This is a genomic window from Shewanella sp. SP2S2-4, assembly GCF_031932025.1.
Classification (GTDB): domain Bacteria; phylum Pseudomonadota; class Gammaproteobacteria; order Enterobacterales; family Shewanellaceae; genus Shewanella; species Shewanella baltica.
Genome location: NZ_JAUOER010000001.1, coordinates 1 through 55741, shown reverse-complemented (window position 1 = coordinate 55741; position 55741 = coordinate 1). Strand labels below are relative to the sequence as shown.

Genomic DNA, 55741 nt, shown 5'->3' with positions numbered 1-55741 from the left:
CAACAGCCGATGACAACCAAAACGCAGTGACCATTCACGTACTGCAAGGTGAGCGTAAGCAAGCGAGCGCGAACAAGTCATTAGGTCAGTTCAACTTAGACGGTATTGAGCCAGCTCCACGTGGCCAGCCACAAATTGAAGTGATGTTCGACATCGATGCCGACGGTATTCTGCATGTGTCTGCTACAGACAAGAAAACCGGCAAGAAACAAAACATCACCATCAAAGCATCTTCTGGCTTAAGCGAAGAAGAAGTGGCGCAAATGGTACGTGATGCAGAAGCTCACGCAGATGAAGACAAGAAGTTTGAAGAGTTAGTGCAATCACGCAACCAAGCTGACGGCTTAGTTCACGCAACTAAGAAACAAGTAGAAGAAGCGGGCGATGCACTGCCAAGCGAAGATAAAGAGAAAATCCAAGCTGCGATGGATGCTGTTGACACTGCTATCAAAGGCAATGACAAAGAAGCCATTGAAAAGGCAACTCAAAACTTAATCGAAGCATCTGCTAAGCTGATGGAAATCGCTCAAGCTAAGTCTCAAGCTCAAGGCGGCGACAATGCCGACGCGGGCAAACAGGCTAACGCGACTGCCGATGACGTTGTCGATGCTGAATTCGAAGAAGTGAAAGACGACAAGAAATAATGACTTGTTTTCAATCAAATAGATTGATTTCAAAGCGTTAATTTCTAGGCGGGCGTTACGGGGCAACCCTAACGCCCGTTTGTTCAACACCAGCTGAGAAGCATGAGATTATGTCAAAGCGAGATTATTACGAAGTATTAGGTGTCAGTCGTGACACCAGCGAACGTGAAATTAAAAAGGCCTACAAACGTCTGGCCATGAAATTTCACCCAGATCGCAACCCAGGCGACAAAACCGCAGAAGCTAACTTTAAAGAAATTAAAGAAGCCTACGAGATCCTAACCGACGCCGATAAAAAAGCGGCCTACGACCAATTTGGTCATGCGGGTGTGGATCCTAATCGCGGTGGCGGTGGTTACGGTGGTGGTCAAGGCGATTTCGGCGATATTTTCGGTGATGTCTTTGGCGATATTTTCGGCGGTGGACGTCGTGGCGGTCAACGCCAAGCGGCCCGCGGCTCAGATTTACGTTACAACCTAGAGTTATCACTGGAAGAAGCCGTTAAAGGCTTAACCAAAGAACTGCGGATTCCAACACTGGCGACTTGCGATCTGTGTGAAGGCAGCGGCGCTAAAAAAGGCACCTCTGCAACCACCTGTGGCACTTGTCATGGTCAAGGCCAAGTGCAAATGCGCCAAGGTTTCTTTGCGGTGCAACAGCCTTGTCCAACCTGTCATGGCCGCGGCAAGATCATCAAAGATCCTTGCTCTAAGTGTCATGGCGATGGCCGTGTTGAAAAGAGCAAAACCTTATCGGTTAAGATCCCAGCCGGCGTCGATACGGGCGACCGTATTCGTTTAGCGGGTGAAGGCGAAGCGGGTGAGTTTGGCGCGCCTCCAGGGGATTTATACGTGCAGGTCAGCGTGCGTGAGCATGCGATTTTCGTCCGTGATGGTAACAACCTTTACTGCGAAGTGCCGATATCCTTCAGTAAAGCGGCCCTAGGCGGTGAGATTGAAGTGCCAACACTGGATGGCAAAGTCAGCCTGAAGATCCCTGCCGAAACGCAAACGGGCCGTATGTTCCGTTTACGTGGCAAAGGCGTCAAGTCGGTTCGCAGCCATGCGGTAGGTGACTTGCTCTGCAAAGTGGTTATGGAAACCCCAGTTAACTTAAACGATCGTCAAAAAGAACTGTTACGCGAATTTGAAGCCACCTTAACTGGTGAGTCGAAAAAACACAGCCCAAAGGCTGAGGGCTTTTTCGATGGCGTGAAAAAGTTCTTTCAAGATCTGAATAGCTAACTTGGTTTCGCTGCTAATAATATTAGTAGCGATAAAATGAAAGCCCTGCAAGGTTAACCTTGCGGGGCTTTTTTATATTCGGATTTTGAGTTTTTAAAATCTAAATCAAAGTCAAAGTCGTGGGGCTTCACCCCACACCCGACCAAGGAGGACTGCTCGTCCTATCCTCCTTGGATGCTCCATAACGCCCCTAACGGAGTTGAAAGCCCCTTGTGCTCATTGTCAAATTTGCTATCGCTTCCGAAGGATGCGTCCCTGCACCTGCGAAAGCTAGCTTGCCATCCATGGCAAGACTCACGCAATTTGTCTATTCGCCCTGCGGCAACTCCGAGGGGATGGTGTATTCCTTAGATTCTGGTGTTATTGGTAAATCATTAAGGCATAAAAGTTATAGATTTTTAATTTTTTCGGTATTGCTCCCTATTCGTTGTTGATACTCTGTATCAGCATCCACTTTATCTTGTTCTGCTTGCTGTAAACGTTTAACTGCACTCTTACTGCCATAATACGAGCGGTCTTTATATTGTTTTTTTGCGATAGTCCTAGCATCTTTGTCTTGTTGCAAATCGCAAGAAAAGTGACTCTCATCAAGCCAATATAAAGCTTGCCTCTTACCGTTATATTCACTTTGCTCTGAGTGTATAAACCAGTACTGGTAACACTCTCCTGTTAGTTTTTGTAGATAGCCTCTAAAGCCACCACCAAGCAAATTACAAAGATGATCTCTAGCATGCTTGTTGCCATCAGATAGAATTAAAAGTAATTCATAAACCGGACTTCCGGTATTTGGTAGTGCGGCTTCAGGAGCGGTAAATAGTAAATTATTCATACTATTACCGAGAGGGAGTGAGCAGAGTAACATGCTGTTTGATTCGTTTTGTTGTTTTAGGAACTCAGATTCAAATTCACGATCTTCACAGGTATCCGTGTGCTGCTTAATTGAATTTTGAGAGTAAAGCTGCCTACTTTTTCTTCCTATCTTGAGAGTGGACTCAGATCTGGTTATTGATGTCGGATGCATTGTTTTGCGTGTTATTGGGTGTTTTTTATTAGCCATGTCAGTTCCTCTTTGGTTCACTGACCTCTTATTATTCACATATAGCTTTTTTGTTCAAAAACAAATAAACGGCTTATTTGTTATTCTAATAAAGAAATAATGGCTTTTTTTATGATTTCTTCTGCAGTGAGCCTTTGGTTAGATTGCTTTAAAACGACCTCCTTAGCTTTTGAGCTGGGGTATCCAAGTGAGATTAGGGCATGAATGGCATCATTTTGAGTTTCTTTAAAATCGATTATCGATTTTAACTCATTTAAGTATTGCTTCTTCCACCTATAATAAGAGGTAATAAAGCTTTCTATATTAGCTTCAGTAAAATCAACTATCGGGCAGTCAGTTTCATTTTGTTCACATTTTCGTAGATAATCCAGAGCAAAATCCTGAAGATTAAATGAGGTACTAGATTTTATTGCGAACTGTTTATTGTGCTCTACTTGATAGTGAAACTCTTTAAAGTTTGAGCTACGGGCTTTTCTCATCGAATAATTACCCGCTCTTTTAACCTGTCGCCCAAAAAACACCTCCTCTAACGATAATTTTCCCTCAGCTATCAAGTATAAGCTAAAGCATTTTGCTAGCATCATCATTACTTCTGGAGGAGGGTAGCTGCCATAGCTAATATCTTGAAGAAATATTTCTAAAGGATTGCCTTGTCTAAAGTGTTTTTTATATGGAATTCTCCATTCTTCACGTTCTGCTATTTTATTGTATTGTTTTTCAAGAGTTTCAATTTCATTTAGCCCGATGGTTCTATCACTAGTATCAAAATCTTTCCCTCTATATTCTGGAGTAACTGATGATAAATTAGTTAGTTTTTCGGAAAGTAACTCTGTAGTTGGCTCTTGAATTCTTTCATACATATTATTTAACCAATCAAATGTATTGAATAAATTAGGCTCAACTTCTGAATCATTTATCAATTGGAGTATTGTCGATTCTTCAATTAAACTTTCACTTTCAGCCCAATCTAAGTCTTCATGACGTGAATTATCTATATCATTCATTTTTTAACCTATATGCTTTTGATTTTATAAAGCCAACCTGCTTAATGGTATAGCTAAGATAGAACGCCTGTTGTGAATATTAAGGAAAAATTTTAAAAATAAATTTCGGACACAGAAATGCTTTAAATATTTATAGTCATAGACTCTGTTTATAAAGATAGATAATTGAGCGTGAGCCATCAATTATGAGCAATGGCTCTTTTGATAGGTGTACTGGCCTAATCCATCATTTTTGCGTCACATTCCGGTACGCTTGTCACAGGTGTCAACGTTTTGAGGAGTACAAAACGTAACAGGTGTGTAGATTGTTTCTTCATACTTTTGTTTTGTGACAATTTTATAAAGCGTCAAAATTGCCTGTCTTCCCATTTCATATGGATTTTGACCTACATTGACATGAGCAAGACCATCTTTCAGCATCGTTAACTGCTCTGGTGACGTATCAGTAATAATGATGACGATTTCTTTGTTGTTAATTTTTTCTTTGTATGGAGTAATCATTTCACGATAGATCGCATCATTATTTTGTGCCCAACCACCAACGGCGATAAAAGAGTCTGCCTTCACAGGCTTACCTTTCATTACTGATTCCATTTGTTTTACGGCTTGACTAAGTTGATCAAAGTTAAAAAAAGGTTCTCTAACTTCTGTCCAGCCAAAGTCGCCATTAAGTAATTCCCCTGGCGGAGTATCGTATTTTTGCCCTGATAAGGCGGAACGTACACCCATAAGTCTTAAATTCAGATTGGGGGAATCTGGCCGCCCAGAATGCATTATCAACGTTCCGCCATTTGGCCGTAGCTTTTTTAACTGTTCACCCAATGACTTACCCAGTTCAAAATTGTCAGTGCCTATATAAGCTAGGCGTAAATTCTTAGGTTCTTCTTTGATAGAAGCATCAAAATCAGAGTCATAGGTAACAATTGGTATTCCGGCTTCTTTTGCTCTTTTTAGGCTATTTTCAACGAGGTATTTAGATTGTGTAACCGCGACCGCGATACCATCGATACCTTCATCAATCAGTTGATTTATTACCTGATCTTGCAATCTAACACTGCTTATTTCGGGTCCTCGATATATACATTCCACGCCTTCAATTTGTGCTGCAGCATCTATACAGCCCGTTTTGCTTTGATCAAAAAAAACACTATAAAATTTTGGCACTACGGCAAATTTCAGTTCTTTTCCATAGACTGATGATATTAGTAATTGGCTTAATGCAATGAACAACAAAAATAATCTCACCACACTTCCTCCTAAAAAATAATCAGACAGCAACTTAAAGCTTTACAACAGAATGTAGCAAAAGAATGGATTTAAAGACATGAGATGCAACGGTGTTATTGAACATTATTTATCTGAATCAGTAATTCACCATATTACGCTTAGAACGTAATAAAAAAATCGGACAGGCATGAGTTTTATGCCTTAATAATTTGCCGATGAGCACAAGGAGCTTTCGACTCTGCAGTGGGGCGGCAAGGGAGATCCAAGAGCGGGATTGCTGTTGATCCCCTCTTGGTCGATTCTCTAATAAAAATCAGGGGCTAAGCACCACGACATTGATTTTGATTTAAAAATTCAAACGAAGTTTGGAAATTGGGTATGCGTGAGCCATCAATTATAATCAATGGCTCTTTTGAGAGGTTACTCTTCTGGAACAGTAAATGCGGCTTCTACTTTCTCTAACTCTTGCTCGGTTTTAAGCTGAAACGCTTGCTGCTTTTTAAGCTTGGCTTCTTCTTCAAGTGCGGCTTCTCTTTGTTTAAATTCGTGTCTCTCTGGTTTAGTCAGAAACTTAAACGCGAGTTTGTTGCCCAGTACGTAGGCGACCACGTCTTCGCCTTTTGTGCGGCGTTCATCGACGCGTTGTGAAAAACGGGCGTTATCGCGGGCTTTACGTTCTTCGGCATTTAACTTACTCATAATCTGTTCTCCTCATTTAGTTAATCACGGTAGTGTTCCACTACGCTCAGTTAAACAAATGAGTTGTGTTGCACATTCATAAAGCTGATTGGGCGGGATTCTACCATAAGCGCTCACGAAAGCTGTGGGATTAAAATCTACCATCCCATCACCTGCGTTAACTTTGCGCACATAAGAAAGATGCGGCTAGAGTCTCTTTTAAGATACACCACGAACACCGAAGCGACCGGAATTAGCCTATTCCTGCGAACTGGCCGTTAGACATGGACCTTGTCGGCAAGGGAGATCCAAGAGGGGATTACAGTTGAGCCCTCTTGGTCGACTCTTGATTTAACATCAGGGGGTGAAGCCCCACGACCTTGATGTCGATTCTGATTTGATATTCGGTTTAGAAATTCAAACGAAGTTTAAAACTAGACTTTCTTAACGGCGTAACGTAAATGCCGTAGCAGTATTGTTGCAAACAGTACCGTGGTAAAGAGTACCGTCGCAAACTGTACCAAGGCTTGCGTAAAAGCCGAAACAACATTGGTATTCACTGCCAACTCTCAGTAAACTTTCGCTCCCATGTTTTGATCCGGTGCTGTGATGACCTTTCCCGAGCTTTCTTCTTCCCCTGAGTCGTTAACTTTTGCTGAGCTTGGCTTAAATTCGGCGTTACTTAAGGCTTTGCCTGCAAGTCTTAAACATCCGACAAAGGTGCAGCAATTGGCGATTCCGGCCATTCTTGCGGGACGGGATTTGTTAGCCTTAGCACAAACCGGTAGCGGGAAAACCTTAGCTTTTGGTTTGCCACTTCTACAACAACTTTTGTTGCAACAGCAAACACAGTTGCAGGGCACTAAGTCTGTACAGCCTCCAAATGCACTGGCGTTAGTGCTGGTGCCTACACGGGAATTAGCGCTGCAAGTGACTGAGGCGCTGCAAACCGTGGCTGGTCAATTATCGACTCCGTTGAACATTCAGCTTCTGTGTGGCGGGGTCGCATTGGAAGACCAATTGGCCGAACTCACTGCCAAGCCGCAGGTGTTAGTGGCAACCCCTGGGCGTTTACTGGATTTATGTAAACAATCTCACATCAGCCTCGATTCGATAAAACATCTAGTACTGGATGAAGCTGACCGCCTGCTAGAAATGGGGTTTTGGCCCGATGTGCAAAAGCTGATGGCGTTTATGCCTAAGTTTAAGCAAACCTCGTTGTTTTCTGCCACCTTGCCCGAGGCTTTGGATACATTGGCGGGCAAGCTACTGGTGAATAAGCCGCTGCGGGTCGAAGCCCACAAAGTGAATTCTGTAGCTGGTGAAATCGAAGAACAGCTCTATTTAGTCAATAAGGGTAGTAAAGCACAGGCATTGATTGCACTGTTAAAACAATATCAATGGCCGCAGGTGCTGGTGTTTATCAGCGCCCGTGATGATGCCGATGCCGTCGCTAAACGGCTCGCCAAAGCGGGGATGAAAGTCGCCGCGCTGCACGGTGAAAAAGATCAAACCGTGCGCAGCCAAACCTTGGCCGACTTTAAAGCCAATCGCATTCAAGTATTAGTGGCGACAGACTTAATGGCGCGTGGCATTCATGTTGATGCCTTGCCTGTCGTTATCAATTTGGATTTGCCCATGAGTGCGCCTGTGTACGTGCACCGCATTGGCCGCACCGCCCGCGCTGGCGAAAAAGGGTTAGCGATTTCCCTCGTGTGCCACGGTGAAATGGCAACGTTAACGGCAATTCGCAGCTTAACCGCGCGGGAGTTACCGCTGGCATTATTGGCTGACTTTCCAGTAACCGATAAGCCGAGTGAAAATACCACAGATGGCGCCGCAGATAGCAAGGTTGAGCGTAAGCGACCACCGCGGGATAAACAGGCGAATCGCCGTAGCATTAATAAGCACAGCGCCAAAGCGTTTAAAGGTAAGCGCTGAGTTTGAAGCTATCCATAGCGTTCAAGCTTGGCGTGCCTCAATCACTAAACTGATAACAGAATAAAGCGCATTGGCCGCTGTTATCACTTTCGCTCTGGGTGTAACTTAGTGACTTATTTACATTAAGGGTTTCAGTTATGGCATCGACATTGGCGTTAAGCAAAGCACTTCATAAAGTGGTGAATAACGGTTTAACGACTGAGCACTTTGTACTTAGGCCATTCCAGCGAGCGGATCTTGAGGCCTTTACCGCCTATCGAGCCGACCCTAAGGTCGCCAAATATCAAAGCTGGACGGATTACTCTTATAGCGATGCTGTCGCGTTGTTCGAGAAGATGGATTATGCACAATTTGGTGCGGTTGATACTTGGTTTCAGCTTGCGATTGTTACTGGCGCGTTGGGAACAACACCGACCCAATTAGTTGGCGATCTGGCGCTGCACTTTATTGATGAGCAGCAGGTGGAAATTGGCTTTACGATTGCGCCTGAACATCAAGGTAAACATATTGCTTTTGAGGCCGTCAGCGCATTGCTGGATTACCTCTTTATTGAATTGCATCAGCATAGAGTCATTGCTATCACCGATGCACAAAATCTTGCCTGCTGTCGCTTACTCGAAAAACTCCGCTTTAGGCGCGAAGCCCATTATGTGAAAAACATCTTCTTTAAAGGCGCGTGGGGCGATGAGTTCCTTTATGCCTTGTTAAAGGAGGAGTACTAATTTTATGCTAAGCAGTATGGATACTACGGGGTGTGCTAAGTGTTGCTCAGTTTGAAGGTTTATCAATGCAGTAAAATATGAGTATCCTACTGTCTATCATAATAGTAGTTTGTAATGGCTTCAGTGTTCCGTTTGAGTGTAGTGGTCAACTAAATTTGGCCACAGCTTTAGAATCTTCCCAAAATCTTCGCTCTGATTCATTTGGGCTCAATCCTGCATTGTAATGATGTGGCCTGACTTCACTGTAATAACCAATGATATAATCGGTCACATCTTGTTTAGCTTCAGTAAAACTTTTGTAGCCTTGTATTGGGATCCATTCCGTTTTTAAACTCCTGAAAAACCGCTCCATTGGTGCATTATCCCAGCAGTTACCGCGACGACTCATGCTCTGGATTATTTGATATTTCCACAGCCGCTGACGGTATTTAAGGCTGGTATAATGGCTACCTTGATCTGAATGAAATATCAGGTTTTTTGGCTCTCCTCGTGATTCAAATGCCATTTCTAACGCCTTCACCGTTAACTCAGTATCCGGTGAAAGTGACATCGACCAACCGATCGCTTTTCTCGAAAATAAGTCCAGCACAACCGCTAAATAACACCAACGATTACCCGCCCAAATATACGTCACATCACCACACCAAATGGTGTTAGGTTCGACAACTGCAAATTGTCGTTTGAGTGCATTAGGGATAGTCACATGCTCATTTTCAGCCTTTTTATAGCGGTGTTTGAGGTGTTGGCAACTCACTAGTCCAAGCTTTTTCATTAACCGAGTAGCCTGATAACGACTTAACGCAAAGCCACGTTCAGAGGCGATAGTCGCAATACTCCTAGCCCCCGCAGACTCCCGACTTTCAGCATGTATTGCTTTGATTTCACATTCTAAAAGCCGCTGCTCAGGTGTCGCCACAACTTCACGGCTCACCCAATAGCGATAGCTACTCCGGTTCACATTAAATACATGGCATAACACTGAAATAGGATATTTTTTGCTCTGATTGAGTTTCTCGATTATCGAGAAGTGTTCAGCGAGTCCGACATCAATAGAGCCGTAGCCTTTTTTAAGATTTCTTTCTCGAGATTTATCCGCTCAATTTCACGTTTAAGTGCCCTGATTTCAATTTGTTCTGGTGTCATTGGTGAGGCTTTCGGAGCATGCCCTTGGCGCTCAACTTGAAGCTGTGTTACCCACTTACTGACCGTCGATTTACCCACGTTCATAGCTTTTGCCGCTGCTTCTTGCGTGTAGCCTTGATCAACGACTAATTGAGCTGTTTCAAGCTTAATGGCGGCGCTATATCGTGCACGTTTACTTTTATTCATGTTGTCACCTAAATAGGTTATGAGGGGATCATAACATTTCTTATTAGATGGCCAAATTCAGTGTGCCACTACAGAGGATGTTTCTGTATCTAGCGACCGATAATGAATAAGAGCCCTTATGACCCCGAATAAAGTAAAGAGGTCATAAGGAATGGGTGATACTTAACTCTAAATATGTTGTTTACCTATCCCGTCTATAGGTGAAAGTAGTTTAGTGCAAATTGGGCGTGATTCTATCGCTCAATTTCGATCCCTACTACAAATGATGATTCTGTACGATACCAGCCGTTGCCATCAGGGGTTCGTCCGTTGAATTTGGATTCCAGTAGGGAACGACCATCTTTAGATACGGTCAATATTCCATTGTCCTCTGAATCATTAAAGTTTAGCGTTAGTTCAGAGCCATTTTGAATATAACTGCCAGAGGCACTCACCGGAGTATTGTCATTCCTAACTGTTACTTTACCTGTATTCACCACTTCGCCTTCGTTTTCGGTTCCTGTTAGGATAAAAGTATTGTCTGCTAAGAGTGTCAAAGTATAATTCTGGTTTAAATTTCCTGCTGTCATCGAACTGTAATGAAGTTCCATATTCGGGAAGGTTTTGCCTCGATTTAAAATGCCAATCTGAGATAGGTGATAACTACGCCCCGCAACGCTGCTACTCATACTTGATTCTAATGCTTCGATTCTTGCTAATAATTCGTCAATTTGAGTGCTGTTCTCATTTACCCCTGATGCCAATGTACTAAAGTTGGCATTCATCTGCGCGGCCACAATATTGCTACCTGCGGTGAAAGTGTTTGGAACTGTCGTTTCGGCCTGTGCTATTGCGGTTAATGAGACTAGACCGATAATGAGCATTGATTTTTTAAACATGTTAATTTCCTTTTTAAAGTTTATAGCAAATTGGGTTCAACTCATTATTTAAAGGTTGAACCGTCATCCCATTTTGATATGTCAAAAATGCCTGTTGTGATTACTTGGCAGCGATCGCCTGTACCATTTTGATCAATATCTTTTTGGTCAGGGTTAGCGACTAAAGGGCAATTATCCGTCGGGTCTTCTATGCCATCGTTGTCGTCATCGGTATCAGCATTGTTCCCAATACCGTCATTGTCGGTATCGAGGGTTTCGAGGGGATCGAACGGGAAGGCATCTTCTGCGTCTAGCACGCCGTCATTATCATCATCGGGATCGGCATTATTGCCAATGCCGTCAATATCCGTATCAAGGGTTTCGAGGGGATCGAGCGGGAAGGCATCTTCTGCGTCTAACACGCCGTCATTATCATCATCGGGATCGGCATTATTGCCAATGCTGTCAATATCTGTATCAAGGGTTTCGAGGGGATCGAGCGGGAAGGCATCTTCTGCGTCTAGCACGCCGTCATTATCATCATCGGGATCGGCATTATTGCCAATGCCGTCAATATCCGTATCAAGGGTTTCGAGGGGATCGAGCGGGAAGGCATCTTCTGCATCTAGCACACTGTCATTATCATCATCGGGATCGGCATTATTGCCAATGCCGTCAATATCCGTATCAAGGGTTTCGAGTGGATCGAGCGGGAAGGCATCTTCTATATCTAGCACGCCATCATTATCATCATCGGTATCAGCATTGTTCCCCATGCCGTCATTGTCGGTATCTAAATCCTCCCCAGGGTTTTTGGGAAATGCATCATATCTGTCTGCAACACCGTCGCCATCAATATCCGAGTTAACTCTAGCCGCTACAGGAGTGACGTTAATTGAACCATCTTGCAGAGCCGATACATTGGCCGATGTACCTGTTATGGTGATTTCAGACGCTAGAATATTTTCGATATCAGTTACAGCGATATCTGTGCTAGGAATTTTGAGTGTGCTGGGATCAACCATAATGACGCTGACAATATCGACAACGTCAGAAAATGCAGCTATAGCCTGATCACCATTTTGGCCGTTGATTTCTCCATCGGATAAATCGAGTGCTATGGCTGACATAGCATCATCACTCGTGAGTACGCTACTATTATTGTTCGCGAGTGCATTCGCTTGAATATTGAGGATTACTGCACTGAGTGCTTCTATAGCGGTTCGATAGGCAGCGACTTGGGTTAAAGCATTACTCGTAGTTTGACTATTGGTGACCAGTGGTGCGGTAGAAAAAATATCGATATCATCGAGTAAGCCAAACCCTAAAGCCGATTTAACCTGGCTTGCCGCGATGGGGAGTGCCGCTAACAATTCTGCTTCACTGATGACACCATCGATATTACCTGAATACAGGGCATCGCTCTTATCTGCGTTTGTTATCGCTAAATCGACTGCAACACTGGTAAAAGGGGTTGCAAAAATTACTTGCCCTGCAGCGAACATACTCGGTGTTACAACTGTTTTTAGCTGGGTAATTACAGGTGATAAACCTGTTGTTATATCGGTGGTATCTGTATCTGCGATAATTTCCAATAACACCGATGTTAATTGTTGTGTCGGAAGTGCTAAATCCACTATTTGTGCGCTACTATCTGTTGCTCCTTCATCAATGAGTGTTCCCTTTAAATTTGGGCTAGAGGTGTTCATCAAATAGGCAAGAACCTTAGCGCCAGCTATGGGCCCCTTTACGCCACTGCCAGATAAACTTATGGTGCTTGGCGGTTGGGGAACGGGTGTCGTGTTATCTGAGTCACTCCCGCAACCCATCACTATGGTTATGCTGGAAAGAACGATAGCTGCAGTTATATTATTAAGTTTGTACATGCTTACTCCCTGTTATACCTCTAATTTGCCGCATCTGTGTTTTTGCCCTATCGATTAACCAAAAGATGGGCAATTTACTGAGAAGTTGATGTGACTTATCGAGTTTTAGTTGGTATTGAAATGCAACTTTTTGGCTAACAATCTCATCGGATGTGGTCTTTATCGAAAGCAAGCATCCACTGTTGGGGACCTTGATCTATCCGTCTAGAGAGAAACAATCAGAGCTTTTACTTTAAATAATCACCGATAGGTGAGCAGTCATGTTTTCTCAATTTCTCTTCAGTGAAATATAAATGCCTATGCTTGAAATTGTATTTGAAATGATTTGAATCTTTTTGAAATCCATTATAATCAATGTATTAGCATGTTCTGTGGTTCGGGGTTTTGAGTTGGGTTTGAGGGTGTCTAGTTCAAGAACCTCTTAATTAAGGTGATGTAAAGGGATAAATAATACTGCTATTGACACATATGTGCAGGAGAGCAATGGCCGCGAGTCATATATGACTTGCTCAGTGTTAATAGCTATTTCTGGTAAATATCAGCCAATGGCTTTTGAAGTGATTAAGTATCACAGTTAGTGTTGCTAGAACTCATTGGATACACAATCCAGACACAGGGTGATGGTACAACAGATCGCCCAAACTCCGAGCCTCAATGCTGGATGGTGACTTGTATGTCCCATTGACCAGCAGGTTTTACTCTTGGTGTAGAATATGAAGCCAAGCAGGACGCTCAATCCCATTTGGCTTATCTTGTCTATATCAGTAAAATCTTTCCATTAGTTGAGCCCGTGTTGGCTCAAAGAACTTCACGCCCGTCAGGGGATGTAAGGAATGCCAGATGAAATCAATGCGTTTAGGCTTAGTAGGTTTGGCGGTCGTGCTCGGATTATCGGCCTGCGCGACCACGCAATCGCCAACGGGGCGGGGGCAGACCTTGCTCTTTTCAGCGGCGCAGATGCAGCAGATGGGTGATGCTTCTTTTGAGGAAATGAAAAAGCAGCAAAAGGTGAGTAGCGATAAAAAGCTGACGCAATACGTGAATTGTGTCGCTAATCGGGTTACTGCAGTGCTGCCGGATCAAACCCAGCGCTGGGATGTCGTCTTGTTTGACTCTGAACAAGTTAACGCCTTTGCACTGCCGGGTGGCCATATTGGTGTGTATAGCGGTTTACTTAAGGTTGCCGATGGTCCTGATCAGCTTGCTACTGTGCTCGGTCATGAAGTGGCGCACGTGTTGGCGCAACATGGTAACGAGCAGGTTTCTCGCGGACAGTTAACGGGCGTCGGTATGCAAATAGCCGATGCGGCGTTGGGGGCGAGTGGCGTGTCGAATCGCGACTTATATATGTCGGCGTTAGGACTCGGTGCTCAGGTTGGGGTGATTCTGCCCTTTGGTCGCGCTCAAGAGAGCGAAGCCGATGTGATGGGCTTAGAGCTGATGGCGAGAGCCGGTTTCGATCCGGCGCAAAGTGTGACCTTATGGCAGAACATGTCGAAGGTGGGCGGCAGTCAAGGGCCAGAATTATTATCGACTCATCCATCGAACAGTAATCGCATCGCTCAGTTGCAACAACTGCAAGGGCAGATGCAGCCACTCTATGCCAGTGCGAAAACCCAAGTGAAGAATCAATGTGTGGCGCCGAAATAAGCTGCACGCTGCATAGCGAAGTGCCACTTAGCTGAGTGTTAGCGGTTGTTTTCTGGCCGATATGCGTCCTTAGCCTATTTACGCTTTTGGATAAATACGCAATAAGTGTGTAAAAAAGCCGCCTTAGTTAAATAAGCAGTCAGTTTATCAGCATAGGTCGCGGAACTATGGTAAACTGGCGCGCAAAATTCCACTGATAAATTGAGAGTCGTTAATTATGTCTGATAAATTCAGTACTGTTGAACAGCAAGCAAGCTACGGTGTAGGCCGTCAAATGGGTGAGCAACTGGCCGCCAATTCTTTTGATGGTGTGGATATTCCAGCCGTTCAAGCGGGTTTAGCCGATGCGTTTGCCGGTTTAGAAAGTGCTGTGTCTATGCAAGATCTTCAAGTTGCGTTCACTGAAATTAGCGGTCGTATTCAAGCTGCTCAAGAGCAAGCTGCTGCAGCTGCGTCTGCTGAAGGCGATGCCTTCTTAGCTGAAAATGCTAAGCGTGATGGCGTGACTGTGACTGACTCTGGTCTGCAGTTCGAAGTATTAGTCCAAGGTGACGGTGCTACTCCAACTTACGAAGATACAGTGCGTACTCACTACCATGGTTCTTTCATCAATGGTGATGTGTTCGATAGCTCTGTAGTTCGTGGTCAACCAGCTGAGTTCCCAGTATCTGGCGTTATCGCTGGCTGGACTGAAGCACTGCAACTGATGCCAGTAGGCACTAAGTTGAAATTATTTGTGCCACATCACTTAGCCTACGGTGAGCGCGGCGCGGGGGCATCAATTCCTCCTTATTCAACTTTGGTATTCGAAGTTGAATTATTAGATATCATCTAATATTGATAAAACGCCTAAGCCTGTCTTAGGCGTTTTCTTATGGAAGACAAAGAAAGATTGAGGAGATTGAAATGAGTGGACAAGTGAGAGTGGCAATCGTCGGTGCCGGTGGTCGTATGGGACGCACTCTTATTGAAGCGGCTTACAATCACGACCATATATTGCTGGGTGCCGCTATTGAGCGCGCTGGCTCTAGTTTAGTGGGCGTGGATGCGGGTGAGCTAGCTGGTGTGGGTAAATTAAAGGTCATGATCATGGATTCGCTGGATTACGCGACCGATGATTTTGATGTGTTAATTGATTTCACTGCGCCAGACGCCAGTATTGTCCATTTAGATTGGTGTGTGCGCCATAAGAAAGCCATGGTGATTGGCACAACCGGTTTCAATCATGCTCAAAAAGAACAGATTAATGCCTTTGCCGAGCAAACGCCGGTAGTGATGGCGCCGAATATGTCTGTGGGTGTCAACCTGATGTGGAAATTGCTCGAACTGGCTGCCGAAGTCATGGGTGATTACACCGATATCGAAATTATCGAAGGTCACCACAGACACAAAAAAGATGCGCCGTCGGGTACAGCCCTGAAAATGGGTGAAGTGATTGCTAAGACCTTAGGTCGTGATCTTGAGAAATGTGCCGTGTATGGCCGCGAAGGGATCACGGGTGAACGTGATCGTGAAACCATAGGTTTTGCGACCATTCGTGCTGGTGACTTAGTCGGTGAACATACGGCCATGTTTGCCGATATCGGTGAGCGTTTAGAGATCACCCATAAAGCCTCGAGTCGTATGACCTTTGCTAACGGCGCTATGCGTGCCGCCCACTGGCTCGTGGAGCAAAAACCGGGCTTGTATGATATGCAGCAGGTTTTAGGTTTGCATTAATATTAAAAACGCCGATATGGCGTTTTTTTTTGCACCCAGATACCAATGGGTGGACGGTTTCGCGTTTTTCCTGTAAACTCGCTGGAATTTGTCAAAATTTCGTAAATTAGCGGAAATTGGTATCTTAACATAACATAAAAACATTATATTTCAGTGGCTTGGCTCTTTATGGAGGTCGCGTTGACAAAGTCTGCCTTACTCGTACTCGAAGATGGAACTGTATTCTCTGGCACAGCAATTGGTGCCGATGGTCTCTCTGTTGGTGAAGTTGTTTTTAACACTTCCATGACAGGTTACCAAGAAATTTTAACTGATCCATCCTACTCACGCCAGATTGTAACATTAACCTACCCACACATAGGCAACACTGGTACCAATGATGAAGATGTTGAATCCGATGGGGTTCACGCTTGTGGTCTTATCATTCGTGATCTTCCGCTCATCGCAAGTAGTTTCCGTAATCAACAAAGCTTAAGTGATTATCTCAAAGCGAACAATGTCGTTGGCATAGCAGATATCGATACCCGCAAGTTAACTCGTATTCTCCGTGAAAAAGGTGCTCAAGCCGGTTGTATTATGGCTGGTGCAGACTTAGACGAAGCAAAAGCGCTCGCCGCTGCCAAAGCCTTCCCCGGTTTAAAAGGCATGGATCTCGCTAAAGAAGTCACAACTAAAGCAGCCTATCCATGGCGCAAAGGTAGCTGGCGTTTAGTGGGCGGTTTACCTGCAGATACGCCAGCAAATGAGCTTAAATACAAAGTAGTAGCCTACGACTACGGCGTTAAGCAAAACATTCTGCGTATGTTAGTGGACCGCGGTTGCGACGTCACTGTTGTACCAGCTAAAACCTCTGCCGCCGACGTGCTGGCGATGAATCCCGATGGTGTGTTCCTTTCGAACGGCCCTGGCGATCCAGAACCATGCGATTACGCGATTGAAGCGATTCAACAGATCCTGAAAACTGACACACCGATTTTTGGTATCTGTTTAGGTCATCAGTTGTTGGCTCTGGCCTCAGGTGCAAAAACCTTAAAGATGAAGTTTGGTCACCACGGTGCAAACCACCCAGTGAGCAACATCGAGAAAGGTAACGTGATGATCACCAGCCAAAACCACGGTTTTGCTGCCGATGAAACCACGCTACCCGCCAACATTAAGGTGACGCATAAGTCGCTGTTTGATGGTTCACTGCAAGGTATCCATCTTACGGACAAACCTGCGTTCAGCTTCCAAGGTCACCCTGAAGCGAGCCCAGGCCCGAACGATGCCGCCCCGCTGTTCGATCACTTTATCGAGCTTATTGAACACTATCGTCTTGTAACGAAAAGTCAGAACGCCAAGTAGTACGCTAGCTAGGAGAAGAGAGAAGCAATGCCAAAACGTACAGATATAAAGAGTATTCTTATCCTAGGCGCCGGCCCAATCGTGATTGGTCAGGCATGTGAATTTGACTATTCTGGCGCACAAGCGTGTAAAGCGCTGCGTGAAGAAGGCTACCGTGTCATTCTGGTGAACTCTAACCCTGCCACCATTATGACTGACCCAGAAATGGCCGATGCTACTTATATCGAGCCGATCCACTGGGAAGTGGTCCGTAATATTATTGCTAAAGAACGCCCTGATGCGATTCTGCCAACCATGGGCGGCCAAACCGCACTGAACTGCGCATTAGAACTCGAAGCTAAAGGCGTACTGAAAGAATTTAACGTCGAGATGATTGGCGCGACTGCCGATGCCATCGATAAAGCTGAAGACCGTAGCCGCTTTGATAAAGCGATGAAAAGTATCGGTCTTGACTGTCCACGTGCGGGTATTGCCCACAACATGGAAGAAGCTTACGGCGTACTCGATCAAGTGGGTTTCCCTTGTATTATCCGTCCATCCTTTACTATGGGTGGCTCGGGCGGCGGTATCGCCTACAACAAGGAAGAGTTCGAAGAGATCTGTTCACAGGGCTTAGAGTTATCGCCAACGAGTGAACTGCTGATCGACGAATCACTGATCGGTTGGAAAGAATATGAGATGGAAGTGGTACGTGACCGCAACGATAACTGCATTATCGTCTGCGCCATCGAAAACTTCGATCCTATGGGCGTGCACACTGGCGACTCTATTACCGTTGCGCCAGCACAAACCCTGACTGACAAAGAATACCAAATCATGCGTAACGCCTCTATGGCCGTACTGCGTGAGATTGGTGTTGAGACCGGCGGTTCGAACGTACAGTTTGGTATCAACCCGAAAGATGGCCGTATGGTTATCATCGAGATGAACCCACGTGTATCACGCTCTTCAGCATTAGCATCAAAAGCAACGGGTTTCCCGATTGCGAAAATCGCCGCTAAGTTAGCAGTTGGTTTCACCCTTGATGAGCTGATGAACGACATCACTGGCGGTCGCACGCCTGCGTCATTCGAACCTGCTATCGATTACGTTGTGACTAAAGTGCCACGCTTTAACTTTGAAAAGTTTGCTGGCGCCAATGATCGCTTAACCACACAGATGAAGTCTGTGGGTGAAGTGATGGCGATTGGCCGTACTTTCCAAGAGTCACTGCAAAAAGCCTTACGTGGTTTAGAAGTTAACCGTAACGGTTTAGACCCTATCACTGACATGTCTAAGCCTGAAGCGATGGCGCGTATTCGCCTTGAGCTTAAAGAGCCTGGCTGCGACCGTATTTGGTACATAGCCGATGCGATGCGTGCGGGGCTGAGCTTAGATGAAATCTTTAAGCTGACCAATATCGACCCTTGGTTCCTCGTACAAATCGAAGAACTGGTTCAGCTTGAAGGTGTTGTTGCTGACGCGGGTCTAGCGGGTCTGGATATCGACTTACTGCGTAAACTGAAACGTAAAGGTTTTGCTGATGCGCGTCTGGCCGATGTATTAGGCGTGAACGAAGCCGAAGTGCGTAAGCTGCGTGACAAGTTTGACCTGCACCCAGTCTACAAGCGTGTGGATACCTGTGCGGCTGAGTTTGCAACAGACACAGCTTACATGTACTCAACGTACGAAGAAGAATGTGAAGCTAACCCATCGACCCGTGACAAAATCATGGTGTTAGGTGGCGGGCCAAACCGTATCGGTCAAGGTATCGAGTTCGATTATTGCTGTGTACACGCGGCGTTAGCGCTACGTGAAGACGGTTATGAAACCATCATGGTGAACTGTAACCCTGAAACCGTTTCAACCGACTACGACACTTCAGACCGTCTGTACTTCGAACCCGTCACACTGGAAGACGTATTAGAAATCGTCCGTATCGAGAAGCCAAAAGGCGTTATCGTGCAGTACGGTGGTCAAACGCCATTGAAATTGGCCCGTGCCTTAGAAGCCGCTGGCGTACCTGTAATTGGTACTAGCCCAGATGCAATCGACCGCGCCGAAGACCGTGAGCGTTTCCAGCAAGCGATTCAACGCTTAGAGATGAAACAGCCTGAAAACGATACCGTGACTACGGTTGAAGGTGCTGTGATTGCCGCTGAGCGTATCGGTTATCCGTTAGTTGTGCGTCCATCCTATGTACTGGGCGGCCGCGCGATGGAAATTGTCTACGACAAGCAAGATTTGCTACGTTACTTCAACGAAGCCGTGAGCGTATCGAATGCGTCGCCTGTATTGCTCGATCGCTTCTTAGATGATGCGATTGAAGTGGATATCGATGCTGTGTGCGACGGTGAAATCGTGGTGATTGGCGCGATTATGGAGCATATCGAACAAGCGGGTGTTCACTCAGGTGACTCAGGTTGTTCGCTGCCGCCATACACGCTAAGCCAAGAAATCCAAGATCGCATGCGCGTTCAAGTCGGCAAGTTGGCGATGGAACTCGGTGTTGTCGGCCTGATGAACGTACAGTTTGCCGTGAAAGATAACGAAATCTATATGATTGAAGTTAACCCACGTGCTGCCCGTACTGTGCCATTTGTGTCTAAAGCAACAGGTGTGCCTTTAGCTAAGATTGCCGCGCGTGTGATGGCGGGTCAAAGCTTAACGTCGCAAAACTTCACTAAAGAAGTGATCCCACCTTTCTACTCAGTGAAAGAAGTGGTGTTGCCATTTAACAAGTTCCCGGGTGTTGACCCACTGTTAGGCCCAGAAATGCGCTCTACCGGTGAAGTCATGGGCGTGGGCGATACGTTCGCCGAAGCCTATGCCAAGGCGCAGTTAGGGGCCACTTCTGAAGTTCCTAAGTCGGGTCGTGCGTTATTGTCTGTGCGTAACAGCGATAAGAAACGCGTTGCCGATTTAGCGGCTAAGTTAATCGAGCTCGGTTACCAAATCGATGCCACTCACGGTACTGCGATTATCCTTGGCGAAGCGGGTATCAACCCACGTCTAGTGAACAAGGTACACGAAGGTCGTCCACACATTCTCGATCGCATCAAGAATGGTGAATACACTTATATCGTGAACACTACCGAAGGTCGCCAAGCGATTGAAGATTCTCGTCAATTGCGCCGCGGTGCACTGCGTTACAAAGTTAACTATACGACGACCATGAATGCTGCATTCGCCACATGTATGGCCCATGCCGCTGATGACCGTACTAACGTGACTTCAGTACAAGAACTGCATTTACGCGTACTGGCTAAATAAGCCACAGCGTTAATGCCGTGAATTAGAGGGCCGCATAACTTAGGTTATGCGGCCTTATTATTTAGGCCTGTGTCTGTTTTGCTCAATTCTTGAATTTGTTTTATTGAGTTAATTAGTCTGTTTTATCGAATTATTGGGTTTATTTTATTTAGCCTGTTTTATTGAGTTGTGCAGTTTGTTTTGAGTATGACTTCACTCATTTTATTGCCCATTTAGGTTGCCTGAAAAATTATGTCTGCTCCTGCCGATAGCCTTGCCAAAGTTGATACTTTTATTGCGCCGCCTTGTCTCGGGCAAATACGCGTGCTCTATCAAGATAGCGATATTCTGCTGATTGATAAGCCGAGCGGATTATTGAGTCTGTCGGGGAAGAATCCGCTCAATCTCGACTCAGTGCATTATCGCTTAGTGCAGGATTTTCCGACGGCCACTTTGCTGCACAGGCTCGATTTTGGCACTTCGGGCATCATGCTGGTGGCGTTGAATAAAAGCGTGAATGGCTTGCTGACCAAGCAGTTTCAGGCACGTACGATCGAGAAGCGTTATACCGCCTTGTTGCACGGACATATCGCCGCTGACAGCGGGGTGATTAATCTACCGATCGCTAAAGATGTCGATCATTTCCCACTACAAAAAATTTGCCACAGTACAGGTAAAGTTGCGATCAGCGAATATCGGGTGCTGGAACGGTCAACCGAGCCTTTCGCCACGCGGGTCGAGTTTACCCCGGTTTCTGGCCGAACCCATCAACTGCGGATCCACAGTCAGCAATTTGGTCACTCGATTCTGGGGTGCGATCTCTATGGTGGCGTGGGTGAGAGTGTGGCTGATAACGCTGCTGCAGCTGATCCAGACATGACTAAGAGAGTGAGTAACAGCAGATTAATGCTACATGCGACCCGCTTAGCGTTTAATCATCCTATTACGGGTGAGCGTATCGACTGGCTTTGCGAGTGTCCTTTCTAAGTGCTTGCTAAAGAGTTATAGAGTTTTGTGCTTAGCACTTAGAAATCAAAACTTAGCACTTAAAACGTAGAGCAATCGATTTAGTTGCCCAGTCCGATACGTTCGGTCTGCATTGGCGGCGCATCGTTGGGGAGCCAAGTATGGTAAATCGTTGCGAAGGTGCCATCCGCTTTTATCGCTTCTAGGGCGCTTTTCCACTGCTCGATCACCTCATTGGGCGTGCCTTGTGAGAAGGCAATGTAAAGATGATTAGCGCTAATTGTGAAGAGGGACTCTACATCATCAATACTCGCGCCCGCATCCGACAAAATACTTGGCGCAGTGAGATTGGCATTACACCAAAGGTCGATGCGGTGCTTCATCAATTGTTTCGCACTTAACAAGGGCGCTGATGAGGCGGCGACATTGGTAAAGCCGTGTTCGGTAAGCAAGCGCTCCTCCACCGATGCACGATAGACGCCAATTGCCTTCGCCGTTTTAGCATCTTCTATCGAGGTAATTTTTATGCCGCTATTTTTTAAGGCATAAAAATTGGTCGTGCCGACAGCAACGGGTCCTATCATAGTAAACATCTGTTCCCTTTCTGCGGTGCGCGTCATTGTGAACAACACAGTGTTGGGCTGCTCGGTCAGCATTTTCCAGCCGCGAGCCCAAGGTACGACTTTAATTGGATCTGGGTTCTTGATGCGTTTTTGAATTTCTTCTACGACTTGCACCGCTAAACCAGCAGGTTTGCCATCGATAGAGAAACTGATCGGTGACCATTCTTCTGTATAGATGTTTAGCGGCTGTGCGCGCAGGGGAAAAGCGCCGCAGAAGATAAGTGATAGCAAAAAGCTTGTGACTAGTTTCATTAATAACCCTAAAAATTAGAATGTTATAATTGAGTCTCACTGCTTGCTCTTGAAACGATTAAAGATGAACGCTGTGTTCAAATCAAGTATAGCTAGGGGTTCATTTTCTAAGAGTAAATTTAATATACCGTTTTGAACGATAAAAAAAGAGCGCGAGTATGGCGCTCTTAGGTGGTTTTTTATCAATGCTGACTTAAGCCTGTTCGATAAACATCAGGCTCGATAAACGTCACGCATCAGATTATCAATGCAGTGGACAACACGCATACTGGCGTCCTCCATTGAGTGCAGTTGTTTAACCATTTCAGGCAGATTACCTTTTTGCCTGGCATTGAGCGCGGCTTTACCCGCTTCGTGCACCGCTTTATGTGGTGCATCTAAGGCTTTGAAGTTACTCAAATGCTGATAATTCTCAGCGCCAAATCCTTTGAAATACCATTGTCCGAGACGGCACTCAGTGTGCGAGTTCACACTGTGGTTATGCTGTGGTTTTTCAATTAATTGATAAACGCTGCTTTTCCAGACGGCGTGGTCGAGCTTAGTGGTATTTAAGAATGACGCGGTAGCAGCGTTATGGATAACCTGCTGCATTTGCTTTGAGCGATGCAGTACATCTTCAACCACTTGGCCGATTTGGGTAGAAGAGCTGGCAACATCGATAGCGCTGCTTTGATTGTTATGGACAATTTCTTTAATTTCAGCCGCTTGAATGACGATTTGTTTCACGAGTTTTTCAATGTGGCTACTGGCTTCGTGGGCTTTACTGGCAAGTTGGCGCACTTCATCGGCAACTACTGCAAAACCGCGTCCCGCTTCGCCTGCGCGAGCGGCTTCAATGGCGGCATTCAATGCCAGCAAGTTTGTTTGTTCTGAGATGCCTTGAATCGCGGCGACAAATTGGTTAATTGAAGAGGTCGTCGCATCTAGTTCAGTAACGGCTTTCATACTGCTCGACGCTTGCTCATTAATATAAGTCGCCCTAGTGCCTAAACTTGCCACGGCGATGCGGGTTTGATCAAAAATCTTATCGAGCTCTGACAGTGAATCTTGTTCAGCGGTAAGTAATTCGGCGCTGTTGGCTAATCCTTCGCGCACCGCATTGAGCATGTCTCCACCTTGGTTTTGGCAGGCAATGACCTCAGTGTAGTGATCGGCATTTTGCCGTGATTGCTGCTGCATAGTCTCATTTTCACGGATCATGCCACGCAGTTCATCGATTTCATTTTGGCGTTGTTGTTCTAATTGGATAAGCCGCTCTTTAAGCGCCTTATTTTCAGCTTTGAGCTGGGAATTAAACCACATAAAAAAAACCTCTAACGTCGCAAGGACTATGGCTATTGCTTATCGATTTACAGTGACTGGGCTCAGCGGTAAATATTGCAATGTTAATAAAAAGTAAAACCATTTGGGTGTTGAAATATTAACTGATCCTTGCGCTTTATTCTTAATTTTTTTAGGGTTTTTGTCGCTTTAATGCGTTGGCGCAAATTAACCCTATTTTTTGAATGAAAAGTGAACCAAGCTGACATTGAAAACTGGGTCAAGTCAGCTGGTTCACTTTGAGGTTTTATCGCTATTGATTAGCGCTATGAAGGCTTTATTGCATGCCTATGGCATGGGTAAGTCGAGCACCATAGTCGCAATGCTGAAATAAACCAGCACGCCTATGATATCGGCGATGGAGGTGATGAGTGGCGCACTCGCCGCCGCAGGATCCATCTTCAATTTGCTCAGTAAGAAGGGCAGAGACATACCAATCAAGCTGCCTATAATCACCACGATTTGCATAGTGAGCGCGACAACCAGTGCGATTTCAGGCCCGCCACGCCAAAATCCTAGCAAGGACACTGCCGCTGCCATACTGGCACCTAATAATCCGGCGACAAATAACTCACGGCCTAACATAGATAGCCAGTCCTTGAGTACCACTTCCCCTGTGGCTAGGCCGCGTACCATTAAGGTCGCCGATTGTGATCCCGCATTACCGCCGCTATCGATAAGTAGCGGCAGGAAGAAGACCAAGGAAACATAACTGGCAATCGTGTCTTCGAAAAACGCGATACCTGCCCCTGAGAAGATATTGCCAAACACCAAAATCACCAGCCAAACCACGCGCTTGCGGTAGAGTAAGCCTATGCTGGCTGTCTTGAGGTTATGGTCAATATTGCCTATGGCCGCGGTTTTCGTGAACTCAAGATCCGCCTGTGAGCTGGCAATATCCATAGCGTCATCATAGGTGACGATACCGACAAGCTGGCCTTTGCCATTGACTACAGGCAGTGCCATCAAGTCGTAATGGGCGATCATCTGCACCGCTTCTTCGCGAAATGCATTGGCATCGAGCGCGACGGGATCGGGTTTCATAAAGTCGACCACTCGCTCGTGCGGCTGCGCCAGCAATAACTGTCTTAAAGACACAGTACCAATCAAGCGACCTAACATGTCCACCACATAGGTTTGATAAATGGTTTCCTTATCGGCGGCCTCAGTGCGTAGGGTATCAATGGCTTCTGCCGCAGTATGGCGGCTATTGAGCAAGGTGTAATCCGAAGTCATGACCGCGCCGACCTTCGCTTTATCATAGGCGGCGAGGGTGCGCATATCTTCCCGTTTGGCCAATGCGAGCGCAGGTAAAATGGCCGCTTGCTGGTTTTCATCGAGCAGATTGTAAAGGTCGGCACGTTCATCGGCCGCCATGTGCACCAGCAGCGCAGATAGCGTGGTTTTATCTAATTGCTGAACTAAGCTTGCCTGCAATTCGTCGGTCAGGTAGCGAAACAGATTGGCGCAAACCTTAGGTGAGGCCAGTTGCAACAATAGGACTTGTTGAGCTTGATTAAAGACGTTAAAAACGGCAGCGATATCGGCAGGATGGCGCTTTTCGGCTAATTCAGCCATGGCGCTGGCACTGCGTTGCTCGATAATCATCTGTAGGTTATGGATGATTTTTTTGGTGTTGTTTGTGCTGTTATTCATGTTCATAGTTCATTCTCTCAACGATCTAGTGACCAAAGTAAAAGGTGATGTCTGCGCCAAGTTGCAGCGCGTTGCCACGAAGGGCATTGCCTAAGCTCAATTCCAGCTGTAGCTGTCGTTGCGGCGTGTGTTGATAGGCGAACTGATAGGCCGCCTCACTCAACTCTTTTTGATAAAGTTCGGCTATCACGCGATGGTGACTACTGAGTTCATAGGCCGCCGCTATGCCCGCAAGTAATTGGGTCGATTCATTAAACTTATGGGTGAAACCTAGGTTGGCATACAGGCTGACATCGGAATCGCCTAAGTTTTTGCCAACAATGCCAAAGGCTTCGGTGGCAAATCCGTTGCCGATATCGAGGTTTTTCTGCAAGTTGATCACCACTGCGCTGTGCCAATCATCCTGCTGCCGATCTGAATCCGAACCTGAATCTGAGTAAGAGCTTAAGTTGAGCGGTAGCTTGATACCGACTTCAGCTTGCTCCTCACGAATAGCGTCATTGGCATTGGACGCTAATCCTAAATGCCATTCCCATTGATTGCGGCTGCAAGTCGTGGTTGCGTTAAATTGTGGGCGAGCATGATCCGACCTAGGTTGTTGCCAGCCGAGTTCTAATTCGCAGTGTTCTGCGAGGGCAGGATCATCCACTTCAAGATGAGATGCTGCCGCACTCATGCTGTAGTACAAGCTGAAACTTGCACAGGATAAAGACCGCAAAATTGCTGCGTTGTTTATGTAAGCCATGTTAAGGCTCCTCAGGTGTAAACCCTTAGGTGTAAACCCTTAGGTGTAAACCCTTAGGTGTTAATCCATCGGGTAAACGGAGGGTACTGAGGCAAAAACTTGCTTTGAGATGCAAAAAATACACATAACTGAACCCCAGCGAATATGCTGGAATTGCGAAAAGCGCAGCCATAGGCTCAGGCTTTATGGTTTGTGATTGATATTTTGGGGGAGGCGGAGTGAAGAATGGTTCACACTACTACCCTGCTTAGCAGGTAGCAGCAAAATATTGCGGGCTAGTGCTAGGCGTTAAATCCTGTCTTTTGGACAGGGCATCTACTGTCGCTTATGTGTGTGCCCACAGTGGGTCTCCGCAATGATTAAAAGTCGCCATCATTCTAATGGGCCAAAAGTGAAAGTCAACCGCACAAGTCGTTACCTATGTTTTTGTTTAAATTTAGATTTTAATCAGATGTAAATATTATGGTATTGCTTGAGTTTGTGTATGGTTATTGGGCTGGTTGATGGATTTATGTGCAGCGGCTTGTTGTTGATTTGTTTGTTTTATGGGCGTTGGCTGTAATGCTGACTCTATAAGGTGTCTAATCTTTATTATCGGATATCAGGTATTGGATATTGATGCGTCGATTGAGTTTGACTAACACCTTATCTTAAATGGATTATTTGGCATTGATGCGTATCGGGTATACCCTTGTTGTGTCTGTTTCTGTGAGTCAAACTGATCTCTCGGACAAATTAAGACAGGTCGCCGTATTCAGATTTGGAGGTATTAAGCCGTGGCATACAATATCGATGTTGATGGGTTGGACTCCATGGCTGCGGCTGTTGAACATAATGACATCGAACAGATGAGAGTCGCCAATATCAAAATCGCCAGTATCAATCTGTTTAACTTTATAGAGCCGCCTTTGGCTTACTACGACTTTGAAAACATCTATAGCCATGGTCAGTGGCAGAAAAAGTGCCAATGGCTGAGTGAGTTTCTCACCCATCGCCAGCCCGATATTGTCGGATTTCAAGAAGTGTTTAGCCCTGAACCACTCAAACGAATCGCCAGCGAGCAAGGGCTAGTGCATTTTGCTGTCATTGATGCGCCAACTCTTATCAGTGATTACATTTATCGTAGCCCAGTGGTCGCGCTTGCCTCCCGTTATCCCATAGTGGAAATCAGCAGTGTCGAACCTGATGCGCGTTTAGTGGCGGCGATGGGATTATCGAGTGAATTTGCTTTTAGCCGTAAGGTGCTGCGCGCAACCGTTGAGGTGCCGCATATCGGTAAGTGTGATTTTTATGTGGTGCACTTTAAGTCAAAACGCGCTGGATTAGCGCTCGAGCCTAATCTAATTGAACCTAAGCGATTTGAAAATCAGCCCCTAGGATTCGATAACTCGGCGCCAGCAGCGAGCATGAAACTGCATTCAGAAACCCAATTACTCACAGAGCAAGCCTTAGGTCGCTGGGCATCAACCATGCAGCGCGGCGCGGAAGCTGCGTTATTATTCAATTGCATATTGGTTCGCAGGCAAGAATCTAAATATCCCGTCATCGTGATGGGAGACTTTAATGACAGCCTGACAATGGGCGCCTTAGATGCACTAATGATACAGGGCGAGAGTATCCACAGTAATGACATTAAAGCCGCTGGCCTTGGGCATTTATCGGATGCGGCGTTAGCGGCGGTGTTTGCTCAATATCAGCTTAAGGATGCCTATGAGTTATGTCTTGAGGCCAATCAGCAGGACAGTTTGACGGGTAATACCGCTTTCCATAGGGAACACAGAGCGGCGACCCATTACTATGGCCCCAAAGGTTCTGTGCTGGATTATATTTTGCTTTCGAGCGAGTTTGATGCGAGCCATGGCCGCAGTTTAGCGCAAGTGGTGGATTATCAAACCTGCGACAGGCACTTAGTCAGACCCGAATATGAGCGCGATGCCTACAGTACAGATCATGCGCCAGTGATTGTTGAGTTGGCGCTGCGGAGTTAATTACTCATTCAGTTGAGCTCGCTAAATCAAGCCAAATAAAACAACTTAAACTCACTCAAGTTAATTCACTTTAAATCTGGCTAACACTCAATCTCCAAACCGATTTGCGCATTAGGCGATATCGCGGATAAGCCCCATTTGAAACCAAGCTTGCAGTGCCTGCAGCACTTGCATCGGCGCCTGCGCGTCGCTAAAAAATGCTAACATCATTTCGCATTGTTCGGCAAAGGTGGCACCACCAATAAATCCCTGCAGCAGGGCGAGTTGATATTCGGATAGGGAAATAAACTCAGTTAATCGGCTTTCGCCACGCCAAAGTAACCAAGCTCGTTTGCCTTGATAATCGGGACTGGGCGGTGATGCTTGCTGTTTTAATGCTTGCCAAGTTTCAACCGCATTACTGTTGCATTGGAATAGCTGCATGCTGGGGTGAAAACGCAGTTGGCAACCTGGCCATTGCTCGGCAGGCAGTGCTTGCAGGCGGGCAAAAGTGGCGCGTTCGGTATCAAAAGCATCGAAGGCATTCAATAAACGCCGCTCGAAGCGGGCAATATCGGCAATGATCGGATACTGACTGAAAAACGCATCTTGGGTTAAGTAGTCGGGCAGGGCATCGGCAAAACTGCGCAGTGAGGTAAACGTCGATGGCTGACTGGCAATATAACCTTTGGCCATACGCTCGAAGAGTTCATCACCCAGATAGATGCCCAGCATTTCGTGGTCGGTTTCGAGGGTTTCGGTTAAACGAATGCGATAGGCATTGGCATAGATCTGCATCCGAATATCGGCATTAATGCCGCCTTGCTCGGCAATCTTATCTTTGAAGGTTTGCGTGGTTTGCTCAAGGGTAGACGGCGTATCTACCGCCGCGCTCGCCAGCAGATAATCCATAAATGCGTGTTGCAGCTGCTGAAGTTGGCTCATGCGGTAACCTTTCCTTCATGCATGTTCTTTCTACCTTTGGCGGCGTTGAGTGGATGCGCCTTACCTAAGGTATCGCGGGCGATATTTCTGGCAATCGTGAGTTCGGCTTCGAGGGCGGAAAACTCGGGGATATTGGCGTCACGTTCTATCATAGTGCTGATGCCGCCAAAACGTTTCAGTGCCGCGCGGTAGAGGTCCCACAAGCTGCTCGGTACATCATGGTCGTGTGTGTCTATCACATAGTCGCCATAGTCGCTGTGTCCGGCGAGGTGGAATTGCTGCACCCGTTTGGGATTGATTTTATTTAAATAGTCCAACGGGTTGAAATTATGATTGCGAGCACTGACATAAATATTATTGATGTCTAACAAGATTAGACAGTCTGCAGCCTCGGCAACGGCATTAACGAACTCCCATTCGTCCATGCTGGAATCTTGATAGGACAAGTAGCTAGAAACGTTCTCCATCAAAATGCGCCGACCTAAAAAGTCTTGCACGGTTCTAATCCGTTGCGCTACATGCTTAACGGTTTCTTCGGTATAGGGTAGTGGCAGGAGATCATGGCTGTTCACCCCGTGAATTGAGGTCCAGCAGATATGATCGGAAATCCATTGGGGCTGCACATCGTTAGCGAGCTGCTTTAAGGCTTTAAGGTAATCCATATTGAGCGGATCGGTACTGCCAATCGACAGGGAAACACCGTGCATGACTAAGGGATAACGCTCGCCAATTTCCTTGAGGTAATAGCGGGGTTTACCGCCAGCGACCATGTAGTTTTCCGAGAGCACTTCAAACCAATCGATATCGGGCTCAGTATTGAGCACGACATCAAAATGCTGTGTCCTCAGACCTAAGCCAAAACCTAATGGTGCTTGCGTAATGACATCTTGCGCCACATTGACTCCTTATCCTTAAGTTTTCTGCTGCTGTTGTATGGGTTAACAGGGTGGTAAACAGGGGGATAAACGTGACCAGCACAAACTGGTCACGATTTATAATCGGCATATTGGCGTTTAAGCGCCTGCTCTGCCGCCGATATCACCGCAGGATTTTGCCGGTGCTGCAACAAAACCACTGCCTTTACAGCTGGCGTGGCCCGCACAGGCGTTGTCAGCAGTTTTACAATCGTTATGGCCTTTGCAGGTGTTAACGCCATAGCAGTGAACGAGTTCGGCGTTAGCAATTTTGCCCACCCAGTCATCTGCGACTTTACCGCCGACATCACCACAGCTTTTTGATGGCATAGCCACAAAACCACTGCCTTTGCAGCTGGCGTGTCCGGCACAGGCGTTATCGGCGGTTTTGCAATCGTTATGGCCTTTACAGGCATTTACACCATAACAATGTACGAGATCGGTACTGTCAGCGCCAGCCATAGGTTCGGCGGCATTGGCGTAACCCGCCATGCTTGCCATTGCCATCGCTAATGCGGCGCCTGTCAGTGCAGTTTGTGTTTTCTTATTCATGATCTAATCCTTTTGAGTGTGACTGCTAATGAGTAATCTTAATTTGGTTGCTTTGATAACGACTGCTGTAAATCGACGACTTATAAAGCAATGACTAATAAACACAGGAGTAAGCCTAGTTGTTATCGAGCGATTCGTTTGAATATCTTGTGCGCTGGCTAAACGAGCCTTTCGAATGCGCAGTGCTTTTTCCTGTTGCGCTAATGAGACCCGCACTTAGACCAATATCTTTCAATTTAAGTTAAAATGATGTTGTGATAATCGAGACCTGCGCGATCGAGAGAGTCGGGAAATCGCCCTATTTATGGAAAAAAATGGCGTTTCTTACACAGGTTTTACGACGTAAATAAGGTATGATCGGCAACCCGTGGATGATGGTAAATAGGCGCTGCGGCGCGTTCAGTACTCGCACTCAGGTGACATTGGGTATATCATCCGTTTCCCATTTTTTAGACTGCAGCCCTTTTTTAGTGGCGGCACTATTTTTAAAGGCAACTATGGCTATCAGAATCAAACTTAAACCCGGCCGCGAGAAGTCACTCGAGCGTCGCCATCCTTGGGTATTTTCCAATGCTATTCATAACATTAAGGGAAAACCTGAAGCGGGTGAGACAGTCGATGTGGTCGCGCATGATGGTCATTGGTTAGGTCGTGGTGCTTGGTCGCCTGAGTCGCAAATCCAAGTGCGGATTTGGACTTTTGATCGCGAAGAAGAAATTGATCGCGCGTTTTTTGCCAGACGTTTGCAGCGGGCGCAAATCGGCCGTAACGATCTGATCCGCGAGCAAGGCTTAACGGGCTATCGTTTAGTGGCCGCCGAGTCCGATGGTTTACCTGGGATCACCATCGACAGATACGCCAATGTGTTGGTGTGCCAGTTACTGAGCACAGGTGCTGATTTATGGCGCGACACCTTAGTTGAGTTATTGGCCGAGCAATATCCTGATTGCGCTATCTATGAGCGTTCCGATGTGGATTCGCGTAAGAAAGAAGGCCTGCTGCCTGTTACGGGTTTGCTGCATGGCACTCTGCCTGAAATGCCAGTGATTATCGAAGAAAACGGCATCAAGATCGCCGTCGATGTGATTAAAGGCCATAAGACAGGTTTCTATCTCGATCAACGGGATAACCGCGCCATTGCTGCCCGTTTTGTGAAAGATAAATCGGTATTGAACTGTTTTTGCTACACGGGCACCTTCGGTTTGTACGCCGCCAAAGCGGGCGCCGCCAGCATAGAAAATGTCGATGTGTCTTCTTTAGCATTAGCGACGGCGCGCCAAAACATGCAAGTGAACGGTTTGAGTGATGACAATGTGCATTACAATGAAGCCGATGTGTTTAAGTTGCTGCGCCAATACCGTGATGAGGGCAAGACCTTCGATGTGATCGTACTCGACCCGCCTAAGTTTGCTGATAATAAGGCGCAGTTAAACGGGGCTTGCCGTGGTTATAAAGACATCAACATGATTGCATTGCAGTTGTTGAATCCGGGCGGCGTGTTATTGACCTTCTCTTGCTCGGGATTAATGCCTGCGGATCTGTTCCAAAAAATCGTGGCCGATGCTGCGCTCGATGCGAAACGTGAAATCCAGTTTATTGAACGCTTAAGCCAAGCGAGCGATCACCCTATCGGTAGCGCCTTCCCAGAAGGATTCTACTTAAAAGGCTTAGTCGCCAGAGCTTGGTAAGAGCGGCAAGAGCTTGGTAGATAGTCGCTAGAGCTTAAGCCAAGCGTTTGATATAAGCTGCCTGCGATGTGGGTTTAGTTAGAGAATAGGCCGTTTAGTCAGAGAATAGATGGCTGAGTCAGATAACATTGAACCCTAAAAAACCATAAAAAATGCCAGCCCTTTGAAAAAGTGGCTGGCATTTTTATTGCGTATTTTTACCGTGTTTTTACATCAGCAGCCTTGTGACTGCGATGGAAGCTTTAACGCTTAACTTATTTGGCGGTAAAGGTTTTTACGCCATCAGGGGTGCCGACTAACAACACATCTGCGCCGCGTTTAGCGAACAGACCGTTAGTGACGACACCGACGATCTCATTGATCTGACTTTCCAATTCTTTTGGATTAAGGATCTTAAGATTGTACACATCGAGGATCACGTTGCCGTTATCGGTAACAACGCCTTCACGGTACACAGGATCGCCGCCTAGCTTAACTAACTGACGTGCCACATAAGAGCGCGCCATAGGAATGACTTCAACTGGCAGTGGGAATTCACCTAGGATGTCGACTTGCTTAGTGTTATCCACGATACAAATAAACTTTTCAGCCACAGCCGCGACAATTTTCTCGCGAGTTAATGCCGCGCCGCCACCTTTAATCATATCCATGCGGTCGTTGATTTCATCGGCACCGTCCACATAGACAGATAAACGATCGACGCTGTTTAAGTCATAAACGGGGATACCCAGCGCCTTCATTTTCTGAGTTGATGCCTCAGAGCTAGAGACTGCGCCTTCGATATCGGCTTTCATGGTTGCCAGTGCATCAATAAAGTGATTCACAGTCGAACCCGTACCAACACCAACAATGCTGTCTTTTTCAACGTACTTAAGTGCGGCCCAACCGGCAGCTTTTTTCATTTCATCTTGAGTCATGTTGACATCCTGTAACGGCAAATGAGTAAAAAATTCTGCGCTTAGTATACTCTTTTCCGATAAATAATGTGGCGCAATTCCGCCTTAGCTGTGATCTAGATTGCAGGCTGGTCAATATCAGTCAGCGGCCCCAATAACCTAAGCAACTGAAGTAGTTAAGTTGGAAAGCATTTCGCTATACGTCACTAATCTAACTAAGCTACTATGGCAAAAGCAGAATGGTTTATAGATGATTTGTAGAGGGATTTAGCATGGCTGGCGCAAGTTTATTAACCTTACTTGACGATATCGCATCGATTTTGGATGACGTAGCGGTAATGAGTAAAGTGGCGGCAAAGAAAACCGCAGGTGTACTGGGGGACGATCTAGCCCTCAACGCTCAACAAGTCACAGGTGTGAGTGCCGATCGTGAATTGCCCGTTGTTTGGGCGGTAGCTAAGGGATCGTTTCGTAATAAATGCATTTTAGTGCCCGCAGCCCTGCTGATAAGCGCCTTTATTCCTTGGGCGGTAACGCCGTTATTGATGTTTGGTGGACTGTTTTTGTGTTACGAAGGATTCGAAAAGCTGCACCACAGCTATAGCCACAGAAAAGGCCTACCACACAGCGAAACGCAAGAGGAAAGCGAACTTCCAGACATCAAAGATTTAGCCGCTTACGAGGCTGAAAAAGTCAAAGGCGCGATTCGTACCGACTTTGTGTTATCGGCGGAGATTATCGCGATTACCTTAGGCATAGTGGCGGACAAATCCCTATCGACGCAGTTTTTCACCTTATCCGTTATCGGGATCATCATGACCATAGGTGTGTATGGTTTAGTGGCCGCGATTGTGAAAATGGACGATGCGGGTTTGTACTTGAGTCAGCGTGAAGGCGAGTCGGCCTTAACGCAAATGAACCGTAAACTGGGTTTTGGTTTATTGAGCGCCGCACCTGTGCTGATGAAAAGTTTAACCATTATCGGCACTGCGGCCATGTTTATGGTGGGCGGCGGGATTTTAACCCATGGCTTACACATGATTGGCGAGCAAATTCACCATGCTGAGCAAGCCGTCGCGGCTATGGGCTTTGTCGGACCTGTGCTTGCCGTACTGACGCCAAGTGTGCTTAATGGCCTATTTGGCGTTGTTGCTGGCGCAGTCGCCCTTGCTGTGATGACAGGGATACAGAAGCTGCGTGGCGAGTGAGGTGCGCGCATCGACAATCGAGGGTTAACTCAACAAGGAAGGGCGATGATGAAGTTAATGAAGTACTGTATCTCCCCGAGTAAGTTGGCTTGGTTACGCAAAGAATTAGGTAAAGATGCCAACGGCTTGATTGCAGCAATGGATGCTGCGGGCACGGCTTATCTCGATAAGCTCAATGCATCGACCGAGGCGTTAGAGGGAGAGTCGTTAGAAGGTGAGGTGGCTGAGACTGACACGCCCACCAATGCGAAGACTCAGACTCAGCGGCAAGCGCAGCGTCAGTTGGCGTATTTGTGGTTGCAGCAGCGGATTGCCTTAGCGACTCGTATCGATGATGCTGACATGGCGGCATTAGCGGCCTTTGAATTTCAACAGTTCCACATTGAAGTGGTTCAACCATCGGAGTTCGATGCGGTTGTCGCGCGATTACAGGCTGAGCCAGTCCTAGGTTTTGATACTGAAACCCGTGCGAGTTTTGAGTGCGGCGTACAACATCCCCTGAGCCTTATCCAAATCGCGACAGCGGACGCTTGTTATCTATTTCAACATGCCATTTTAGGTGAGCAATTCACCCAGTTAAAAACCGTATTAGAAGATGAAAATATACTCAAAGTCGGCGTTGGTTTACGCAGTGATGCGCAGGCTCTCAAGCGGCAATGGGGCATCAATGTCGCTTCAAAGTTAGATTTAAACTGGGCACTGGCGCAACTTGGGGCGGAGAAAGAAATGGGGACGCGCCAATTGGTGGCGACTCTGCTGGGCACCCGTATCGATAAACCGAAAAAAATCACCCTATCGAATTGGCAGCATGTGCCTTTATCTAGCGCGCAAATCGATTATGCCGCCGCCGATGCCTTGGCGGCGCTCATGTGTTTCAATGCGTTAATCACTCAGCTGACGCCTTTTTATCATGCATCGAGTGCCACAAAAGCCGCGCCGTTAATCCCTTTGAGTCTAGCGGCGCCATTGGCGAAATATTTTAAGGATGTTGCATGAAGCGCAAAAACCAAGATGCCGCAAAGGAAAACATCAGGCCATCACACTCGGATATGAGCTCGCAGGGCACCAGTACCTTAGGTTTGATTTACCGCGTGCTGGGCATGTTGATCCTGTTAGCGATGATTACCCTTGGGGTAAATGCCTGGGCTTAGTGATTTTGTGAGCATCTGCTAACAGGTAAAAATAAAGGAGAACGCTATGTTAGATGCCATTTGTGAACTCGAAACAGAGGATCATTTAACAGCGAGAACCACTTACAGTGTTTTTAAGTTTCAGCAATTACCCGATGAAGATATCGAGCGCTTACGACAATGGTTAATTTGCCCTGCGTGCGGCGGAAAAGCGTATTTCCGTAAAGCTTCCAAGGATGGCAAAGCCGCCTGTTTCGGCTCGCGTTATCACCAAGCTGATTGCATTGAATTTAAACCCTCGGCGCAAAAATCCCGCGAGGAACAAGATGCTATCGAAGTTCAGCAACAGCTGGTGGACGCCGATGCATTGATGATCGATTTCAGCCGCAAGCCTCGCCGCTATTCTTCCGCAAATAAAGCATCCACTGCGTCATCCGCAAGTAAGACCGCGCCGACGTCTAAGTCGTCTTCTATATCTGAGTCGTCACCAGTACCTGTTGCATCGTCAGCGGACGGTCAAGTGCAAGAGTCGAAAACAGACTATCAAGTTAACACTGCGGCACGCACAACCGAGAAACGGGTGCCAAGCCAAGGGCTCGAAAAGTTACTGCACAGTTTATTGCGCGGTACAGATCTGGCGAAATCTGATCTCTGGGTATATACAGACAGTGAGCGCAAATACCGTTGGCGGGCGAAGAACCTGTTCGTCAACTTTGCCGATGCCGACCCGCTTGATAACAAACCCCACATGTATTGGGGCACAATATCCCATACAGACCCGACCATGAGCTGGCTTAATCCCGCTGACAGTAAAGATATCGGCATTCCTATCGATGGGATAAAACAGCCATTATTGGCGCAATTTGAAATAGAAGATAAACGCTGCCTAGAAGGGGCGGGATTGATTTTATTTGGCAAATGTTTTTGGAATAAAGAAAAGACCCGCAAAATTATTCAGCTGTGGAATAACGATTTGCAGCGGATTTTTATCTCGAAGCTGGAAGATTAGCTTTGGGCAGAAACTAGAATTGGGGAGAGAAAAGGGGCTATTCCCGACGTACAAAAACGTCACGGCAAAAGTCCCTATCTATTCTATTACTCATAACGCTGATTAAAGCGTTTACTTGCCGCAGCACTTCTTGAATTTTTGACCGCTACCACAAGCGCAAGGCTCGTTACGATTCGGTTTCTTCTCGAACGTTGTGGTCTTAGGTTTATTCAATAAACCTTCTAACTCAAGGATATCTTCAGCAACATCAGCATTGACTTCGATATTGGCGAACAGCTGGTGTTCGGCAACAATCGCGGCAACTTCGAGTTTACGCGCTTCATCTGCAACGATTAATTGCAGAGGGAAAGCTTCTGTACCCGGTTTAGCGGCACGCTTAGTGTTGTAACCAAAGCTCTCATGCTTTGGCTTAGGCGTTTTACGACCTTTGAAGAAAAATTTGTCAGACATCTTGGTTCCGTCGAGCAGTGTATGAAATTGACGATGCTTATACTATAAAACGCCGATTTTATAAATCGAACTCAGATCTTTTTTCGATAAATGTGTGGCTTTTGCCATTAAGTGGTCCAAAACTTGTCGAAACAACCATATCTGTCGAATTTACTGCAGTGATTCTAGCTAGGACATTAGGGCGGCTAATTCTCTAGATAATGCATTCGTTAAAACATCGTGCCCGATATGCGGTGGCTTTTTAATCTCAGTGGTAATTAATTCAACAGTAATCGTCTAACTTGTTTGAAAAACCTTCAGTTAATGAGTTTTGTCATAAAAAGTACTTTACCTTTGGAAGTGCTTTTAGCATAATGCCCCACGTCAACAGGGGTGTAGTTCCAATTGGTAGAACAGCGGTCTCCAAAACCGATGGTTGCGGGTTCGAGTCCTGCCACCCCTGCCAAATAAAACAACGGCTTGCATAGAAATATGCGAGCCGTTTTATTTTGCGTAGAATAAAACGTAGAAAATGATTTTACTCGGATTGAATAAGTAGTCATTTTTTAACGCTACCAATTGTCGGTACTATTTCCACTTTCCTGTCGTAGGTGTTCACTTGTGCCAAGGTTTTATGGCCCGAGTATTGTTGCTTCTCTGACAGTGTTCCCTCAAAGTCTGATACACCTTTAGCCTTAATATCATGGAACGTGAAAGTGCGTTCAATCTGCGGATAATCCATTTCCATTTTTGCCATCGCTCGCTTCCAAGCACTGCGCAATCCATCTTGTGTTAATTTCCCGCTGGGATGTTTATTAATGACATAAATACTGGCAATGCCTGAATGCAGAGTTCTTGCTTCGGCAATCGCTTTTCGCAGTCGAGGCGACCAAGCTTTGATTTGCTTTTTCCCTGTTTTACCCTGTTGGATAAACAAGCCATCTTCATTAACCTGCGACCAAGTTAATTGCAAAACATCACCTTGCCTTGCTGCACATAGGTAACTTATTTCACAGGCAATTTTTAACCTTATCTCTGCACATGAAAGCAGGGCGTCGAACTCCGAATCCGTAATATATCTATCGCGAGCTTTTACCTTAAACTTTTTAACCCCTTTTGCGGGATTGCTTTTACAGCGCCCACGTTCATAACCCCAAGCAAACATCACGCTAGCTGCCGCGAGTTCATGGTTTGCTTGGGTCTTACTTGATTGCCCCCTTAGATCCATATATCGCCTAATATGATGTGGCTCAATTCGGTCCGGTAACATACTGCCAAACACTTTACTGAACACATTAAGTTCACGGTCCCGATCTCGCTGGGTTCTGGGGGCAAGCTCTTTAAAGTTTGCACTATCCAAATACTCCATAGCTAAACGGTTAACCGTGTACTCAAGACTAAGCTCAGCCACTGCCTTTTCGTATGCAGTCCATACCTCGGCTTTACTCGCCGTGATTTTGCACAGCACCTTAGTCGAGTTAGGACGCTTAATCACATAACAAATTGGCTTTCCAGCACGGCGATGAATGTAGACTGAAGGTGGTAACCAAGCATCCTCAGGTTTACGTTTACGCATTGCTTAGTGCTCCAAAGTTGGGCTCGCTTGATTTGTGATGAACCAACATACCCCGAGGATTATTCACAAAATCCCAAGTGACAGAAGGTTTACCATCGGCACGTATAAAGCAGTTTATGCCCTGATCACGTAACCATTTTACTTGCGCACCTGGGCGCTTTAATCCACTCAATACTTCAAGTTCAGCATCAGTTAATAGCTGGCTCATGGTCTAAACTCCTTCACATAGTTATGGCTTACCAACATGGATAACACCTGTTGAAGCTTCATGCCGCAACCTTATCTTTCGGTGCGAAGAACAGTGCGACGGGGCCATCTTCGGTGTCGTGAATACTCAGCAAGAATGAGCCGGCCTTGTCGCAAACGGGGTGCCAATCGCTGATATCGTTGTCGCCCTCGTCAAAGTAGCGCTCGATTAAGTTTTCAGGCGCATCGAGTTCAAACCAAATCGCCACAAACTCGCCGCCTTGGCGCGCCGCCCATGCTTCACACTCAACACGGGTCACGCCTTCATCCCACTCGGGCAAATCTGGATGGGTCCAATAACCTTCTTCACGTTCTACAGTTGCTGCTTGTATCGACTTCATGCTGCTTCTCCTTTTATCCTGAGTTTTGATTCTGCGTTGAGTGCGAATACTTCGGCGTCGGCTTGGCCGAAGTCGCTGCACTCGATGGCGTTAAAAGACTTACAAATGCCCCAGCCGTGGTAATTGTTGGGGGTGTACTTCACTTCGATTTGTTGCTGTTCGCACATCAAGGTGAAGTAGGGCTTAGATAACGTGACCACGCCCGCTTTGGTACTGAACGCATTCATGCCGCCTCCTTGTTTTGGTTGTCGCTTGTTTGGTTTACTGGCGGATGGCAGGGCAGGCGCATTGGGTGATATCGGTACGAATACACTATGGTGCGGCTAATGCCCTTGGCTAAGTTGGTTAAGCCGTTGCCCAATGCTTGCCAGTAGAGGCAATCTAACGCGCCGAGTGCCAGTGCGATTTTGATGCTGTCGCCCGTTTTGGCCTTGAGTAACAGGCTTAACTTATGGCTGCGATAATGGTTTAACAGATGGCGAAACGCCGCTGATTGAGTCATTTAGGCCACCTGCTTCGGTTGCAAAGAGCTTGATTGCAAATGAGCCGATTGCAGCTTGGCCCAGTCGATGGCTTTAATGGCCTCGACCGTAGCGGCGATTTGCTCTAGCTTCTTTTGCCCGCGCATAAAGTTCGACAGTTCAATGCCGTGGCGAGCCGCCGCGCGTTCGGCGGGTAGGGCGCTGGTGTAATGAAGCGTTAACGCGGCAATCACCTCGGGCGAACTAATGCGGGTAAGCGACAGCAATAACGCAACGCGCTCTTGTGATTCAAAGCCTGGGAGTAAGTGGTTCATGCTTCACCGCCTGTGGTACTGATCACCCTGAACTCGATTACCCACACCCACGGGTTAGCATCAACGTTGTGATAGATTTGCTCCCAAGTGCGCAGGAATGCCGCTCGCGGCTTCTCATACCAGCCCGCCGATTTCGCCGCGGCAGAGCATGAATGATCAAAACCCTCTTTTATGGCATCGTCTTCTGAGATCTCATTTAATCGCTCAACCCGAACGGCGGTGACTTCCAGCAGAATGCGCGCCGCCCAGCGTGGCATGTGGATAGAGGGAATAAACCCGCGATATTCTGCGCCACGGTAATCAAAGTCTTCGTCACCCGTGCCCGCCGTTAATCCGCCACAGACATAATGCAAATCAGGCCAGTGTGCTTTGGTCATTGCCTCACGTACCCACAGCTGATCACCAAGCGTGCCGAACGGTGAAACAAACGCGCAATCCTCACTGCTAACCCCAAAAGCATCATCATTTGCGGGTTGATAGAATCCGCGTTTATCAATGATTGTCGGTGTATACCATTCGGCATTTTTAGAAAATGGCGCCCATTCATCATGCGGCTGAGCTTTAAACATTCTTCGCGTCTGCGTTTTACGGCCATCAAGAATGGCGCGCACCATTTCGGTGTTGAAAATAATAGGGCGCTGTTTCATGCTGCCACCTCGTCACATGGGTATTGCTTCCTTACATTGTTCATCGCGTCTTCCATGGTGGGGTGACGCTCATTCATTCGGCCTTCACGTTGATGGCGCTTATGTGCAACGAGCTTTAACATGCGTGGGCCCGATGGCTCGATTTGAAAGCGGATCATGCGGTCATGTGCAAGAACGACGGCAGTCGTGAGGGCGCTATAGTCGAAGGTAGACATGTAATGCGCGCTAGTACTGTTGATTGATAACCCGTGATCACCACAGGCTTGGATTTTGCCAAACATGTGATTACCGCCGTTGTGAATGTCACAAAGGAAATCAAAACACTCACGTTGATCTGCATTGAGCCAAGGGTAATGTTTGGCGTAAAAATCATGTTCGTTGCTCATGCTGCCTCCTTGCTTTGGGTGGCTTCGTCGTATTGGCGGATGGCAAAAACGATGGCGTAACAGCACCAGATAAAGCGATAGGTGAAGGGGTCTTTCCAGCCATCCCAAAAATCATCTAACGTCATGCCGCCTGCATCTTCCTCATCCCAATGATTGAGGCGATAAACCACATCCCACTCGGCGTTTTCGCGGTTTTGGGTAAACTCCTTAACAGCATTGGTCGCGCTGCTAATCGCCTCAGCCTCTTCTTCGTTCGTTGGGTCCAGCCCTTCAATAAACCACTGCAAAAACTGCTCAAGGCGTTGATCGGCTTCTTTGGCATCAAACTCACGAGTGCCGTCGGTTTTACACTCAGCCAGTACCTTTTCTTCCCAGTAACTCGCGTTAACACCCCAGTCATCACCGCTTTGGCGAAAGAAGCAAAACATGTCCTGAACCCGAGAAAATACGTAACAGCCCATATCGCCACTGATGCACAAATGCTGCGGCCATGTGGTGATCTCAAAGCGATGCTCAAAGCTGCCTTGGCTGAGTACCATGTGGCGGAACACGCCATCATCTTTAAGAATGGTGAGTTGATGTTCGGCCACATCGTTTAAAAATGTTGCTCTCGTTGGGTGCGTCATACGCTATTCCTTCCTTTTGAATCAGCAGGGCTAAGCTGCGGCTTCGCCGTTAAACACCACCAGATTGATGATGGGTTTCTTGGTTTTGGGGTTCACCTTGTCCGACAGCTTGTGATAGCGAATATGCACATCGCGGTGGGCTTCTTGGGTCATGGCTAACACGATATATTGCTGGCACAGCGCGGGCGTCGATAACGAATGCGACAGGCGTTGCGGCTTCATGGTGTCAAACAAATGCTGCGCCATATCATCCAACTTAGCTTGGTACTCGTCGGGGCTCAGTTGACGGCGGTTAGGGTGTGCGCCAACTGAGGTGCTGCACTTTTTGGCCGCCTGCTTTTTCGCTAAGGTCATGGACACGCCGTAAACAAAAAACATAATTGCCTCCAACAAGGTGAAACTGTCGCCGTAATCGTTACAGGGATATGGACCATCACCCCTTGGTAGCCTAAATCGTGACTTAGTGGCCGGCTGGCGTGGCTGTCGTCATCGTGTGCAGCGGATGCACATTAGTGACGGCTTGCGAGTCGTTACGCCACACCATCACCTTGCCGTACAAACCTTGTTGGGGCTCGGTGAAGCGCAGGCAGAAGTTGAGCCCGAGTTCGCCCGTGTGGCGGATGAACTGGCGGTAAAACGCAGGGCTTGGGTGGTGATAGGCAAAATGCTTGACCAGCTCGGCGCAACGGACTTGCACCCGTGGGCAATGCATCGGGTCGGTGTGGCCCTTGGCCAGCGCCATCAAGCAGGCAAAACGAATTGCAACCAGTAGACGAAACTCATCGCGTTGCTTAGGTGTGGTGTGAACTTTCGCTAGAATCATTTCCTTGTCCTCGGTAGTACCCATTGGGAGTAAATCTCGAAAGATTTATCAGTCGTTCATGAGCCAGATTGTTAAAGAATGTGGCGTGTCGCTGATGTAATAAATATTACATAATGGAATTTATGTGTCAATTACAAAATGGAATAATATTTTGTTTTGACATATTTCCACTAAACAAATTGGCGTTGATATTTTTAGAGGTGGTAATGATTGGGAAGAAGAAACGGATAAGTATTTGATGGTTTTAATAGGACAAGAAGCGTTTATAGAACTGAAGAACGTAGGGAGGCAATCTTGAGTATTGACTAACCAAGCTTGGAGCTGGTGACGTGAACTATCTAAAAATAGGGTGTATTTGGTGGTAGTGATGTGGATGGGGCATAAACAAACACATAACTACGGATTTGATATCTGAGCCAATATGAGGATGTAGGTGCTTTTTGGGATAATGCTGTTGTTGATCGATTTTTGACGGTTTGAAACACGAATGGTTTTTTAACGTTGTAAGTAACAAGGGAATTTATAAAGCCATATGTGACTGCTTTACATGGAATACTGCAACTCGGAACGACTTCATTTGGCTAACAGTGCCTTGTCACCTGAAGAGCTTGAAAGCTCTCAACTAAAGTGTCCGGTTTGTGCTTGCTAGTAGAGTCAAAAAATTTTCATTTTTGCGTCTACAACGACGCCTATTATTTTACAGTTACCATTGATTGGCAGAGTTGGATAAGCAGTATTTAATGGCCGTAGAAACTTTTGCCCTGCATCTATCACTAGTTTTTTAAAGGTCGCTTCGTTGATATCTGTTAGCTTAGCAACAACGAATGAGCCATTTTGATAGTCTTTTTCCGCATCAATTAAAATAAGCGTGCCTTCAGGAAAACTAATGCCTGTCGGTGTCGTCATAGAGTCACCTTGAACGCGTAGCCAAAAACAGTTTTCGCTCGTGCGCTCTGTGGTGTCTTGCCATTCATCCAATGCAGAGGCTGGACAGGATTCAACAGCCTCAGTCCAAGCGCCAGCTTGGACATAACTGATAACTGGGAATGAATTTACATAGGATATCTTCGCTGGTAATTCCTCAGTGTTACCTAACACAGAATCAGGGTAATCAATCAGTCCATCAGCCCCTAAAGTCATGTGACGAATCCCCACGATATTCATCATGGATGCAATGTCTTCAATGCTTGGCTTTCTTTTCCCACCTAACCAGTGAGCGATGGCGCCCTGAGACATTCCCATCTTTTCAGCAAGCATTGACTGAGTTACCCCAGCCTCTTTCATTCTGGTTTTAACCAGATCAATCCAACTTATTTTCATATAGCAATTATTACCTATTGTAATTGATTTCAGAATATCCATTTTGTAATAAGTGTTTGCTGTTTAATATTTCATTGTGTAATATCCGTGTTAAAGGCAAAACGGAGTCGATATGACAAACATCAAAAAAATACTGAAAGCCATTAATAGGTCTCAGGATGATTTGGCTAGCGAGGTTGGGATCTCACAAGGTTCTGTTAACCACTATGCCAATGGAAATAGAAAACCTAGCTATGACATGGCTTGGAAAGTAGTAAACGCTCTCAATCGCTTAGGTTCCTCATGTTCATTTTCTGATGTTTTTCCTGATCCGTTGGAATGTGATCCACATGCTGCAAATCAATCAAACGATAAACAGGATAACTCAGTTTTAGATATCCCTAAGTCGGCGAGTGTGGCTTAGGTTCACTGTAGGTTGAAGGAGGTAAGTACACATGAAAACCAATTCACGTAAAAAAGATAGCCGTTTGAATTTGTTGATGAAAACGATTCATCGGGTATTAGAGTTGCCCAAGATGACACGCTTTGCGCTGGCAATAGATGTTGTTGCGGCGGTTGAGCGCCTTGGGCTAAGCGAGGTGTTGGCGGCGGAGGGCATTAGCTTTGCGAGCACACAAGACGTGCACAACGATGCGCGGATTAATGCGCAAAAGCTGTTCCGTTGGCTCGGCCAGTACGAGGGCCAACATCCGCAGGTTGATCGCTTGTTTCATGTTGAGCAAGCACTGGTGGCGGCGCTGCCAGAGCATTTGCGGGTGCAGTATCTCAACGATGTGTTTGGTTGCACTGGGGTGACGGTGATTGCTGATCGCATGAGTGACGGCCATGTGTTGCATGTGGCCGATATGGCGGCATCGCTCACCAAAGAGAATGCCGAGGCGCAAGTGGCGGTGATCCATTTGGGCAGTGAGCCCAAGCGCGAGCAGTTAGTGGCGGCGCACCGCGAGTTAAAAGAGTCGGCGGCGACCACGCAAGCGAGCATGGCAGCGTTAGAGCTGGCGTACCCGTATTTAGCGAGTCAAGGCGGTAAGGCGGCGCAATACGCGGCCGAGAAGTGACAGCGATGCCGCAATCGAACCTTAACATCAATGTTATCGCCCGCGCTAAAACCGAGCTGCATCAGCAGTTGATCCGCTTGGGCGACATGATCGGCGACGGTTTGCACTTAGAACCCGATGGCAAATGGATTGCGAAAGAGTATGTAAAAGTGGCGCGGGCGTTAGGGTATCGGCCCAAACGAGCGAATCACAGCGCACAGATTAATGCGGTGATGCTTAAGCGGGTGGCTGATGTGCCGTGTGGTCAGTGCGGTTTGGCTTTAAAGCAAACCAAGTCGGGCTCGAAACGCGCCGTGTGTGCCAATGGGCATAAGTGGCAGTTGTTGAAATGAGTTGTTTGAATGACTTGTTGAAATGAAAGAAGGAGTGAATGACATGTTCACAAATCAGTTAAGTGATAACTGGGCGCGTAAAAAACGCCGTTATCAAATTGCCCGCCACAGTTTGGCGACCGATGCGGGCTTGATACCTAAGATCATGAAGTGAGGAGCATAACGATGTTTGATCCTGAATGTTTAATTTGTTGTTTGGAGGGCGGCGCTGCGTGTTCGGTGCATGGGCAAGTTAGCAGTGATGATGGGCCCGCCGTGGCCGCGCTGACCGAGATGGAAACCGCGCAAGTGACGTTACTCATGATGCAGGCAAAGCAGTTAATGCTTAAGGCGATGGCGCTTAAAGCTAAGTCGAACATGCCTAATAGCACTGAGCCTAATGTGGCTGAGCTTAGCGCGGGGACCACTGAACGGGCCCCGTTAAGTGGCGTGAACATGGGCAAAGACATTGCCTGTTTTCATGGGCATACCACGGCGGAGTTGTTTAGGCGAACGCAGGTGGGCCGAATGGTTGAGGTGTTAAGGAACTGCGATGAATTGCAGCATAGTCGCCCCGAGCGTTGGGCGGTTATCGCGACCGACATCGTGGATAAGGCGTTGCTGGGTAGTAGCAAGCAGTTGTTGCTGCCAACGGTGAGCATTGATTGGATTATGAATTATCTGTTGATGGAAGAACAACGCGCGGAACGTTCTATTGCGCTATTGGCGAAGGATGTAGGCGCAGGTGATGTGGGCGCGGCTGATATGAGTACAGCTAATGTGAATGCCATCGTGACTAGCCGCAACGTGCACATTAAACGGCGTGATTTTTTTAGCCAGTTGCGCAGTAACTTGGCGCACGAGGTTTACTTGCTTGGCAGTGAAGGCGAGCGAGCGGAGGGCAACGGGGCGCATTGCAGTTGACCCGTTGCAGTAGACATAAGAAAGCCCGCTAAAGTTTGGCGACGAATGCGGGCTTAATACCTAAGTGAGGCAATATCATGTTACTGAAGCATGGGGTTTGCGTCAATTCGAGTTTGTGGGTTGCTCTGTTTGGGGGTGACTTATGAGTATGGAATTGATGGTAAAAGCGATGAAGGCCAAGGTGGGCAATCCACTGCGCAAGCTGGTGTTGATCAAGCTTGCTGATAACGCGAACGATAATGGTGAGTGTTGGCCGAGCCATCAGCATATCGCAGATATGTGTGAGATTGGTCATAGCACAGTGAGAAAGCACATTGCAGCCTTGGTTGATATGGGTTTTGTCACGGTTAAATATCGTAAGGGGCCTAAGGGAAATTTAACCAATATTTATACAATTTCAATCTGCTACGAGGTAGCACCCTCTGTGCTAGCAGATAGCATAGGGGTGCTACCAGATAGCAGACCCCCTCTGCCACGAGATAGCACAGGGGTGCCACCAGATAGCATAGGTATGCCACCAGATAGCAGACCCCCTGTGCCACCAGATAGCACCGGAATCAGTCACTCTTTTGAACCTATCAATGAATCTTTAAAAGACTCTTGTCCAGCAACGAGTGCTAAGTCGGTTTTCAATGCGTTTTTCAAAGCGTATCCCGCCCATCGCAAAGGCGGCTCGGATTCGGCTGCGTGGAAAGCGTGGAAGGCCGAAAAGCTGACCGATGCCGATTGCGTGTTGGCGGTGACGTGGTTGAAGGAGGCTGCGGCGCTGGATACGAGTTGGGGCTTTAGCGCTAACGGCCAGTTTGTGTTGGGTATTACCAAGTTTATCCGCGAACGCCACTGGTTAACGCCGTTGCCAAGACCGATGGCAACCGCCGTTGGGCAAGTGGATTGGAGCTACGCGGTGTATGACCCAGAGGACCCCTTGATATGACGGCCAATCAAAATGCGAGCATGAAATCACTGCAGACTTTAATCCGTCAGCCGCTGGTTGGGCAGGGGCGTGTTAGCCAACCTGAGCCCACGGCAATGGACATGGCGATTGTGGACAGCGTGTTTAGCAAGTTGCGGGTGTTGTTCCCGGTGAGTGCACCGCGGCCGGAGGACGAAGCGACCCACAAAGCCGAGTGGCTTAAAACCTTGGCTGCGCAGGGCATTGCCAGCCGCGAGCAAGTGCAAGCGGGGCTGAATCGCGCGAGACGCGAGCAGGGCGATAGGCAGTTTTGGCCGACACCGCGCCAGTTTGCGCTTTGGTGCCAACCGACGGCCTGTGATTTGGGATTGCCCAAGTTAGAGGCGGCGTTTAAGGAGGCAACGCGCCATTACCATCATCCTGACAAGCATACGTGGAGCCATGATGTGGTGCGCTTAGCGGTGCGTGAAACAGGCAGTTGGATGTTTGCGACTGGGCTTGAAAAGGACGTGCTAATGACATTTGAGCGCAACTACAAAGTGCTGTGTCGGCGCTTTGGCCGTGGCGAGTTGACCGATGTGGCATTGCCAAAGGCATTACCCGAAACAGTGACGCGGCCCACTGAGGCGGCAAAGGCGAAATCAATTATTGCCAATTTACGAACCAACCTTGGGCTTAAGGGGGCAAACGATGGCGAATAAACCACTGACACAGCGCGAACGCTTGATGCGCATCATCACAGGCAAACGGTTTTGGACCCTGTTTGAAATCCAGCAAGAGAGCTTTAACCGCTTTGGGGTTCACGACAGCGAGACAGCCTTAAGTGCGCGGTTTCGGGATATGCCGATGAACCAGCGGGTTAAGCGGATACGCTCGGGTACCCATCACACCTTTGAATATCGGTTGGAGGGTTAGATGGCGCAGGTGATGACAGCAACAGGCGTAGAGCAAGGCAAGTTAAACGATGCAGTATTGCGCCGTTGGTTGCGGGCAGGGATAACGCGGGACTTTCGGGACACGCAGTTTCCGGCGGTGCGGTTACGGGCCTCGACCGATAGACGCCAAGCCTCGGTGTATTTAGTGATGAACGAAGCGGGCAAAACCGTGTGGCAAAAGCAGGGCGTATGGCCAGTGATGTGCTTAAAGACCTTTTTAGCCGAGTTACCCAGCTTGCTCGCCAAACGCAGCATGGGCCAAGCGGTCATCAGCAACGAGTTTGCCACGGTCGCGCAATTACTGGCGTGGTTTGTCACCCATGTGGAGTGCAACCGCACCTTAAGCAATAGCTGGCGCAGTAACTGTAAATCGTTAGTGAGTAAACATCTCAGTGGCTGCTTTGGTGAGTTACCGCTCAATGAGCTGAACTTTATCGCAGTGGACAGTTATTTAATCAAACCCATGTTGGCGCAGGGCTACTCGGCCAATTACATCAAAGCCGCGGTGAAAGTGTTAAAGCGGGCGTTATCGGTTGCGGCCGATTTACGGGTGTTAGACACCAATAGCTTGGCGGGGTATCGGGTGCAAATGAGTTTGAAGATGCCGCCTTTGGTGGGCACGCAATTAAGCGAGTCGGACGTGGGCCCGTTATTCAGCGCATTGCGAAATGCAGTCAGACCGGTGGCTATGTTGTTTGTGTTGATGCTGATGTTCGGTACCCGCATAGGGGAAACCCGTTTAGCACGTTGGGACCACTTTGCCGGCGATTACTGGTTTATCCCCGCCGAGAATGCCAAGAACCGCCAAGAGCACCGACTGCCCATGACGCCCACAGCCAAAAAGCTGATAACCCATTATGCCCAGTGGCAATACACGCATGTGGGCAAGCGGGCGTTTTTGTTCCCAGGCGAAGTGGGGCCGGTGAGCATTCGCACCGCGCAATATTGGAGTGAAACCATTCGGTTTAAGGCGTTTACCTCCCATGCATTAAGAAAACTGTGCCGCACCATTATCGCGGATATGGGGGTAGATACCATGGTGGGTGAACGGATATTGAATCACACCTTGCCATTACTGCTGCGCACTTACGTCAACAGCACCTTAGATAAGGGCATGTTGATGGCGTTAGATGCCTACCACGCACACTTAATCACGTTGGGGTTTGATGATGTGGCGCCCGAGATTATGCGCCAATCGACCACTGAAACGAGTGAGCCGGACGAGCCAATGTTAGTGGGATGGTTATGACGCTAACAATGGCAATCACAAAAACAATCACAAATAAAACGAGTGGGTTATGGACTTCACGCAGGAGGATTTATGGCTAATCGCGCCGCGGATGTATTGAAAGTAGGGCGCCGTTTACGGGGCATGACCCAAGACGAAGTGGCTGAGATTTACGGCATTAGCCGCAACACTTACCAACGTTGGGAAAATGGCCGTACTACTGCGCCCTATGACGATGTGACATCAATATGCCTTGATGTGTTTAAGCTTTCGATTGAGAAGATAAATGAGGTGGCCAATGGGCTTTAGCGATGAACCCGAGCAGAGGATGAACATTAAGGCGTTGCGGTTAGGGCTGTATCGCTGGGGCCGTTATTGGGTGCACCAAGAATTGGGCAAGGGGTTTTCAAACCGCAGCGCCTGCGACCGTTTAGGCGAAGCCTTGGGCGGCGGCAACTTAAAGCACGAACTCAACGTGCCTGCCCACGTCGCCCATTTTGACCACCTCGTTGAGCAGTTATCCATAAACTGTAAACGCGCCATCCGCGCCCATTACCTCTGCAAAGAGCAGTGGGCCTTAATGGGATTTGACAGCAAAAAGTCTTACATCTTCTGGCTAAGAAAAGCCGAAATGGCATTGCTGGATAGGATGAATTAGAAGGAACGCCCTCTTACGAGGGCTAGCGGGTTAGCCGGTTGTCCACCAAGACTGCTAACCCGTTAACTGGATTTTATCAAAGGTTCAGACAGATACCTATGCAAAATAATTCGCGATTAAATGATGCGTTGAGCTTAGGTGTGATCTCTATATTGATCACAATGAAACTAGGCTTTTACAAATGATTGTTTTGTGGATTTATCGTTCTGGTGCTCTTGCCGCAATACGCCTTTATGCATTTGTTTGGGCAAACGCCAGTTACCCCCAAGTGTTTTACGGGGCAACCCAAACACTCTGTAAGTTAAGTGTTAGTTGACCTGAATTAGTAATACGACTAGAGGCAATCGAGATTGCTTTATTACTTAGAATTTATAACTTATCTAATGGACTCGTTGTCCCTGCGTAATGTTGGCCAAGCACATGGGTGTAGATTTGTGTTGTACTAACGTCATTATGGCCAAGTAGCTCCTGAACACTTCTGATATCACTGCCCGATTGAAGTAGATGGGTTGCAAAGCTATGTCTAAATGTATGACAGGTAACACGCTTAGTTATTTTGATGTTACGCACCGCATTGCCGAGCGCTTTACGAATAACACTCTGATGAAGATGATGCCTGCAAAGCGTTCCTGTATAAGGATTAATGCAGGTTGTGGTTGAAGGGAAAATGAACATCCATCCGTGTTGCTTAAAGGCATTAGGATACTTACGCTCTAACGCATTGGGTAGGGAAGGGCCGATCCCTTGTTGGTTGTCACGGTGTTGAATCTCCATTGCCTTATTAATATATGCTGCGAGTTTAATGGCACATTTATGGCTAAGGATTGTTTGTCTATCTTTATGACCTTTACCATCCTTCACAGTCAACGAAGCTTGTTCAATATCAATATCTTGGATACGTAACCTGAGGCATTCTGAAACTCTCAGTCCACTACCATAGAGTAGTTCTATTATTAGCCTATCGCGGTCATCAAGCTCATTTAGTATTAGTGAGATTTCTGAAGGGGATAACACAGTAGGTAAATAACGCTGTTTTGTGGCATAGCAAAAACCTAAGTTTCCAAGCTCATGATGCAAATGCTTCTGGTACAAATAGGCTAACGCGTTCAGTGCAATTTTTTGAGTGTTGATAGCCACATTCCGTTGATTGGCAAGGAAGGTTAAGAATTGTGCGACCTCCTCTGTTCCCATCGTTTCAGGATGACGCTTGTGGTGAAAGTTAATGAACGCCTTTATCCAATACAGGTAGGATTTTTCTGTTCTGATACTGTAACCACGCATGCGCATTTCTTCTTGAACACCGCTTAAAAAAGGGCTTTTTATACTCATGATAGCAATCCTTGCTTTTACTGTTTATATATACAGTATTATTTAGAAATCGCTTAAATCAAGGAAGAGTGTAAATTTTTTTGCGCGTTTACATTTATGTTAAATTATATATTGTATTAATTATCAATAAGTTATTTTTTGATGGTTTGAGATAATAGGTTTGGGAAACGCGCATGCGCGTTTTTCCAGATGGTGTATTTGAAAAAAAGCTGATAAGTTCCTTTTATTACAAGTAATTAACAGTGCGCGTTTTTACTGGTCTAATGAGGTAAACGCGCATGCGCACTAATAAAATGTTATAACTCAAAAGAGTCATCATGAAAGGGAAGTACTCAAAGCTCATTCAAGAGTATTGCGATAAAGAAGGGATCAATGTTCCTCCAGGCTTCAAGCGCCAATCAGCTTCTCATTTGGCCGTAGTTCGCTATGATTCCGGTGAGGCTAAATTGGTAGCTAAAACTTTTTTCAAAAAAGAAGATTTAAAGTATTACATCGCCAACACTTTATCTGAGTTAGTACCAACAACAGAAGGTTTATTGCCAGCAAAAGCAATCGACTTCAAAGAAAACAAACATTTTAATATCAACGTAAACGGTGGCCTAATTGCGTTATAACAAGTTTAGCCAGCATCGCCCCAGCAAAAAGACGCTGGGGCTGGACCTCGCTGCGCTCGGCCGCTGCTAAAAGCGTTAAGCGATAGGGAAATTTGCAAGTATGTTAAAAGTTTCAGTATACGGTCTAGTCGCTCTACTAATTATTGGAGTGTTAGGACTGTATTACTTCAATTTTAATGTTTTAGAGATCAGTTCTTTCTCTGAAGATCAAAGTGATTGGGGAAACTTCGGCTCTTATTTCGGTGGAGTTGTTGGTCCGGTACTAGCATTCTTAGCCTATCTCGGAGTTAAGGAACAAATTAAGGTCCAGCAGCAAGTAATTGATCAGCAAAGTTCGGATAAAGCACTTGAAGACCATCTATTAAGAATTAAGGAAAGTTTCGAAAGACTTGTAAGGCTAACTGACGAAGCGATACATCCGCTGGAAAAGCAGTGTGGAATACTTTTGCGCGAAACTTTAAGTGGGAATATTGAAGATTCTGTTAGTAAAGTTGACACACTAAGTGTAATAAATGATTTAATTCATGCCGGAAGGCTTATTCAAGGAGCGCAATTTGTATTTACTTCATATCTTGCGTTAATCGATGAGTCTTCTAAACATTTGAAAGTTGAAACACCGCTTAATGAACACAAGTGGGTAGCAATTGTCACCTGGCGAGAATTTGAAAAGAAGGCGCTATTCCTTTTTAAAATGATGAAAAAGGCACAGCATTTTACCAAGGCTAACCCAAGCCTATATTCTGAAGAAAATGTTGAGGTTGTTGCATACATTGCAGCATTTGAGTCTTGGCAAATAGAATGGAAACGTATGGGGTTAGGCTTTTGAAAAGTACGCTTAACAAGGCGCTGTATTTGACCTCCGGTTACTGTCATCTTTTGTGCATAAAACCCGCACAAAAGTTGCCACCAACCTTCGGCAAATAAGCGCGGCATTATACGTAATTATGAAGCTTAAGCTTGCTGTAATATTTTTAATTCTAAGTTTTAATTGTTTTGGAAGTAATATGGAACAAGGAAAAGTTGAGACTCAAAAGTTGTTTGATGCGGTATTACCTTTGGCAAAAGAACTCTTGCTGGAAAACGAAGAGTTCTTTCCGTTTGGTGAAATAATGAAACCAAATGGTGAACAAGTAAATTTGTCTGTATCAAATGGCGAGGAAAGACCTCGCTCGTCTGAATTAATCGATTTACTTAAAAACCACTATATAGAATCAGCACAAACTGGTGAGATTATAGCTTCAGCTTTAGTTTACGATGTGAGAGTTAAGGGGGCTGATTCAATTGCCGTAGACTTAGATCACGTTAGCGGCTATTCGGTTACAGTTATCGTGCCATATGAGTTAACTGAAACTGAGTTACTTATAGGTGAAATGTTCACAATGAAAGGTAAAAATGCAGTCTTTAAGTAGTTCGTACATTACGTATAACAAGTTGCTTAATTTCGTTCCGGCCACCAACAGCGTGGCCTCCACTGGATTGCCTACGCTGCGCTACGGCAGCCAATTAGCAGAGCATTAACTGCTCTTAGAGGTTTGAGTGATCTACGAAATTCGAATTAATGATGTAGTAATTGGTACTACCAACTTAGAGGGTGGTGATCCGCCGATGGGGTTCGTATTTGGCACTGTCACTCCAACTGAAAACTATGAGTTTTTATCTGGTGTGGTCAAAGCTGAGCTATATGAGCAGGGCCGAGATACCGAAATCAAATGTGAGTCTATTTCTTTTGAAGACCTTACAAAGGAAATGGGAGAAATGTGCATTGAAGTCACAGCTCTTATAGATTCTTATGAAGAATATGATAAGTATTTTAAACACCATCGAGAAGCTTATGAAAAGCAGTTCTCGTAATCAGCAGTTAACAAGTAAAGGCATTGGACGCGATAAGCCGCGCCCATGCTTTAGGCGTTAGCTATACAGGAAGTCACATGAGCGATCCTCAAAAAATTTGGGAAGAATACTACGCCCGAATTAAAAGTAGAAAAATAGACGAAGCGATCCAGCTTTGGAATGATGTTAAACGCTCTGGAGCAAACGACGACACTGTCTTTGCTATGGATTTTTCTCACTTTTGCGATGTTCCATCCAAGTTAAATGATTTAGCTGCACAATTGAGTGAAAACTATGAAATTGAGCTTGGCGATGTTGATGAAAAAGGGTATCAAACTTTAATTGGTACAACTCGACCTTATGGCAATGAATTGAGCGAAACAGACTTTATAAACTGGGTCGAATTTATGTGTGATGTAGCGCAATCATACAGTTGTGTATTTTCAGAATTTTCATTAGAAAGTCCAGAGCTTGGCTTAGTATGGTCAAATACAGAGTTTGAATCAGAAAAGTATAGCTAACAAGTTACTCAAAAGGACGCAAAACGCTTGGCTTGCGCTCCTTCGTCGCTAATTTTAGCCAAGCATTTATGCGCCCATTAGTAAGGCGTTAGAGAGCCATGGATAGTAAAGTTGTTAACCGATACATCAGAGAATTAATTAGACCTGAATTGAAAGCAAAAGGGTTTAGTCAATTCACAACTCGTAACTCGTGGCGCTATAGAGGGGATGTTGTAGACGTTGTTAATTTCCAAAGTTTTAACTCTTATAATGCTGATGTAATGGGAGTTACGACATATTCTTTTGGGATAAACCTAGGTTCTTTTCATGTCGATATACCTACTGAACATGACACCATAAAATCAAAAGCTGATTTACCTTGCCCAGAAGAATTTCAATGTCCATTCAGAGGTGGGTTACAGCGTACTTTTGAACAAAGTGAATTGGAACGCAAGGATATATGGTTTGTAAAACCTGATGGCTCAAATATTGAAGAATGTATTCTTGATGCAAAAGAACAAATTTTGAATCGAGGGTTAGTCTGGTTTGAAAGCCTTGAGACAAAAGAAGCAATCAGGGATATCTTAATTAATAAACCTGAATCAATGGATGAGTTATGGGGTTTTGGTAGAAATCCATCCCCTCGTCGATCTTATTTGCTTGGTTATGTTGAGTTGAAATTAGGTAATGAATCAATGGCGAGAACTCACTTTCAAAATGCCATTAATTCAGGTTGTTTTTCTAGTGCATTCAACACTGTAGATGAAGCTATTGCAAGGGCTCTCTAACAAGTTACTCAAAAGGACGCAAAACGCTTGGCTTGCGCTCCTTCGTCGCTAATTTTAGCCAAGCATTTATGCGCCTATTAGTAAGGCGTTATAAGCACATGGAAGCCCGCGTTGAATGAATAAATATAAGTTGAGGTTAATTGGTATTTTGGTGATTCAGTTGATCATCACAGTAATACATAAAACCTCTACAAATAATTTTGACGCTTCAAACTTCTACCATATTGAGAACTGGACATATTGGCTTGGAATGGGCTGGGGTATTTTTGCTATCGTCTATGCCATAAAGTTGGCCTGCCCTTACTGTGGCGCAAAGCAAGTATTACGTGGTCTAAGTGTTTTCTCGTTACGTTGGCCGCAAGATCAATGTCATAAATGTGGTGCCAGAATTGAATAGTGTTTATAACAAGTTAAATCATCGGAAAATCCCTTGCAGGCCAAACAACGGCCAAAGCGCTCGGTCTTTCCGCTGTTTAAAGCGTTAGCTGTAAAATCATATGACCGAAGAAAATTTAACCAAAATCCATTTGGATCTACCAAGAAATGAAGAGGTAGGCGGCGAATCATTCTGGGCTGAAGATCTCGGGAACAATTTATATCGCATGCGAAACACACCTTTTCATGCATACGGAATAAATTTCTACGATATCGTATTCGCAAAGTCCGAAAGTGATGATTTAAAACCTTCGATACTTAAAGTGCATGAGTATTGCGGTCATAAGACGCTACGAGTCATATTTTTAGATCAAGCATCCGCACAAGAGCGTGCAGCGCTTTTATCTCAACTTAATCAATTCAAGGCGTACCATGAAAATGCAAATGGTACATTATTCTCAATCGACGTAGAGCCAGAAGGCGATTATGGCGAAGTTTGTAATTGGCTTTATAAGTGGGAGAATGAAGGTATTTTATCGTACGAAACATGTGAGGCAAGAGAGGGGCTGGGCTTTGACGGCGAGTAAACAGCTAATCGGGTAGCCGGAGGTATCTAGCCTCCAGCCCCCACACCACCCTGCATGCGGCTCCGCACAGGGCGGTTCATTTTGAACGCCTAACCTG

At 46.3% G+C, this 55741-nt stretch carries 64 protein-coding genes and 1 tRNA gene (1 of these 65 cut by a window edge); 35 read left to right on the top strand and 30 right to left on the bottom strand.

Annotated elements, in window-relative coordinates:
* Both dnaK and dnaJ read left to right on the top strand, forming a co-directional pair.
* Window positions 1–644 carry the 3' end of a molecular chaperone DnaK gene (dnaK, locus tag Q4Q54_RS00330; RefSeq protein WP_311987130.1) on the top strand. 1276 nt of this gene lie to the left of the window's left edge, so 644 of the gene's 1920 nt are visible here — the last part of the coding sequence; its start codon lies beyond the left edge, outside the window; the stop codon is at window positions 642–644.
* Window positions 645–754: 110 nt separating this feature from the next.
* Window positions 755–1888, top strand: coding sequence for a molecular chaperone DnaJ (gene dnaJ / locus Q4Q54_RS00325; RefSeq protein ID WP_006083917.1), 1134 nt, complete (start codon window positions 755–757; stop codon window positions 1886–1888).
* A 388-nt stretch (window positions 1889–2276) separates the two neighbouring features.
* Here the strand turns inward: dnaJ and Q4Q54_RS00320 are convergent, their stop codons facing one another.
* The 5 genes from Q4Q54_RS00320 to Q4Q54_RS00300 all read right to left on the bottom strand — a co-directional run bounded on the left by Q4Q54_RS00320 (window position 2277) and on the right by Q4Q54_RS00300 (window position 6414).
* Window positions 2277–2945, bottom strand: a complete 669-nt coding sequence (locus Q4Q54_RS00320; protein WP_311987128.1) for a hypothetical protein — start codon at window positions 2943–2945, stop codon at window positions 2277–2279.
* Between the two features lie 80 nt (window positions 2946–3025).
* Window positions 3026–3949, bottom strand: a complete 924-nt coding sequence (locus Q4Q54_RS00315) for a RuvA C-terminal domain-containing protein (protein WP_311987127.1) — start codon at window positions 3947–3949, stop codon at window positions 3026–3028.
* A gap of 237 nt (window positions 3950–4186) precedes the next feature.
* Entirely contained in the window at window positions 4187–5197 is a 1011-nt protein-coding gene (locus tag Q4Q54_RS00310; RefSeq protein WP_311987125.1) for a sugar-binding protein, read from the bottom strand.
* Between the two features lie 399 nt (window positions 5198–5596).
* Window positions 5597–5875, bottom strand: a complete 279-nt coding sequence (locus tag Q4Q54_RS00305) for a hypothetical protein (protein WP_028759454.1) — start codon at window positions 5873–5875, stop codon at window positions 5597–5599.
* A gap of 413 nt (window positions 5876–6288) precedes the next feature.
* Window positions 6289–6414, bottom strand: a complete 126-nt coding sequence (locus Q4Q54_RS00300) for a hypothetical protein (protein WP_311987123.1) — start codon at window positions 6412–6414, stop codon at window positions 6289–6291.
* A 49-nt stretch (window positions 6415–6463) separates the two neighbouring features.
* Here Q4Q54_RS00300 and Q4Q54_RS00295 point away from each other — a divergent pair, with 49 nt between their 5' ends.
* Both Q4Q54_RS00295 and Q4Q54_RS00290 read left to right on the top strand, forming a co-directional pair.
* Window positions 6464–7795, top strand: coding sequence for a DEAD/DEAH box helicase (locus tag Q4Q54_RS00295; protein WP_311987121.1), 1332 nt, complete (start codon window positions 6464–6466; stop codon window positions 7793–7795).
* A gap of 137 nt (window positions 7796–7932) precedes the next feature.
* The gene (locus Q4Q54_RS00290) at window positions 7933–8517 is read left to right on the top strand and encodes a GNAT family protein (RefSeq protein WP_311987119.1); all 585 of its coding nucleotides are present in this window, start codon (window positions 7933–7935) and stop codon (window positions 8515–8517) included.
* A gap of 145 nt (window positions 8518–8662) precedes the next feature.
* On the opposite strand, the gene Q4Q54_RS00285 is transcribed toward Q4Q54_RS00290, so the two are convergent.
* The 3 genes from Q4Q54_RS00285 to Q4Q54_RS00275 all read right to left on the bottom strand — a co-directional run bounded on the left by Q4Q54_RS00285 (window position 8663) and on the right by Q4Q54_RS00275 (window position 12589).
* Window positions 8663–9846, bottom strand: a protein-coding gene (locus Q4Q54_RS00285; protein WP_311987117.1) for an IS3 family transposase whose coding sequence is annotated in 2 segments (ribosomal slippage) — window positions 8663–9591 and window positions 9591–9846 — 1185 coding nt in all. Because the reading frame shifts where the segments join, the coding sequence is not laid out codon by codon here.
* Between the two features lie 233 nt (window positions 9847–10079).
* On the bottom strand, window positions 10080–10724 hold the full coding sequence (locus Q4Q54_RS00280) for a hypothetical protein (protein WP_311987115.1): 645 nt from the start codon (window positions 10722–10724) through the stop codon (window positions 10080–10082).
* Window positions 10725–10768: 44 nt separating this feature from the next.
* Complete coding sequence (locus Q4Q54_RS00275; RefSeq protein WP_311987113.1) at window positions 10769–12589, bottom strand: thrombospondin type 3 repeat-containing protein; 1821 nt, start codon at window positions 12587–12589, stop codon at window positions 10769–10771.
* An 840-nt stretch (window positions 12590–13429) separates the two neighbouring features.
* Between Q4Q54_RS00275 and Q4Q54_RS00270 the strand changes: the two genes are divergently transcribed.
* The 6 genes from Q4Q54_RS00270 (at window position 13430) to Q4Q54_RS00245 (ending at window position 21520) form a co-directional block, all read left to right on the top strand.
* Window positions 13430–14239, top strand: a complete 810-nt coding sequence (locus tag Q4Q54_RS00270) for a M48 family metallopeptidase (protein ID WP_006083908.1) — start codon at window positions 13430–13432, stop codon at window positions 14237–14239.
* Window positions 14240–14456: 217 nt separating this feature from the next.
* Window positions 14457–15074 (top strand): FKBP-type peptidyl-prolyl cis-trans isomerase, encoded by a 618-nt coding sequence (locus tag Q4Q54_RS00265; protein WP_006083907.1) that lies wholly within the window; start codon window positions 14457–14459, stop codon window positions 15072–15074.
* A gap of 71 nt (window positions 15075–15145) precedes the next feature.
* Window positions 15146–15958, top strand: a complete 813-nt coding sequence (dapB, locus tag Q4Q54_RS00260; protein ID WP_006082785.1) for a 4-hydroxy-tetrahydrodipicolinate reductase — start codon at window positions 15146–15148, stop codon at window positions 15956–15958.
* Between the two features lie 168 nt (window positions 15959–16126).
* Complete coding sequence (gene carA, locus Q4Q54_RS00255) at window positions 16127–17302, top strand: glutamine-hydrolyzing carbamoyl-phosphate synthase small subunit (RefSeq protein ID WP_115334026.1); 1176 nt, start codon at window positions 16127–16129, stop codon at window positions 17300–17302.
* Between the two features lie 27 nt (window positions 17303–17329).
* A complete protein-coding gene (gene carB, locus Q4Q54_RS00250) occupies window positions 17330–20554 on the top strand; it encodes a carbamoyl-phosphate synthase large subunit (protein ID WP_012197570.1) in 3225 nt (1074 codons plus the stop codon).
* 231 nt (window positions 20555–20785) lie between these two features.
* On the top strand, window positions 20786–21520 hold the full coding sequence (locus tag Q4Q54_RS00245) for an RluA family pseudouridine synthase (RefSeq protein WP_311987110.1): 735 nt from the start codon (window positions 20786–20788) through the stop codon (window positions 21518–21520).
* An 80-nt stretch (window positions 21521–21600) separates the two neighbouring features.
* Here the strand turns inward: Q4Q54_RS00245 and Q4Q54_RS00240 are convergent, their stop codons facing one another.
* The 4 genes from Q4Q54_RS00240 to Q4Q54_RS00225 form a co-directional block, all read right to left on the bottom strand.
* Window positions 21601–22374 (bottom strand): ABC transporter substrate-binding protein, encoded by a 774-nt coding sequence (locus Q4Q54_RS00240; RefSeq protein ID WP_259483255.1) that lies wholly within the window; start codon window positions 22372–22374, stop codon window positions 21601–21603.
* Between the two features lie 213 nt (window positions 22375–22587).
* Window positions 22588–23676: a methyl-accepting chemotaxis protein gene (locus Q4Q54_RS00235; protein WP_311987109.1), complete on the bottom strand. Its 1089-nt coding sequence runs from the start codon at window positions 23674–23676 to the stop codon at window positions 22588–22590.
* 306 nt (window positions 23677–23982) lie between these two features.
* Entirely contained in the window at window positions 23983–25356 is a 1374-nt protein-coding gene (gene mgtE / locus Q4Q54_RS00230) for a magnesium transporter (RefSeq protein WP_311987107.1), read from the bottom strand.
* A gap of 19 nt (window positions 25357–25375) precedes the next feature.
* A complete protein-coding gene (locus tag Q4Q54_RS00225) occupies window positions 25376–26095 on the bottom strand; it encodes a hypothetical protein (protein WP_259573186.1) in 720 nt (239 codons plus the stop codon).
* 776 nt (window positions 26096–26871) lie between these two features.
* Here Q4Q54_RS00225 and Q4Q54_RS00220 point away from each other — a divergent pair.
* Window positions 26872–28083 (top strand): endonuclease/exonuclease/phosphatase family protein, encoded by a 1212-nt coding sequence (locus Q4Q54_RS00220; protein ID WP_311987104.1) that lies wholly within the window; start codon window positions 26872–26874, stop codon window positions 28081–28083.
* A 111-nt stretch (window positions 28084–28194) separates the two neighbouring features.
* On the opposite strand, the gene Q4Q54_RS00215 is transcribed toward Q4Q54_RS00220, so the two are convergent.
* From Q4Q54_RS00215 to Q4Q54_RS00205, 3 genes are all read right to left on the bottom strand, one after another.
* A complete protein-coding gene (locus tag Q4Q54_RS00215; protein WP_006082776.1) occupies window positions 28195–29007 on the bottom strand; it encodes a DNA-binding domain-containing protein in 813 nt (270 codons plus the stop codon).
* Window positions 29004–29903, bottom strand: a complete 900-nt coding sequence (locus Q4Q54_RS00210; RefSeq protein WP_311987101.1) for a DUF692 domain-containing protein — start codon at window positions 29901–29903, stop codon at window positions 29004–29006. The genes Q4Q54_RS00215 and Q4Q54_RS00210 overlap by 4 nt, the downstream gene beginning before the upstream one ends.
* 117 nt (window positions 29904–30020) lie before the next feature.
* Window positions 30021–30473, bottom strand: coding sequence for a hypothetical protein (locus Q4Q54_RS00205; RefSeq protein WP_311889890.1), 453 nt, complete (start codon window positions 30471–30473; stop codon window positions 30021–30023).
* A 497-nt stretch (window positions 30474–30970) separates the two neighbouring features.
* Here Q4Q54_RS00205 and Q4Q54_RS00200 point away from each other — a divergent pair, with 497 nt between their 5' ends.
* Window positions 30971–32161, top strand: a complete 1191-nt coding sequence (locus Q4Q54_RS00200; protein ID WP_106651397.1) for a class I SAM-dependent rRNA methyltransferase — start codon at window positions 30971–30973, stop codon at window positions 32159–32161.
* Window positions 32162–32415: 254 nt separating this feature from the next.
* On the opposite strand, the gene rpiA is transcribed toward Q4Q54_RS00200, so the two are convergent.
* On the bottom strand, window positions 32416–33078 hold the full coding sequence (gene rpiA / locus Q4Q54_RS00195; protein WP_028761507.1) for a ribose-5-phosphate isomerase RpiA: 663 nt from the start codon (window positions 33076–33078) through the stop codon (window positions 32416–32418).
* Window positions 33079–33329: 251 nt separating this feature from the next.
* Between rpiA and Q4Q54_RS00190 the strand changes: the two genes are divergently transcribed.
* Genes Q4Q54_RS00190 through Q4Q54_RS00175 form a run of 4 tightly spaced genes read left to right on the top strand, consistent with a single transcriptional unit; the run spans window position 33330 to window position 36404 of the window.
* Complete coding sequence (locus tag Q4Q54_RS00190) at window positions 33330–34265, top strand: DUF808 domain-containing protein (RefSeq protein ID WP_311987099.1); 936 nt, start codon at window positions 33330–33332, stop codon at window positions 34263–34265.
* Between the two features lie 48 nt (window positions 34266–34313).
* Window positions 34314–35261 carry a 3'-5' exonuclease gene (locus Q4Q54_RS00185; RefSeq protein ID WP_311987451.1) on the top strand — a complete coding sequence of 316 codons (948 nt, stop codon included), beginning with the start codon at window positions 34314–34316 and terminating at the stop codon, window positions 35259–35261.
* Window positions 35258–35416, top strand: coding sequence for a hypothetical protein (locus tag Q4Q54_RS00180; RefSeq protein ID WP_311987097.1), 159 nt, complete (start codon window positions 35258–35260; stop codon window positions 35414–35416). The genes Q4Q54_RS00185 and Q4Q54_RS00180 overlap by 4 nt, the downstream gene beginning before the upstream one ends.
* A gap of 46 nt (window positions 35417–35462) precedes the next feature.
* A complete protein-coding gene (locus tag Q4Q54_RS00175) occupies window positions 35463–36404 on the top strand; it encodes a hypothetical protein (RefSeq protein WP_311900302.1) in 942 nt (313 codons plus the stop codon).
* Window positions 36405–36515: 111 nt separating this feature from the next.
* On the opposite strand, the gene Q4Q54_RS00170 is transcribed toward Q4Q54_RS00175, so the two are convergent.
* Window positions 36516–36854: a PBPRA1643 family SWIM/SEC-C metal-binding motif protein gene (locus Q4Q54_RS00170; RefSeq protein ID WP_106651392.1), complete on the bottom strand. Its 339-nt coding sequence runs from the start codon at window positions 36852–36854 to the stop codon at window positions 36516–36518.
* Between the two features lie 368 nt (window positions 36855–37222).
* Here Q4Q54_RS00170 and Q4Q54_RS00165 point away from each other — a divergent pair.
* Window positions 37223–37299 (top strand) — tRNA-Trp (locus Q4Q54_RS00165).
* Between the two features lie 93 nt (window positions 37300–37392).
* Here Q4Q54_RS00165 and Q4Q54_RS00160 read toward each other — a convergent pair.
* From Q4Q54_RS00160 to Q4Q54_RS00100, 12 genes are all read right to left on the bottom strand, one after another.
* Window positions 37393–38409, bottom strand: a complete 1017-nt coding sequence (locus Q4Q54_RS00160; protein ID WP_311987095.1) for a tyrosine-type recombinase/integrase — start codon at window positions 38407–38409, stop codon at window positions 37393–37395.
* Window positions 38402–38617 (bottom strand): DUF4224 domain-containing protein, encoded by a 216-nt coding sequence (locus tag Q4Q54_RS00155; RefSeq protein WP_006083887.1) that lies wholly within the window; start codon window positions 38615–38617, stop codon window positions 38402–38404. Before Q4Q54_RS00155 ends, Q4Q54_RS00160 begins: the two co-directional genes overlap by 8 nt.
* A 58-nt stretch (window positions 38618–38675) precedes the next feature.
* Entirely contained in the window at window positions 38676–38996 is a 321-nt protein-coding gene (locus Q4Q54_RS00150; protein ID WP_311987093.1) for a hypothetical protein, read from the bottom strand.
* Window positions 38993–39223, bottom strand: coding sequence for a hypothetical protein (locus tag Q4Q54_RS00145; RefSeq protein WP_311987091.1), 231 nt, complete (start codon window positions 39221–39223; stop codon window positions 38993–38995). Before Q4Q54_RS00145 ends, Q4Q54_RS00150 begins: the two co-directional genes overlap by 4 nt.
* On the bottom strand, window positions 39220–39498 hold the full coding sequence (locus tag Q4Q54_RS00140) for a hypothetical protein (RefSeq protein ID WP_311987089.1): 279 nt from the start codon (window positions 39496–39498) through the stop codon (window positions 39220–39222). The genes Q4Q54_RS00145 and Q4Q54_RS00140 overlap by 4 nt, the downstream gene beginning before the upstream one ends.
* Complete coding sequence (locus Q4Q54_RS00135; protein ID WP_311987087.1) at window positions 39499–39792, bottom strand: hypothetical protein; 294 nt, start codon at window positions 39790–39792, stop codon at window positions 39499–39501. It abuts the gene before it with no gap.
* Window positions 39789–40439, bottom strand: a complete 651-nt coding sequence (locus tag Q4Q54_RS00130) for a hypothetical protein (protein ID WP_311987085.1) — start codon at window positions 40437–40439, stop codon at window positions 39789–39791. Before Q4Q54_RS00130 ends, Q4Q54_RS00135 begins: the two co-directional genes overlap by 4 nt.
* The gene (locus tag Q4Q54_RS00125) at window positions 40436–40825 is read right to left on the bottom strand and encodes a hypothetical protein (RefSeq protein WP_311987083.1); all 390 of its coding nucleotides are present in this window, start codon (window positions 40823–40825) and stop codon (window positions 40436–40438) included. The genes Q4Q54_RS00130 and Q4Q54_RS00125 overlap by 4 nt, the downstream gene beginning before the upstream one ends.
* Window positions 40822–41451 (bottom strand): hypothetical protein, encoded by a 630-nt coding sequence (locus Q4Q54_RS00120; protein WP_311987081.1) that lies wholly within the window; start codon window positions 41449–41451, stop codon window positions 40822–40824. The genes Q4Q54_RS00125 and Q4Q54_RS00120 overlap by 4 nt, the downstream gene beginning before the upstream one ends.
* A 30-nt stretch (window positions 41452–41481) precedes the next feature.
* On the bottom strand, window positions 41482–41829 hold the full coding sequence (locus Q4Q54_RS00115) for a hypothetical protein (RefSeq protein WP_220592641.1): 348 nt from the start codon (window positions 41827–41829) through the stop codon (window positions 41482–41484).
* Between the two features lie 82 nt (window positions 41830–41911).
* Window positions 41912–42274 carry a hypothetical protein gene (locus Q4Q54_RS00110; protein WP_311987079.1) on the bottom strand — a complete coding sequence of 121 codons (363 nt, stop codon included), beginning with the start codon at window positions 42272–42274 and terminating at the stop codon, window positions 41912–41914.
* A gap of 654 nt (window positions 42275–42928) precedes the next feature.
* Window positions 42929–43594, bottom strand: a complete 666-nt coding sequence (locus Q4Q54_RS00100) for a LexA family transcriptional regulator (RefSeq protein WP_173243294.1) — start codon at window positions 43592–43594, stop codon at window positions 42929–42931.
* Window positions 43595–43706: 112 nt separating this feature from the next.
* Between Q4Q54_RS00100 and Q4Q54_RS00095 the strand changes: the two genes are divergently transcribed.
* The 10 genes from Q4Q54_RS00095 to Q4Q54_RS00050 all read left to right on the top strand — a co-directional run bounded on the left by Q4Q54_RS00095 (window position 43707) and on the right by Q4Q54_RS00050 (window position 49621).
* Window positions 43707–43997, top strand: coding sequence for a helix-turn-helix transcriptional regulator (locus Q4Q54_RS00095; protein ID WP_311987078.1), 291 nt, complete (start codon window positions 43707–43709; stop codon window positions 43995–43997).
* A gap of 31 nt (window positions 43998–44028) precedes the next feature.
* Window positions 44029–44652 (top strand): hypothetical protein, encoded by a 624-nt coding sequence (locus Q4Q54_RS00090; RefSeq protein WP_311987076.1) that lies wholly within the window; start codon window positions 44029–44031, stop codon window positions 44650–44652.
* Between the two features lie 5 nt (window positions 44653–44657).
* Window positions 44658–44984, top strand: coding sequence for a hypothetical protein (locus Q4Q54_RS00085; RefSeq protein ID WP_259559687.1), 327 nt, complete (start codon window positions 44658–44660; stop codon window positions 44982–44984).
* 165 nt (window positions 44985–45149) lie between these two features.
* A complete protein-coding gene (locus tag Q4Q54_RS00080; RefSeq protein ID WP_311987074.1) occupies window positions 45150–45887 on the top strand; it encodes a hypothetical protein in 738 nt (245 codons plus the stop codon).
* 142 nt (window positions 45888–46029) lie between these two features.
* Window positions 46030–46821, top strand: a complete 792-nt coding sequence (locus Q4Q54_RS00075; protein ID WP_311987072.1) for a helix-turn-helix domain-containing protein — start codon at window positions 46030–46032, stop codon at window positions 46819–46821.
* Entirely contained in the window at window positions 46818–47501 is a 684-nt protein-coding gene (locus Q4Q54_RS00070) for a replication protein P (RefSeq protein ID WP_311987070.1), read from the top strand. The genes Q4Q54_RS00075 and Q4Q54_RS00070 overlap by 4 nt, the downstream gene beginning before the upstream one ends.
* Window positions 47491–47715 (top strand): hypothetical protein, encoded by a 225-nt coding sequence (locus Q4Q54_RS00065; protein WP_012088970.1) that lies wholly within the window; start codon window positions 47491–47493, stop codon window positions 47713–47715. The genes Q4Q54_RS00070 and Q4Q54_RS00065 overlap by 11 nt, the downstream gene beginning before the upstream one ends.
* A complete protein-coding gene (locus Q4Q54_RS00060; RefSeq protein WP_311987068.1) occupies window positions 47716–48984 on the top strand; it encodes a tyrosine-type recombinase/integrase in 1269 nt (422 codons plus the stop codon).
* Window positions 48985–49056: 72 nt separating this feature from the next.
* Entirely contained in the window at window positions 49057–49272 is a 216-nt protein-coding gene (locus Q4Q54_RS00055; RefSeq protein ID WP_006082023.1) for a helix-turn-helix transcriptional regulator, read from the top strand.
* Window positions 49262–49621: a hypothetical protein gene (locus Q4Q54_RS00050; RefSeq protein WP_006083861.1), complete on the top strand. Its 360-nt coding sequence runs from the start codon at window positions 49262–49264 to the stop codon at window positions 49619–49621. Before Q4Q54_RS00055 ends, Q4Q54_RS00050 begins: the two co-directional genes overlap by 11 nt.
* A gap of 369 nt (window positions 49622–49990) precedes the next feature.
* Here the strand turns inward: Q4Q54_RS00050 and Q4Q54_RS00045 are convergent, their stop codons facing one another.
* Window positions 49991–50950 (bottom strand): integron integrase, encoded by a 960-nt coding sequence (locus Q4Q54_RS00045; protein ID WP_311987065.1) that lies wholly within the window; start codon window positions 50948–50950, stop codon window positions 49991–49993.
* 317 nt (window positions 50951–51267) lie between these two features.
* On the opposite strand from Q4Q54_RS00045, the gene Q4Q54_RS00040 reads away from it, so the two are divergent.
* The 8 genes from Q4Q54_RS00040 (at window position 51268) to Q4Q54_RS00005 (ending at window position 55644) form a co-directional block, all read left to right on the top strand.
* Window positions 51268–51564: a hypothetical protein gene (locus tag Q4Q54_RS00040; RefSeq protein WP_311987063.1), complete on the top strand. Its 297-nt coding sequence runs from the start codon at window positions 51268–51270 to the stop codon at window positions 51562–51564.
* Between the two features lie 100 nt (window positions 51565–51664).
* Entirely contained in the window at window positions 51665–52390 is a 726-nt protein-coding gene (locus Q4Q54_RS00035; RefSeq protein ID WP_311987061.1) for a hypothetical protein, read from the top strand.
* A gap of 178 nt (window positions 52391–52568) precedes the next feature.
* A complete protein-coding gene (locus Q4Q54_RS00030; RefSeq protein WP_220591989.1) occupies window positions 52569–52973 on the top strand; it encodes a hypothetical protein in 405 nt (134 codons plus the stop codon).
* 127 nt (window positions 52974–53100) lie between these two features.
* Window positions 53101–53415 (top strand): hypothetical protein, encoded by a 315-nt coding sequence (locus Q4Q54_RS00025; protein ID WP_311987058.1) that lies wholly within the window; start codon window positions 53101–53103, stop codon window positions 53413–53415.
* 77 nt (window positions 53416–53492) lie between these two features.
* The gene (locus Q4Q54_RS00020) at window positions 53493–53915 is read left to right on the top strand and encodes a hypothetical protein (protein ID WP_311987056.1); all 423 of its coding nucleotides are present in this window, start codon (window positions 53493–53495) and stop codon (window positions 53913–53915) included.
* Between the two features lie 98 nt (window positions 53916–54013).
* A complete protein-coding gene (locus Q4Q54_RS00015) occupies window positions 54014–54682 on the top strand; it encodes a DUF4304 domain-containing protein (protein ID WP_311987054.1) in 669 nt (222 codons plus the stop codon).
* A 115-nt stretch (window positions 54683–54797) separates the two neighbouring features.
* Window positions 54798–55079, top strand: coding sequence for a hypothetical protein (locus Q4Q54_RS00010; protein WP_311987052.1), 282 nt, complete (start codon window positions 54798–54800; stop codon window positions 55077–55079).
* 100 nt (window positions 55080–55179) lie between these two features.
* Window positions 55180–55644, top strand: a complete 465-nt coding sequence (locus Q4Q54_RS00005) for a DUF4265 domain-containing protein (RefSeq protein WP_311987050.1) — start codon at window positions 55180–55182, stop codon at window positions 55642–55644.
* Window positions 55645–55741 lie beyond the last annotated feature (97 nt).

Coding starts and splice junctions, on each gene's coding strand:
- dnaJ (WP_006083917.1), top strand. CDS start 755: ATGTCAAAGCGAGATTATTACGAAGTATTAGGTGTCAGTCGTGACACC.
- Q4Q54_RS00320 (WP_311987128.1), bottom strand. CDS start 2,945: ATGGCTAATAAAAAACACCCAATAACACGCAAAACAATGCATCCGACA.
- Q4Q54_RS00315 (WP_311987127.1), bottom strand. CDS start 3,949: ATGAATGATATAGATAATTCACGTCATGAAGACTTAGATTGGGCTGAA.
- Q4Q54_RS00305 (WP_028759454.1), bottom strand. CDS start 5,875: ATGAGTAAGTTAAATGCCGAAGAACGTAAAGCCCGCGATAACGCCCGT.
- Q4Q54_RS00295 (WP_311987121.1), top strand. CDS start 6,464: ATGACCTTTCCCGAGCTTTCTTCTTCCCCTGAGTCGTTAACTTTTGCT.
- Q4Q54_RS00290 (WP_311987119.1), top strand. CDS start 7,933: ATGGCATCGACATTGGCGTTAAGCAAAGCACTTCATAAAGTGGTGAAT.
- Q4Q54_RS00280 (WP_311987115.1), bottom strand. CDS start 10,724: ATGTTTAAAAAATCAATGCTCATTATCGGTCTAGTCTCATTAACCGCA.
- Q4Q54_RS00275 (WP_311987113.1), bottom strand. CDS start 12,589: ATGTACAAACTTAATAATATAACTGCAGCTATCGTTCTTTCCAGCATA.
- Q4Q54_RS00270 (WP_006083908.1), top strand. CDS start 13,430: ATGAAATCAATGCGTTTAGGCTTAGTAGGTTTGGCGGTCGTGCTCGGA.
- Q4Q54_RS00265 (WP_006083907.1), top strand. CDS start 14,457: ATGTCTGATAAATTCAGTACTGTTGAACAGCAAGCAAGCTACGGTGTA.
- dapB (WP_006082785.1), top strand. CDS start 15,146: ATGAGTGGACAAGTGAGAGTGGCAATCGTCGGTGCCGGTGGTCGTATG.
- carA (WP_115334026.1), top strand. CDS start 16,127: ATGGAGGTCGCGTTGACAAAGTCTGCCTTACTCGTACTCGAAGATGGA.
- carB (WP_012197570.1), top strand. CDS start 17,330: ATGCCAAAACGTACAGATATAAAGAGTATTCTTATCCTAGGCGCCGGC.
- Q4Q54_RS00245 (WP_311987110.1), top strand. CDS start 20,786: ATGTCTGCTCCTGCCGATAGCCTTGCCAAAGTTGATACTTTTATTGCG.
- Q4Q54_RS00240 (WP_259483255.1), bottom strand. CDS start 22,374: ATGAAACTAGTCACAAGCTTTTTGCTATCACTTATCTTCTGCGGCGCT.
- Q4Q54_RS00235 (WP_311987109.1), bottom strand. CDS start 23,676: ATGTGGTTTAATTCCCAGCTCAAAGCTGAAAATAAGGCGCTTAAAGAG.
- mgtE (WP_311987107.1), bottom strand. CDS start 25,356: ATGAACATGAATAACAGCACAAACAACACCAAAAAAATCATCCATAAC.
- Q4Q54_RS00225 (WP_259573186.1), bottom strand. CDS start 26,095: ATGGCTTACATAAACAACGCAGCAATTTTGCGGTCTTTATCCTGTGCA.
- Q4Q54_RS00215 (WP_006082776.1), bottom strand. CDS start 29,007: ATGAGCCAACTTCAGCAGCTGCAACACGCATTTATGGATTATCTGCTG.
- Q4Q54_RS00205 (WP_311889890.1), bottom strand. CDS start 30,473: ATGAATAAGAAAACACAAACTGCACTGACAGGCGCCGCATTAGCGATG.
- Q4Q54_RS00200 (WP_106651397.1), top strand. CDS start 30,971: ATGGCTATCAGAATCAAACTTAAACCCGGCCGCGAGAAGTCACTCGAG.
- rpiA (WP_028761507.1), bottom strand. CDS start 33,078: ATGACTCAAGATGAAATGAAAAAAGCTGCCGGTTGGGCCGCACTTAAG.
- Q4Q54_RS00190 (WP_311987099.1), top strand. CDS start 33,330: ATGGCTGGCGCAAGTTTATTAACCTTACTTGACGATATCGCATCGATT.
- Q4Q54_RS00185 (WP_311987451.1), top strand. CDS start 34,314: ATGAAGTTAATGAAGTACTGTATCTCCCCGAGTAAGTTGGCTTGGTTA.
- Q4Q54_RS00180 (WP_311987097.1), top strand. CDS start 35,258: ATGAAGCGCAAAAACCAAGATGCCGCAAAGGAAAACATCAGGCCATCA.
- Q4Q54_RS00175 (WP_311900302.1), top strand. CDS start 35,463: ATGTTAGATGCCATTTGTGAACTCGAAACAGAGGATCATTTAACAGCG.
- Q4Q54_RS00170 (WP_106651392.1), bottom strand. CDS start 36,854: ATGTCTGACAAATTTTTCTTCAAAGGTCGTAAAACGCCTAAGCCAAAG.
- Q4Q54_RS00160 (WP_311987095.1), bottom strand. CDS start 38,409: ATGCGTAAACGTAAACCTGAGGATGCTTGGTTACCACCTTCAGTCTAC.
- Q4Q54_RS00155 (WP_006083887.1), bottom strand. CDS start 38,617: ATGAGCCAGCTATTAACTGATGCTGAACTTGAAGTATTGAGTGGATTA.
- Q4Q54_RS00150 (WP_311987093.1), bottom strand. CDS start 38,996: ATGAAGTCGATACAAGCAGCAACTGTAGAACGTGAAGAAGGTTATTGG.
- Q4Q54_RS00145 (WP_311987091.1), bottom strand. CDS start 39,223: ATGAATGCGTTCAGTACCAAAGCGGGCGTGGTCACGTTATCTAAGCCC.
- Q4Q54_RS00140 (WP_311987089.1), bottom strand. CDS start 39,498: ATGACTCAATCAGCGGCGTTTCGCCATCTGTTAAACCATTATCGCAGC.
- Q4Q54_RS00135 (WP_311987087.1), bottom strand. CDS start 39,792: ATGAACCACTTACTCCCAGGCTTTGAATCACAAGAGCGCGTTGCGTTA.
- Q4Q54_RS00130 (WP_311987085.1), bottom strand. CDS start 40,439: ATGAAACAGCGCCCTATTATTTTCAACACCGAAATGGTGCGCGCCATT.
- Q4Q54_RS00125 (WP_311987083.1), bottom strand. CDS start 40,825: ATGAGCAACGAACATGATTTTTACGCCAAACATTACCCTTGGCTCAAT.
- Q4Q54_RS00120 (WP_311987081.1), bottom strand. CDS start 41,451: ATGACGCACCCAACGAGAGCAACATTTTTAAACGATGTGGCCGAACAT.
- Q4Q54_RS00115 (WP_220592641.1), bottom strand. CDS start 41,829: ATGTTTTTTGTTTACGGCGTGTCCATGACCTTAGCGAAAAAGCAGGCG.
- Q4Q54_RS00110 (WP_311987079.1), bottom strand. CDS start 42,274: ATGATTCTAGCGAAAGTTCACACCACACCTAAGCAACGCGATGAGTTT.
- Q4Q54_RS00100 (WP_173243294.1), bottom strand. CDS start 43,594: ATGAAAATAAGTTGGATTGATCTGGTTAAAACCAGAATGAAAGAGGCT.
- Q4Q54_RS00095 (WP_311987078.1), top strand. CDS start 43,707: ATGACAAACATCAAAAAAATACTGAAAGCCATTAATAGGTCTCAGGAT.
- Q4Q54_RS00090 (WP_311987076.1), top strand. CDS start 44,029: ATGAAAACCAATTCACGTAAAAAAGATAGCCGTTTGAATTTGTTGATG.
- Q4Q54_RS00085 (WP_259559687.1), top strand. CDS start 44,658: ATGCCGCAATCGAACCTTAACATCAATGTTATCGCCCGCGCTAAAACC.
- Q4Q54_RS00080 (WP_311987074.1), top strand. CDS start 45,150: ATGTTTGATCCTGAATGTTTAATTTGTTGTTTGGAGGGCGGCGCTGCG.
- Q4Q54_RS00075 (WP_311987072.1), top strand. CDS start 46,030: ATGAGTATGGAATTGATGGTAAAAGCGATGAAGGCCAAGGTGGGCAAT.
- Q4Q54_RS00070 (WP_311987070.1), top strand. CDS start 46,818: ATGACGGCCAATCAAAATGCGAGCATGAAATCACTGCAGACTTTAATC.
- Q4Q54_RS00065 (WP_012088970.1), top strand. CDS start 47,491: ATGGCGAATAAACCACTGACACAGCGCGAACGCTTGATGCGCATCATC.
- Q4Q54_RS00060 (WP_311987068.1), top strand. CDS start 47,716: ATGGCGCAGGTGATGACAGCAACAGGCGTAGAGCAAGGCAAGTTAAAC.
- Q4Q54_RS00055 (WP_006082023.1), top strand. CDS start 49,057: ATGGCTAATCGCGCCGCGGATGTATTGAAAGTAGGGCGCCGTTTACGG.
- Q4Q54_RS00050 (WP_006083861.1), top strand. CDS start 49,262: ATGGGCTTTAGCGATGAACCCGAGCAGAGGATGAACATTAAGGCGTTG.
- Q4Q54_RS00045 (WP_311987065.1), bottom strand. CDS start 50,950: ATGAGTATAAAAAGCCCTTTTTTAAGCGGTGTTCAAGAAGAAATGCGC.
- Q4Q54_RS00040 (WP_311987063.1), top strand. CDS start 51,268: ATGAAAGGGAAGTACTCAAAGCTCATTCAAGAGTATTGCGATAAAGAA.
- Q4Q54_RS00035 (WP_311987061.1), top strand. CDS start 51,665: ATGTTAAAAGTTTCAGTATACGGTCTAGTCGCTCTACTAATTATTGGA.
- Q4Q54_RS00030 (WP_220591989.1), top strand. CDS start 52,569: ATGGAACAAGGAAAAGTTGAGACTCAAAAGTTGTTTGATGCGGTATTA.
- Q4Q54_RS00020 (WP_311987056.1), top strand. CDS start 53,493: ATGAGCGATCCTCAAAAAATTTGGGAAGAATACTACGCCCGAATTAAA.
- Q4Q54_RS00015 (WP_311987054.1), top strand. CDS start 54,014: ATGGATAGTAAAGTTGTTAACCGATACATCAGAGAATTAATTAGACCT.
- Q4Q54_RS00010 (WP_311987052.1), top strand. CDS start 54,798: ATGAATAAATATAAGTTGAGGTTAATTGGTATTTTGGTGATTCAGTTG.
- Q4Q54_RS00005 (WP_311987050.1), top strand. CDS start 55,180: ATGACCGAAGAAAATTTAACCAAAATCCATTTGGATCTACCAAGAAAT.